Source organism: Waltera acetigignens, from assembly GCF_025567015.1.
GTDB lineage: Bacteria > Bacillota > Clostridia > Lachnospirales > Lachnospiraceae > Acetatifactor > Acetatifactor acetigignens.
On the sequence record NZ_JAOQJO010000017.1, the window covers coordinates 1 to 57,671 of the forward strand.

At 48.0% G+C, this 57,671-nt stretch carries 57 protein-coding genes and 2 tRNA genes (1 of these 59 running past the window's edge); 17 read left to right on the forward strand and 42 right to left on the reverse strand.

What is annotated here, in order from left to right:
* The coding region (locus OCV96_RS14890) for a hypothetical protein (RefSeq protein WP_262594808.1) at positions 1 to 227 on the forward strand (227 nt) is incomplete at its 5' end.
* Here the strand turns inward: OCV96_RS14890 and OCV96_RS14895 are convergent.
* Entirely contained in the window at positions 183 to 989 is an 807-nt protein-coding gene (locus tag OCV96_RS14895) for a helix-turn-helix domain-containing protein (protein ID WP_009323504.1), read from the reverse strand. The genes OCV96_RS14890 and OCV96_RS14895 overlap by 45 nt on opposite strands.
* Positions 990 to 1,472: 483 nt before the next feature.
* Here OCV96_RS14895 and OCV96_RS14900 point away from each other — a divergent pair, with 483 nt between their 5' ends.
* The 10 genes from OCV96_RS14900 to OCV96_RS14945 all read left to right on the forward strand — a co-directional run bounded on the left by OCV96_RS14900 (position 1,473) and on the right by OCV96_RS14945 (position 9,322).
* Positions 1,473 to 1,661: a hypothetical protein gene (locus OCV96_RS14900; protein WP_005927683.1), complete on the forward strand. Its 189-nt coding sequence runs from the start codon at positions 1,473 to 1,475 to the stop codon at positions 1,659 to 1,661.
* Positions 1,658 to 1,999, forward strand: a complete 342-nt coding sequence (locus tag OCV96_RS14905) for a DeoR family transcriptional regulator (protein ID WP_005927681.1) — start codon at positions 1,658 to 1,660, stop codon at positions 1,997 to 1,999. The genes OCV96_RS14900 and OCV96_RS14905 overlap by 4 nt, the downstream gene beginning before the upstream one ends.
* A complete protein-coding gene (locus tag OCV96_RS14910; RefSeq protein WP_005927679.1) occupies positions 1,992 to 2,288 on the forward strand; it encodes a DUF3847 domain-containing protein in 297 nt (98 codons plus the stop codon). Before OCV96_RS14905 ends, OCV96_RS14910 begins: the two co-directional genes overlap by 8 nt.
* A 311-nt stretch (positions 2,289 to 2,599) precedes the next feature.
* Positions 2,600 to 2,854 carry a CPCC family cysteine-rich protein gene (locus OCV96_RS14915; protein WP_006575072.1) on the forward strand — a complete coding sequence of 85 codons (255 nt, stop codon included), beginning with the start codon at positions 2,600 to 2,602 and terminating at the stop codon, positions 2,852 to 2,854.
* Positions 2,855 to 2,911: 57 nt separating this feature from the next.
* On the forward strand, positions 2,912 to 3,421 hold the full coding sequence (locus tag OCV96_RS14920; RefSeq protein ID WP_006873177.1) for a hypothetical protein: 510 nt from the start codon (positions 2,912 to 2,914) through the stop codon (positions 3,419 to 3,421).
* A 194-nt stretch (positions 3,422 to 3,615) separates the two neighbouring features.
* Positions 3,616 to 5,196, forward strand: coding sequence for a MobQ family relaxase (gene mobQ, locus OCV96_RS14925; RefSeq protein ID WP_006873178.1), 1,581 nt, complete (start codon positions 3,616 to 3,618; stop codon positions 5,194 to 5,196).
* A gap of 65 nt (positions 5,197 to 5,261) precedes the next feature.
* A complete protein-coding gene (locus tag OCV96_RS14930; protein ID WP_040341772.1) occupies positions 5,262 to 5,909 on the forward strand; it encodes a CHC2 zinc finger domain-containing protein in 648 nt (215 codons plus the stop codon).
* Entirely contained in the window at positions 5,875 to 7,212 is a 1,338-nt protein-coding gene (locus tag OCV96_RS14935; protein WP_262594857.1) for a virulence-associated E family protein, read from the forward strand. Before OCV96_RS14930 ends, OCV96_RS14935 begins: the two co-directional genes overlap by 35 nt.
* Before the next feature lie 241 nt (positions 7,213 to 7,453).
* A complete protein-coding gene (locus OCV96_RS14940; RefSeq protein ID WP_117963110.1) occupies positions 7,454 to 7,651 on the forward strand; it encodes a hypothetical protein in 198 nt (65 codons plus the stop codon).
* Positions 7,652 to 9,322 carry a recombinase family protein gene (locus OCV96_RS14945; RefSeq protein WP_262594809.1) on the forward strand — a complete coding sequence of 557 codons (1,671 nt, stop codon included), beginning with the start codon at positions 7,652 to 7,654 and terminating at the stop codon, positions 9,320 to 9,322.
* Here OCV96_RS14945 and OCV96_RS14950 read toward each other — a convergent pair.
* The 5 genes from OCV96_RS14950 to OCV96_RS14970 form a co-directional block, all read right to left on the reverse strand.
* A complete protein-coding gene (locus OCV96_RS14950; RefSeq protein ID WP_262594810.1) occupies positions 9,206 to 10,204 on the reverse strand; it encodes a DUF3810 domain-containing protein in 999 nt (332 codons plus the stop codon). The genes OCV96_RS14945 and OCV96_RS14950 overlap by 117 nt on opposite strands.
* 8 nt (positions 10,205 to 10,212) lie before the next feature.
* Positions 10,213 to 11,595 carry an MATE family efflux transporter gene (locus OCV96_RS14955; protein ID WP_262594811.1) on the reverse strand — a complete coding sequence of 461 codons (1,383 nt, stop codon included), beginning with the start codon at positions 11,593 to 11,595 and terminating at the stop codon, positions 10,213 to 10,215.
* A 218-nt stretch (positions 11,596 to 11,813) separates the two neighbouring features.
* On the reverse strand, positions 11,814 to 12,950 hold the full coding sequence (locus OCV96_RS14960) for a DUF3048 domain-containing protein (RefSeq protein WP_118669161.1): 1,137 nt from the start codon (positions 12,948 to 12,950) through the stop codon (positions 11,814 to 11,816).
* A 98-nt stretch (positions 12,951 to 13,048) separates the two neighbouring features.
* Positions 13,049 to 13,408, reverse strand: a complete 360-nt coding sequence (locus OCV96_RS14965; RefSeq protein WP_262594812.1) for a DUF3783 domain-containing protein — start codon at positions 13,406 to 13,408, stop codon at positions 13,049 to 13,051.
* Positions 13,409 to 13,414: 6 nt separating this feature from the next.
* Positions 13,415 to 15,112 carry an EAL domain-containing protein gene (locus OCV96_RS14970; protein WP_262594813.1) on the reverse strand — a complete coding sequence of 566 codons (1,698 nt, stop codon included), beginning with the start codon at positions 15,110 to 15,112 and terminating at the stop codon, positions 13,415 to 13,417.
* Between the two features lie 256 nt (positions 15,113 to 15,368).
* Here OCV96_RS14970 and OCV96_RS14975 point away from each other — a divergent pair, with 256 nt between their 5' ends.
* A complete protein-coding gene (locus tag OCV96_RS14975; RefSeq protein WP_262594814.1) occupies positions 15,369 to 15,803 on the forward strand; it encodes a MarR family winged helix-turn-helix transcriptional regulator in 435 nt (144 codons plus the stop codon).
* Complete coding sequence (locus tag OCV96_RS14980) at positions 15,804 to 16,580, forward strand: sulfite exporter TauE/SafE family protein (RefSeq protein ID WP_262594815.1); 777 nt, start codon at positions 15,804 to 15,806, stop codon at positions 16,578 to 16,580.
* Here the strand turns inward: OCV96_RS14980 and OCV96_RS14985 are convergent.
* From OCV96_RS14985 to OCV96_RS15115, 28 genes are all read right to left on the reverse strand, one after another.
* On the reverse strand, positions 16,572 to 17,168 hold the full coding sequence (locus OCV96_RS14985; RefSeq protein WP_262594816.1) for an LOG family protein: 597 nt from the start codon (positions 17,166 to 17,168) through the stop codon (positions 16,572 to 16,574). The two genes, OCV96_RS14980 and OCV96_RS14985, sit on opposite strands and share 9 nt — an antisense overlap.
* A gap of 89 nt (positions 17,169 to 17,257) precedes the next feature.
* Positions 17,258 to 18,157 (reverse strand): LysR family transcriptional regulator, encoded by a 900-nt coding sequence (locus tag OCV96_RS14990; protein ID WP_262594817.1) that lies wholly within the window; start codon positions 18,155 to 18,157, stop codon positions 17,258 to 17,260.
* A 385-nt stretch (positions 18,158 to 18,542) separates the two neighbouring features.
* Entirely contained in the window at positions 18,543 to 18,704 is a 162-nt protein-coding gene (locus OCV96_RS14995; protein WP_022312546.1) for a hypothetical protein, read from the reverse strand.
* Between the two features lie 5 nt (positions 18,705 to 18,709).
* Positions 18,710 to 19,570, reverse strand: coding sequence for a hypothetical protein (locus OCV96_RS15000; RefSeq protein WP_262594818.1), 861 nt, complete (start codon positions 19,568 to 19,570; stop codon positions 18,710 to 18,712).
* A 92-nt stretch (positions 19,571 to 19,662) separates the two neighbouring features.
* The gene (locus OCV96_RS15005; RefSeq protein WP_022312548.1) at positions 19,663 to 19,965 is read right to left on the reverse strand and encodes a hypothetical protein; all 303 of its coding nucleotides are present in this window, start codon (positions 19,963 to 19,965) and stop codon (positions 19,663 to 19,665) included.
* A 141-nt stretch (positions 19,966 to 20,106) separates the two neighbouring features.
* Positions 20,107 to 20,250, reverse strand: a complete 144-nt coding sequence (locus tag OCV96_RS15010; RefSeq protein ID WP_262594819.1) for a hypothetical protein — start codon at positions 20,248 to 20,250, stop codon at positions 20,107 to 20,109.
* A gap of 3 nt (positions 20,251 to 20,253) precedes the next feature.
* Positions 20,254 to 20,727, reverse strand: coding sequence for a metallophosphoesterase (locus OCV96_RS15015; protein WP_262594820.1), 474 nt, complete (start codon positions 20,725 to 20,727; stop codon positions 20,254 to 20,256).
* A 129-nt stretch (positions 20,728 to 20,856) separates the two neighbouring features.
* Entirely contained in the window at positions 20,857 to 21,453 is a 597-nt protein-coding gene (locus OCV96_RS15020) for a hypothetical protein (RefSeq protein WP_262594821.1), read from the reverse strand.
* Positions 21,438 to 21,767, reverse strand: a complete 330-nt coding sequence (locus OCV96_RS15025; protein ID WP_262594823.1) for a nucleotidyltransferase family protein — start codon at positions 21,765 to 21,767, stop codon at positions 21,438 to 21,440. Before OCV96_RS15025 ends, OCV96_RS15020 begins: the two co-directional genes overlap by 16 nt.
* Positions 21,768 to 21,897: 130 nt before the next feature.
* Positions 21,898 to 21,981, reverse strand: a tRNA-Leu gene (locus OCV96_RS15030).
* A gap of 32 nt (positions 21,982 to 22,013) precedes the next feature.
* Positions 22,014 to 22,095 (reverse strand) — tRNA-Tyr (locus OCV96_RS15035).
* 209 nt (positions 22,096 to 22,304) lie between these two features.
* Positions 22,305 to 24,194 carry a glycosyltransferase family 39 protein gene (locus OCV96_RS15040; protein WP_182430251.1) on the reverse strand — a complete coding sequence of 630 codons (1,890 nt, stop codon included), beginning with the start codon at positions 24,192 to 24,194 and terminating at the stop codon, positions 22,305 to 22,307.
* A 187-nt stretch (positions 24,195 to 24,381) separates the two neighbouring features.
* A complete protein-coding gene (locus OCV96_RS15045) occupies positions 24,382 to 26,484 on the reverse strand; it encodes a glycoside hydrolase family 13 protein (protein WP_262594825.1) in 2,103 nt (700 codons plus the stop codon).
* Positions 26,485 to 26,914: 430 nt separating this feature from the next.
* Entirely contained in the window at positions 26,915 to 28,720 is a 1,806-nt protein-coding gene (ftsH, locus tag OCV96_RS15050) for an ATP-dependent zinc metalloprotease FtsH (protein WP_118669169.1), read from the reverse strand.
* Positions 28,721 to 28,750: 30 nt separating this feature from the next.
* Positions 28,751 to 29,275 (reverse strand): hypoxanthine phosphoribosyltransferase, encoded by a 525-nt coding sequence (gene hpt, locus OCV96_RS15055; RefSeq protein ID WP_022313253.1) that lies wholly within the window; start codon positions 29,273 to 29,275, stop codon positions 28,751 to 28,753.
* Between the two features lie 20 nt (positions 29,276 to 29,295).
* Positions 29,296 to 30,789, reverse strand: a complete 1,494-nt coding sequence (gene tilS, locus OCV96_RS15060) for a tRNA lysidine(34) synthetase TilS (RefSeq protein WP_262594827.1) — start codon at positions 30,787 to 30,789, stop codon at positions 29,296 to 29,298.
* 42 nt (positions 30,790 to 30,831) lie between these two features.
* Positions 30,832 to 32,025 (reverse strand): SpoIIE family protein phosphatase, encoded by a 1,194-nt coding sequence (locus tag OCV96_RS15065; RefSeq protein WP_118730798.1) that lies wholly within the window; start codon positions 32,023 to 32,025, stop codon positions 30,832 to 30,834.
* Between the two features lie 131 nt (positions 32,026 to 32,156).
* Positions 32,157 to 32,414, reverse strand: coding sequence for a septum formation initiator family protein (locus OCV96_RS15070; protein WP_412123594.1), 258 nt, complete (start codon positions 32,412 to 32,414; stop codon positions 32,157 to 32,159).
* Positions 32,326 to 32,868 carry a spore cortex biosynthesis protein YabQ gene (yabQ, locus tag OCV96_RS19745; RefSeq protein ID WP_118503033.1) on the reverse strand — a complete coding sequence of 181 codons (543 nt, stop codon included), beginning with the start codon at positions 32,866 to 32,868 and terminating at the stop codon, positions 32,326 to 32,328. Before yabQ ends, OCV96_RS15070 begins: the two co-directional genes overlap by 89 nt.
* On the reverse strand, positions 32,868 to 33,155 hold the full coding sequence (yabP, locus tag OCV96_RS15075) for a sporulation protein YabP (RefSeq protein ID WP_117465441.1): 288 nt from the start codon (positions 33,153 to 33,155) through the stop codon (positions 32,868 to 32,870). Before yabP ends, yabQ begins: the two co-directional genes overlap by 1 nt.
* A 96-nt stretch (positions 33,156 to 33,251) precedes the next feature.
* Complete coding sequence (locus OCV96_RS15080) at positions 33,252 to 33,491, reverse strand: RNA-binding S4 domain-containing protein (protein WP_022313248.1); 240 nt, start codon at positions 33,489 to 33,491, stop codon at positions 33,252 to 33,254.
* 86 nt (positions 33,492 to 33,577) lie between these two features.
* Positions 33,578 to 33,928, reverse strand: a complete 351-nt coding sequence (locus OCV96_RS15085; protein WP_255713168.1) for an HU family DNA-binding protein — start codon at positions 33,926 to 33,928, stop codon at positions 33,578 to 33,580.
* A gap of 75 nt (positions 33,929 to 34,003) precedes the next feature.
* Positions 34,004 to 35,449 carry a PEGA domain-containing protein gene (locus tag OCV96_RS15090; protein WP_262594830.1) on the reverse strand — a complete coding sequence of 482 codons (1,446 nt, stop codon included), beginning with the start codon at positions 35,447 to 35,449 and terminating at the stop codon, positions 34,004 to 34,006.
* A gap of 10 nt (positions 35,450 to 35,459) precedes the next feature.
* On the reverse strand, positions 35,460 to 36,461 hold the full coding sequence (locus OCV96_RS15095; RefSeq protein ID WP_262594831.1) for a CotS family spore coat protein: 1,002 nt from the start codon (positions 36,459 to 36,461) through the stop codon (positions 35,460 to 35,462).
* Between the two features lie 79 nt (positions 36,462 to 36,540).
* Positions 36,541 to 37,887: a CCA tRNA nucleotidyltransferase gene (locus OCV96_RS15100; protein ID WP_262594859.1), complete on the reverse strand. Its 1,347-nt coding sequence runs from the start codon at positions 37,885 to 37,887 to the stop codon at positions 36,541 to 36,543.
* A 96-nt stretch (positions 37,888 to 37,983) separates the two neighbouring features.
* Positions 37,984 to 38,805, reverse strand: coding sequence for a Cof-type HAD-IIB family hydrolase (locus tag OCV96_RS15105; RefSeq protein WP_262594832.1), 822 nt, complete (start codon positions 38,803 to 38,805; stop codon positions 37,984 to 37,986).
* Between the two features lie 182 nt (positions 38,806 to 38,987).
* Positions 38,988 to 40,628: a peptidylprolyl isomerase gene (locus tag OCV96_RS15110; protein WP_117465377.1), complete on the reverse strand. Its 1,641-nt coding sequence runs from the start codon at positions 40,626 to 40,628 to the stop codon at positions 38,988 to 38,990.
* A 76-nt stretch (positions 40,629 to 40,704) separates the two neighbouring features.
* Entirely contained in the window at positions 40,705 to 42,378 is a 1,674-nt protein-coding gene (locus OCV96_RS15115; protein ID WP_262594833.1) for a M3 family oligoendopeptidase, read from the reverse strand.
* Between the two features lie 277 nt (positions 42,379 to 42,655).
* Here OCV96_RS15115 and OCV96_RS15120 point away from each other — a divergent pair, with 277 nt between their 5' ends.
* Positions 42,656 to 43,699, forward strand: a complete 1,044-nt coding sequence (locus OCV96_RS15120) for an RpnC/YadD family protein (protein WP_262594834.1) — start codon at positions 42,656 to 42,658, stop codon at positions 43,697 to 43,699.
* A 239-nt stretch (positions 43,700 to 43,938) separates the two neighbouring features.
* On the opposite strand, the gene OCV96_RS15125 is transcribed toward OCV96_RS15120, so the two are convergent.
* Together OCV96_RS15125 and OCV96_RS15130 are read right to left on the reverse strand one after the other, a co-directional pair.
* Positions 43,939 to 45,177, reverse strand: a complete 1,239-nt coding sequence (locus OCV96_RS15125) for a flagellin N-terminal helical domain-containing protein (RefSeq protein ID WP_262594835.1) — start codon at positions 45,175 to 45,177, stop codon at positions 43,939 to 43,941.
* A gap of 178 nt (positions 45,178 to 45,355) precedes the next feature.
* The gene (locus tag OCV96_RS15130; RefSeq protein ID WP_022313558.1) at positions 45,356 to 45,625 is read right to left on the reverse strand and encodes a carbon storage regulator; all 270 of its coding nucleotides are present in this window, start codon (positions 45,623 to 45,625) and stop codon (positions 45,356 to 45,358) included.
* Positions 45,626 to 45,740: 115 nt separating this feature from the next.
* Between OCV96_RS15130 and OCV96_RS15135 the strand changes: the two genes are divergently transcribed.
* The 3 genes from OCV96_RS15135 (at position 45,741) to OCV96_RS15145 (ending at position 49,589) form a co-directional block, all read left to right on the forward strand.
* On the forward strand, positions 45,741 to 46,322 hold the full coding sequence (locus OCV96_RS15135; RefSeq protein ID WP_022313557.1) for a tyrosine-type recombinase/integrase: 582 nt from the start codon (positions 45,741 to 45,743) through the stop codon (positions 46,320 to 46,322).
* Between the two features lie 253 nt (positions 46,323 to 46,575).
* Positions 46,576 to 47,496, forward strand: coding sequence for an alpha/beta hydrolase (locus OCV96_RS15140; RefSeq protein ID WP_022313556.1), 921 nt, complete (start codon positions 46,576 to 46,578; stop codon positions 47,494 to 47,496).
* Positions 47,493 to 49,589, forward strand: coding sequence for a methyl-accepting chemotaxis protein (locus OCV96_RS15145; RefSeq protein WP_118730791.1), 2,097 nt, complete (start codon positions 47,493 to 47,495; stop codon positions 49,587 to 49,589). The genes OCV96_RS15140 and OCV96_RS15145 overlap by 4 nt, the downstream gene beginning before the upstream one ends.
* Positions 49,590 to 49,648: 59 nt before the next feature.
* Here the strand turns inward: OCV96_RS15145 and OCV96_RS15150 are convergent, their stop codons facing one another.
* The 6 genes from OCV96_RS15150 to OCV96_RS15175 form a co-directional block, all read right to left on the reverse strand.
* Positions 49,649 to 50,536: an AraC family transcriptional regulator gene (locus tag OCV96_RS15150; protein WP_022313554.1), complete on the reverse strand. Its 888-nt coding sequence runs from the start codon at positions 50,534 to 50,536 to the stop codon at positions 49,649 to 49,651.
* Between the two features lie 38 nt (positions 50,537 to 50,574).
* Positions 50,575 to 51,924: a CapA family protein gene (locus tag OCV96_RS15155; RefSeq protein WP_262594836.1), complete on the reverse strand. Its 1,350-nt coding sequence runs from the start codon at positions 51,922 to 51,924 to the stop codon at positions 50,575 to 50,577.
* A gap of 27 nt (positions 51,925 to 51,951) precedes the next feature.
* A complete protein-coding gene (locus tag OCV96_RS15160; RefSeq protein WP_262594837.1) occupies positions 51,952 to 53,505 on the reverse strand; it encodes an LCP family protein in 1,554 nt (517 codons plus the stop codon).
* Between the two features lie 234 nt (positions 53,506 to 53,739).
* Positions 53,740 to 54,339 (reverse strand): cytidylate kinase-like family protein, encoded by a 600-nt coding sequence (locus OCV96_RS15165; RefSeq protein ID WP_117465386.1) that lies wholly within the window; start codon positions 54,337 to 54,339, stop codon positions 53,740 to 53,742.
* 67 nt (positions 54,340 to 54,406) lie between these two features.
* Positions 54,407 to 55,765, reverse strand: coding sequence for an ArsB/NhaD family transporter (locus OCV96_RS15170; protein WP_330672237.1), 1,359 nt, complete (start codon positions 55,763 to 55,765; stop codon positions 54,407 to 54,409).
* A 202-nt stretch (positions 55,766 to 55,967) separates the two neighbouring features.
* On the reverse strand, positions 55,968 to 57,671 hold the 3' portion of the coding sequence (locus OCV96_RS15175; RefSeq protein ID WP_262594839.1) for a glycoside hydrolase family 3 protein. The gene runs 1,110 nt beyond the window's last position; the window shows 1,704 of its 2,814 coding nt (coding positions 1,111-2,814); the start codon falls outside the window, past its right edge; its stop codon occupies positions 55,968 to 55,970.

The following is a 57,671-nucleotide window of genomic DNA, read 5'->3' on the forward strand; positions in this document are numbered from 1 at the left end:
TTTCAAGAAGTAATCAACTGCCTTTTTTAGAAAAAGTAGAAAAACTGCGCCACAGCCTTGGCAGGCCATCGCGCAGCGATTTTGTTCACTTCCAGTTTGTCGTTCTAAAAATTCAACTGAATAATCCCAGCAAAAACCGCTGCTACATGGAAGCCAACAAACCATGCAACAGCGGTTTTTCTTTACCGTTTTTTCCTTTGGCTGATAGGCGTTCCCATTTTCTTTGATTTTTTGAGAATCCGAATCAGCCAGCGAAATTCTTCGTCTGACAGATTTTTATAGTTGATACCGAGCTGTTTACAGTAAAGGACAACCAGCTTTTCATCCCGGCTGCCCTTGAAATTTTCGACCGCTTCCAGATTTTCTTTCAGTTCATTGGCAACAGTGGTCTGGGGTGCACTCTCACTGTCCTTTTTATGGGCTTCTCGAATATCCCGGATAATGAGGTTGAGGTCATCCCGTACCATCTGACTGAAATATTCATCATCACTGATATGGGCGGCTTGTAGCACTTTCAAATGGGGGTCGTCTTCGCCAGGGCGATACCGTTCAATGATTTCATGTCGGACAGTATCAACAAGGGCATTGAGGTTTTGAATCTGCATGGTGGCAATCCCGTCCACATAAATCTCAATGTCCGCAAGAAACTTGATAAAATCTTTATGTGTGGCAAGCTCACAGAGCAGACGGTTGTTAATCCGACCGCTTTTCAGGAGAGCAACCATCTCATCATTCAAATGCAACTCCGTCAATGGCGTGTTGATCTGCTCCCTGTTCTCTGTCCGGCACAGCAGATAATCAACGGAAACCCCATAGAAGTCTGCCAGTGTGATAAGGTTGCCATGATTGATTTCTTTATAATCCTCTTTCTCATAACTTCCAAGAGCTGATTTGGAAATACCCGTCAACTCTGACAACTCTTCCAGATTTAAGCCTTTGTCCTTGCGGAGTTCCCAAAGGCGTTCCTGTATGCTTGTCGCTCCTTTCATGGGCGCACGCTCCTTTCCGGTGGTTTGATTGCTGCCGCTTATCTGGATTATATCACACTTTCCGCAATCGTGGAAATTTCTGATTTTTACCCCTAATTCCTACTTTGTGGACATACGGCACAGGGCACAAAAATGTTCTATGATACAGGTAGTTCATCGATGGATTATTCCAATCGAATGACCAGCCTGTGTGGGATATGCTTCCCCGGCGATGTAGCGCCATGAATTTTGGCAGGGATATGGAGGAACCCTGACCAAAACGAGCGTACCAAAGGGAGCGATACGCCGCTGTGAGATTCAGGGGAGGAACGACACCGGGGAGAACTGGCGAACTGACACCGAAATGATACCGAAACACAACAATCTGATAGGGGGACAGTCTACCCTATCGCTGATACTTCGGGAGATTTTAAGCGGCTCTATGGCTGTAATTTTACCGAAAATCGCCCCGAAACCATACACTAAAACGGGAGGAAGCGCAATATGCCGAGAATGAGCAAAAAGAGGAAGTATGAGCTTTCCTTTTACCTCAATGACCGGGGGCGTGTCACTTACAACGAATTATGCCGGAAATGCCAGCATGGGTGCAAGCAGAGCTTCCGGGCGGTTGTGATTGACTGCCCCTGTTATTTATCCAAACGAGCAAAGAAAAAGGAGGAACACACAGAATGAATTTTGAATTTATGACGATAGACACACCATTGCCGCCCTGTATGCCTTTTCCCAGAGCGTTGACAGGATTTCCAGTCAGCAGCACCGCAAAGGTCATGTACTGCCGGATGCTGGACGCTATGCTCTCCAAAGGGCAGGAGGACGAGAACGGAATCCTCTTTGTCTGCTTCCCTGTCACAGCCATTGCCGCAGTCCTGTCCCGCAGCTCCATGACGGTCAAGCGTTCTCTGAATGAACTGGAAACTGCCGGACTTATCATGCGGGTGCGTCAGGGCATTGGAGAACCAAACCGGATTTATGTGCTGATACCGGGAAAGGAGGACGCTGCCCTTGCCTGATACCTCAAAGCTGGAAAAACTCAATCGGGAGTTGGAAAAAAGCGAAAAGAAACTGCGGAAAGCCATCAATGATGAAAAGGCATTGCAGCACCAGTTGAAACAGCTTACCCGAAAGGAACGGACGCACCGGCTCTGTACCCGTGGCGGTATGCTGGAAAGTTTTCTGCAAGAGCCGGAACGCCTGACAGATGATGATGTCATGCTGTTGTTGAAACTCATTTTTCACAGACAGGACACGCAGGAACTATTGAAAAAACTGCTGGAACGGGAGATGCCGGAACCCCCTTAGTTTACTAAGGGCGCAATTATACACCACCCAAAGGTTGGTGCATTGCGTTCTCCGAAGGCTCCTCGCCGGAGGGCTGTGATTTTCCGCAGTCATGGTCTGCTCCAAATCAAACAGGGGACGCTACACTTCCCCTGCGCTGGCTGCAGCCAGCTACCCTTTTGTGGACTTGCCTGTTGGGGACACCTTGCGGTGCAAGCTGTTCCCAGCCGACAAGTTTCATAAAATATGCTATCTTTTCGATAGTCGATGAAGTATAATAAAGTCAGAAATAAATCAGGAATTTGAGGTCAAGGCTTAAACGTGAGGTTTATATGAAAAAATACCAATGTCCTTGCTGCGGATATTTTACCTATAATGTTCCGGCAAATGAAGATTGTGGGTATATTTGCCCCGTTTGTTTTTGGGAGAATGACCCGTTCATTGCTTCTGATAACGAACCAAGCGACTCTAATCATGGAATAACGCTAAAAGAAGCGAAATCCAATTTCTCAAAATTTGGTGCTTGTGAAAAAGAAATGTTATGTTATGTCCGACCACCAAGAGATGATGAAAAAGAAATTTCATAGCGACAACTTCCAACTTGTAGAACTGAAAAATTAGAAGTTGTAAAGGAGTGTGATAAAATGGAAACACTTTTTGACCAATACAAAGAACTGAATATAAATGGCTCTTTGATTTGTCTTGAACAAGTTGAAGATATTTATTCTTACTTCTGCTATCCGACCAATGCAAAGGCAATAGGTTTTGAAGGAAGTATTATGTATTGCTTTATTGAGCCGTATGGGGAAATGGTTTTTGCCTGCAATCCTGATACTTGTGCAGATGTTTTTGTTTATCCACTGGCAAGAACCTTTGAGGATTTTATGAGACTTATTCTTGCTTGTGGTTCTACTAATCCTATTGAGCAGATTATTTGGATGGACAAAGACAAATTTGAAAAACACCTCAAAGAGGAAGAAGCAATCCGCACAGAGGAACAGAAAGCGACATTAAGTTATCTTGAAACAGAATTAGAAATTTCCCCTATTGATAACCCTTATGACTATGTAAAAGAACTGCAATCTCGCTTTGACAATAGTGGCATTGAGTATAGTGATGAATACTATGATGTTTTGGGGATTGATAGAAAATAACAACAAATAAATTCCAGTTCGTCAGCTTCACATCGGGTCAACTTGTCCCGAACTTTTACAACTAAATACCCGCCGCCCACACAGCGGCACACCGAGCAGGAAATCTGAAAGAAAGGTTTCCTGCTTTTTTTCTGCCCAAAATGAGGTGGTAAAACGCCACCCCGTCCACCAATTAGCGAAAGGAGGGACACGAAATGCCCTGTCCACACAACGAAATCACGATTGTTCAGCGCAGCCAGCGGCAGTCTGCGGTTGCCGCCGCTGCTTACCAGAGTGGCGAAAAACTGTTCTGTGAATATGACCAGCAAGTGAAGCACTACCCGGAAAAGCGTGGTATCGTCCACAATGAAATCCTGCTCCCACCTAATGCCCCACAGGAATATGCAGACCGCAATACTTTGTGGAACGCCGCCGAAGCGGTGGAAAAACAATGGAACTCCCAGCTTGCAAGGCGGTGGGTGCTTACCATCCCCAGAGAGATACCGCCCGACCAGTATGCTGTCCTTGTCCGGGAGTTTTGCCAGAAGCAGTTTGTTTCCAAAGGCATGATTGCTGACTTTGCCATCCATGACCCCCATCCGCCGGGACACAATCCCCACGCCCATGTCATGCTCACTATGAGGGCAATGGACGAACATGGAAAATGGCTTCCCAAGAGCCGCAAGGTTTATGACCTTGACGAAAACGGGGAACGGATAAAACTTCCGTCCGGCAGATGGAAAAGCCACAAGGAGGATACGGTGGATTGGAACGACCAGAAGTATTGCGAAATCTGGCGGCATGAATGGGAGGTCATCCAGAACCGCTATCTGGAAGCCAATGACCGTCCGGAGCGTGTGGACTTGCGTTCCTATGCCAGACAGGGGCTTGATATTGTCCCCACTGTCCATGAGGGGGCTGCTGTCCGGCAGATGGAAAAGCGTGGAATCCAGACGAATATCGGAAACCTGAACCGGGAAATCAGAGCCGCCAACAGTCTGATGAAGTCCATCCGGCAGCTTATCCAAAACCTCAAAGGCTGGATTACCGAGCTGGGAGAAAAACGGAAAGAGCTGCTTGCACAAAAGGCGGCGGAGGAAGCGACACTTCTTCCCAATCTGCTGATGAAGTACATGGAGATACGAAAGGAAGAACGGAAGGACTGGACAAGGGCTGGACAGAACCGGGGGACTTCACAGGACTTAAAGGCAGTCAGCGAAGCCCTGTCCTATCTTCGGCAAAAGGGGCTTTCCACTGTGGAGGACTTAGAAGCATTTCTGGAATCTTCCGGGAAATCAGCCGCAGATTACCGCAATCAGATGAAGCCAAAGGAAGCCCGCAGCAAAGTGATTGACGGGATTCTTGCCAGCCAGACAGCCTGCAAGGAATGTAAGCCTGTCTATGAGAAGTACCAGAAGATATTTTTTAAGAAAACAAAGGAGAAATTCAAACAGGAACACCCGGAGGTTGCCCGGTATGCGAAAGCCGCCGCCTACCTTGCCAAGCACCCAGACGATAAGGACAGTACCCAAAAGGAGCTGCAAGAGGAGCAGGAAAAACTTCTGGAAGAAATTGCAGAGCTGAAAGTACCACTGACCGAGGTACAGGAGGATTTGAAGAAGCTGCGGGACATCCGCTACTGGGTACGGAAAGCCACCCCCGGCACAGAAGAAAGCAAAGAGCCGCCCAAGAAGCAGCCCATCAAAGAAGTCTTGCAGGATAAGGCAGACGAGAAAAAAGCACAAAGAACTGTCCCGGCACAGACGAAACACAAACAACAGGATATGGAACTTTAACAGGCACTTGCCATTTTCAGATTGAGAATGTCAGGTGCTTTTCTTATTTTCAAGGAGGGACAGATTTGAATGTATTTGAAGCTGTGAAGCAGTCCGTCACAACAAGACAGGCTGCGGAGCATTATGGAATCCATGTAGGTCGGAACGGGATGGCTTGCTGTCCGTTCCATAACGATAAAACCCCAAGCATGAAGCTGGATCGGCGTTACCACTGCTTCGGCTGCGGTGCGGATGGGGATGTGATTGATTTTGCCGCCGCCCTGTATGGGCTGGGAAAGAAAGAAGCCGCCGTACAACTGGCACAGGACTTCGGGCTTTCCTATGAGGACTGGAAACCGCCGGGAAAGGCAAAAAAGCCCAAGTCCCGGCAGAAATCCCCGGAGGAACAGTTTCAGGAAGCAAAAAACCATTGCTTCCGTATCCTTGCCGATTATCTCCACCTACTCCGAGTGTGGAGAAAGGAATATGCCCCGCACTCCCCAGAGGAAATCTTTCATCCCCGGTTTGTGGAAGCCTTACAGAAGCAAGACCAAGTGGAATATCTGCTGGATGTGCTGCTGTTCGGGGAAACAGAGGAAAAAGCGGCTTTGATTACGGACTACGGAAAGGATGTGATACAGCTTGAACAGCGAATGGCAGAGCTTGCAGCCGCAGACGCAGCAAGAACTAAAAAACACCATGAACGCCATGCAGCCGCCACAGAGCGCCCCTGAAATCAAGGCGGGGCTGGAAACTACCGAGAAAGGCGGTGTCCGTCAGAGCATACGGAACTGCCTGACCGTATTCCAGCGTGACCCGCTGCTTTCCGGGGCTATCGCATACAACATCCTGACCGACCGCAAGGACATCATAAAGCCCATCGGCTTCCACAGGGAAAGCACAGCCCTGAACGATACGGACATGAAGTATCTGCTTCTTTATCTGGAAGAAACCTACGGGCTTACCAATGAGAAAAAGATTGATAACGCCATCGGGATTGTGGCGAATGAAAACAAGTACCATCCCATCCGGGACTATTTAAGTACCCTTGTGTGGGACGGGACAGAGCGAATCCGTTTCTGCCTGCGGCACTTTCTGGGGGCTGACGCAGACGATTACACCTATGAAGCGTTGAAGCTGTTCCTGCTGGGTGCAATCTCACGAGCCTTTCAGCCGGGATGCAAATTTGAAATCATGCTCTGTCTGGTAGGCGGTCAGGGGGCTGGCAAGTCCACCTTCTTCCGTCTGCTGGCAGTCCGGGACGAGTGGTTCTCCGATGATTTGCGGAAGTTGGACGATGACAATGTGTACCGCAAGCTGCAAGGTCACTGGATTATCGAAATGTCGGAAATGATGGCAACCGCCAACGCCAAGAGCATTGAGGAAATCAAGTCATTTTTAAGCCGGCAGAAAGAGGTTTACAAGATACCCTATGAAACCCACCCGGCAGACCGCCCCCGTCAGTGCGTGTTTGGCGGCACTTCCAATGCCCTTGATTTTCTTCCCCTTGACCGTTCCGGCAACCGCCGCTTTATCCCCGTCATGGTGTACCCGGAGCAAGCCGAGGTTCACATTTTGGAGGACGAAGCTGCTTCCAGAGCCTATATCGAGCAGATGTGGGCGGAAGCGATGGAGATTTACCGAAGCGGCAGGTTCAAGCTGGCTTTCAGCCCCGCCATGCAGCGGTATCTCAAAGAACACCAGCGGGATTTTATGCCGGAGGACACCAAAGCCGGAATGATACAGGCGTATCTTGATAAGTACACCGGGAGCATGGTCTGCTCCAAGCAGCTCTACAAGGAAGCCTTGAACCATGCCTTTGACGAGCCGAAGCAATGGGAAATCCGGGAAATCAACGAGATTATGAACCAATGCATTGACCGCTGGCGGTACTTCCCGAACCCAAGGATGTTTTCCGAATATGGCAGACAAAAGGGATGGGAGCGTGAAAACCCGGCAACGGACTCCGGCAACCCGTCTGAAAAAACGATGGACGGTTTTGTGGAGGTCACAGAACAGATGGAGCTTCCATTCTGAAAATGACAGCCCGTTGCATCCCCTGTTGCTATCCCGTTGCCGAGCCGGTTGCCGGGGAAAACCCCGAAACTATCAGCTTTTCTCCCTTATAACAACCAAAACAACAGAAAAATAAAAGAAAAGTATAAATAGTAAGTAGTGCCAGATTGAGATTGTTTGCAAGGTCTTTTGAAGCCCGTTGCCGGACTTCGTTGCCGACACCCTCTGTCTGGCTATTTTCATGTATGGAGGATAACTGCCTATGGCAAAAAACAAAACGGAGATTCATGTGACCACTGTATTTGACGGGGAGCTGGACGCCACCGATGTGTTCGTCAGCCTGATTTCCCAGAAATACGGCAAAACAAATATAAAAGAATATCTTGCTAAAAAGAAAGATATGGAGTATAATGAAGATGAGGTTCAAAAGAGCCAGATACCGTCTGGATTGTGTGGGTAAATGGCTATGATGAACGAAATCGAATACAGAAGCATCGGGAAAGCACTTGCCGGGGGCTATCGTGCGGCGGTCTATTGCAGGCTGTCAAAGGACGATGACCTGCAAGGCGAAAGTGCCAGTATCGCAAACCAGCGGGATATGCTGGAAAAATACTGCGAAAAGCAGGGATGGGAGGTTGTGGCAGTCTATCAGGACGATGGCTTCACAGGTCTTAATATGGAGCGTCCTGATTTACAGAGAATGTTGAGAGCCATTGAGCGCAGGCAAATCAACCTTGTCATCACGAAAGACCTCAGCCGACTGGGGCGTAACTATCTGCAAACCGGGCATTTGATTGAGGACTTTTTTCCAAGAAATGGTGTCCGCTATATCGCCATGAATGACGGTATCGACACCCTGCGGGATAACAACGATATTGCCCCGTTCAAGAATATCCTGAACGAGATGTACAGCAAGGATATTTCCAAGAAAGTCCATTCCTCTTATCTTCTGAAAGCGCAGAAAGGACAGTTTACCGGGTGTCTTGCCCCGTTTGGGTATCGGAAAGACCCGGAGGACAAAAACCATCTGCTCATTGATGAGGAAACCGCCCCGATTGTGCGGCTGATTTTCGGATATGCCCTAAACGGTCATGGTCCCAACTATATCCGCAGACGGCTGGAGGAAGAAAAAATCCCCTGCCCCACATGGTGGAACCGGGAACGGGGGCTTCGCAATACCAGCACAAAATGGGAAAAGAAAGACCCGGAAAACGGACGGTATATGTGGGACTTCTCCGTTATCAAAGACCTTTTGATGAATCCCGTCTACACTGGGGCGATTGCTTCCCAGAAAAAGGACTACCGCTTCAAAATCGGCACGATAGGGGAAAAGAAGCCGGAGGACTGGATTGTGGTGGAGGGACAGCATGAACCGCTGATTGACCGCATGAGCTTTGACATTGTGCAGAACAAGCTGAAATCCCGTCAGCGTCCGGGGCAGACCAATGAAATCAGCCTGTTTGCCGGACTGTTAAAATGCGGCGAGTGTGGGAAGTCGCTGACGGTACGCTACACAAACGCAAAACATCCCCAGCGGATTTATTCCTGCAAGACCTACAACGCCTTTGGAAAAAACCACTGCACCCAGCACCGGATTGATTATGACACCCTTTACAGCCATGTGCTGCGGAAAATCCGGGAATGTGCCAGAGCTGCCCTGATGGACGGGGAAGCGGTTGCCGACCGCCTGACCAATACCTGTGAAGCAGAGCAGCGGGAACAGCGGGAAGCAATGGAACGCTCCCTTACAAGGGACGAAGAACGGATTGAGGTTCTGGACAAAATGGTAATGCGGCTTTATGAGGATATGATTGCAGGGCGTATCAGTGAGCAGAATTTCAACACCATGTTGGAAAAGACACAGACCGAGCAGACGGAGCTTAAAACCAGAGTGTCCGAGGGCAGAAAGCGGCTGTCCGATGAAATCCAGCTTGCCAATGACGCAAAACAATGGGTGGAAGCCATTCAGGAATATGCCAACATCACAGAGCTGGACGCAGCCACCCTCAACCGCTTAATCAAAGAAATCGTCGTGCATGAACGCATTGACGAAGATAAAACAAGACACATTTCTATCGAAATTCATTTTAATCTCAAACCCATCCCGGAGGTGGAACAGGTCACTGCCTGACCTGTCCCGCCGGGACGGTTCTCTTAACAACACCATATAGATTTTTTGTACGCCGCCGCCCGCCATCGAGCAGAGTTTTACACCTAATTGGGGATAAAACAGCTCATGACACATGGTTGCCGGTTTTTCCATGATGTACATGACATCATTGTAATTTGCCTCCATGGAAAACGGGAAATAATAGCCACACATATACATCTGACACATGAAATCCGAGAAAAACATAGCCTTCGGCCGGGGATAATAACCATCCAGCTGGTCATACCTTTTCCCCAGGCTCTGCATCACATCGATGGCTTTATCCTCCATATCCACCGCATTACCCCGGCTGTCCACACCACCCGAGTACACCACGGCACCACTGTCATCCCGTTCCATGACCTCACTGAGCTCATTACAGTGCCGGACGATATCATTGTAGATCCGAAGCAGTTCCTCCGTTCGTTCCTGTGTTGTCTGCTCCTGCGCTTCCTCTTCACCGAAATATTTCTCCGAAAATGTAGACCCATGATAGATCATGGTACAATTCAGCGTCATAATGGCAAATACGGCAAGCAACGTCCATGCAAAAAAACCAAAATATCCCTTCACTCCCCGGCAGTACTTTTCCGAATGTCTGCACGCCGGAATCAGCAAACTGCATCCCAGCACAACCGCAGCAAGCACCACCAGAATCCCTGCCACGATCAACCATTCGCCCACGGAAAAAGGAAACAACCCTGTAATCCTTCCGTAGGTATTGACCCAGATTGGGAAAATATAATCAATATAAGCATCGCTGAGGCTTCTGCTGCTCCAGGCAACGACCTGAAGCAGTAAAAGAACTGCAACGATGCTTAAATAAATTCGAAAACTTTTCTTATGGGATTTCTTATTCTCCATAGTACTCCTTAAGTGGCTTCCTCTTTTCCCACCTTGATCCTGGTCTTCTTCCAGATGCCACAGCGGTACAAAACATACAGGATCAACGCAGAAATGCCATTACTGATCACCACGGAATACCAGACACTGCGCACGCCCATATGCAGGACGCTCTCGCAGAACCACAGTGTCAGGAAACGGAATACCCACAATCTGGTCACATCGATGGCCATGGTCACCTCCGTATGGCCGGTTCCCTGGAACAAACCGGAGGTCGTATTGTATACGCCATTGGTAAAGCACCAGAATGCCATAACACTTAAAAAGTCCGCTGCCATGCCCACGACTTCCGCATCCTTAGAGAAGATCCTGACAATAGCCGTGGAGATCATATCTCTTGATAAAATCATACCACCTATGAACAAAAATACAACCGATATCCACATGGAAAAACGATACCCCTTCTCTGCACGGTCCGGCTGCTTCGCTCCCATGTTCTGCCCCACGATGGTGGCCGTTGCCGAGCCGATGGCATTGGAGGGCAGCGTGATCAGTCCATTCACTTTGTTGCCGATGCCATAAGCCGCCATGGCTTCCGTCCCGTAGACAAACACGTTTTTACTCATCAGCAGAAATCCCAGCTGCATGGTACTTCCGCCGATAGCGGTAGGCAGACCGATCTTAAGGATCATTCCCAGTTTTTCCTTCTGTAATCGCATGTACGCACGGTTCAGGCAGATATCATTTTCCTGTCTGCACAGAAGTCCGAAAGCCACCATGGCCGGAATCGCTTTCGCCAATAGCGTTGCCAGTGCTGCACCGGCAGTTCCCAGATCCAGGATGATCATGAAAAACGGATCCAGGAACAGATTCAGCGTAATACCTCCCAGATTAAGGAACATGGGGCGCACCGTATCTCCCTGTGCCTGATGTATTGCGGAAAAAATGTTGACCATATATAAAAAGGGCATATCCCAGATGACCACCCGCAGATAAACTCTTGCATAATATGCAGTTCCTCCGTCAGCTCCCAGCCAGTTGATGATAGCGGGTGTTCCCAGAAAACACAGTGTGGCACAGACCACGGCAAATCCCATGGCACAGGCAAATATCTGATTTGCCATGGATCTGGCATCCTCTTTTTCCCCGGCACCGATATACTGCGCAATGAGAACTGCACCGGCCACGGTGATACCGCTGCCGAAATTCGTAATGATATTCTGCATCGGTGTCACCAGGTTGATCGCCGCCAGTTGCTCCGTGCCGATCTTCCCCAGCCAATAAGTATCCGTCAGGTTATACATTGTCTGCAAAAAGCTGTTGATCACTACGGGAATTGCCAGAGACAGGATCGCTCTGATCAGATTTCCGTGCAATATCAGATCCGGATTATATTTTTTAGCCGTTTTCATTGCCATCACTCCTAAGTTGTTCTTAGATATGTCTTTCTTAATCTAAATTGTATTATACGTTAATTTTTCAGTGGTTTCCACGGCATTTTTAGGGTTTCACGCATCAAAATACTTATTTATTATCTTTTATATTCATCACCCCTATATACAAAAAATCCCTCCCACGGCATCTGCCTGCGGAAGGGATCTTATTCTTAATTCTGCGGTCATGATCAGACTTATTTGATTACAAGGCTGCTCCAACCATCGCTGGGGATCAGAGAGATATAGGTCTTACCGGTATTGATCTGGATCTCCTCACCGGTCTTCGCATCATAGTAATGTGTGATAGCATTCTCGGAAGACTTGGTCCAGGTAACTTCGATAGCCTTACCCTGAGTAATGTAGTAACCAGAGCGTCCGGAGTCGATGGCATTGTAGATCAGGTAGCCTTCACCCAGTTCTGCAAAAGTGGTATCCTGCAGAATAACGTTCTCGAAAGTGAGCTGTGCATTGCTGTCAGCATCCTTGTGTGCAGAACCATACTCATAGTAATCATAGGTTCCGGTCTCTTCGTTGTACTTCAGAGTAGAACCGTTGTGCTTGAAAGGAAGCTCAATGGTAGTAGCGCTGATAGCATCACTTCTATCATCAAAAGTAACTTCTCCGTCTGCAAATTTGAAGTGAGGTCCCTGATAGTAATCATTGTAAGTAGTGGTATACTTGGAATTTGCAAAACGCTGCTTCAGACCGTCATAGGTCTTGCCCTTCTGGCTGTTGGTATAGGTATCATAAGTAATATACTCGGTAAACTCAGTTGCCTTACCATTGTTGAAACGGGCGAAACCACCACTGAAGTTAGCGGAATAATCTTTTGCTACCCAGTCATTGATGAAGTAAGGGCCACCATCATGGCAGAGAACTGCGTTCCACTCAGCTGCCAGCATGAAGTTGGTAGGACGTGCACTACGAATACTACCCAGCTGCTCGATCTTCTCCCAGTCCTTTACGACTACCATGAAACGTGTAATTCTGTCGTTCAGAGTACTGTTCATGATCTCATATACAACATCTGCATCTGCGGTGCCGAAATGAGGCAGTGCGGTTCTCTCGTTATCTACCATTACCGCGATGGGACGCTGATCCTTCAGATCCTCATCGATCCACTCGTTGGTAAGTTCGCTGCGATAGGAGTGCTCCGGTGCAACTTCATCCGCGGAAGACTCAGTTGCGGCAGGCTGCTCTACCTCCTTGGTATCGGTAGCAATAGGCTCTGCTTCTACGGTCTGGATCGGAGAAGAGATCGGCTCACTGTTTCCACAGCCGGTCAGAACGCCTACTGCAATTAAAATTGCTGCAAGTACTTTCTTTTTCATGAATGCTTCCTTTCATCTGTTTGTTCTATCCGGTCTCTCGACCGGCACTCTAAAATACATTGTATCCCTAAAGTCCTATGTTTGTCCACAAAAAATTCTTAAGATTTTCTTGAGATTGCAGCTTTTTCCCGCTGCATTTCCAGACATAAATGCCGCAGTGTCCATGTACGGTTGACCGGTGTCAGAATCGCCTTGTACTCCACAGTCACTTCCTCCCGGCGAAGTTCAAACAGGAGTTTATCCAGCCTTTTCTCACGAAGTCCGCAGAACAGCAACAGACTCGCCTCCGGATTCGCCGACACATCCTGTGAGACCTCTCTGCCCTGCGCCAGATCCTCCAGCAGGCTGTCCGGATCAGGATCTGACATGCTTGTCATATTCATTTTCAGACGATTGGCAACATTTCGTACCTTCCGCTCTGTTTCCGTATCTCCATGAAATAACAGGATCTTTTCCATGTGCTGTTATCTGTCCTTTTCTGTCTCGTTTTTCCGCACGACTTCCTCAAACTGTTCGATGGGTACCGGTTTGGAATAGTAATATCCCTGCTGCCAGGTAGATCCAAATTTCTCGATATAGTCGCTGACTTCCTTATCCTCAATACCCTCAATACAGGTTTCGGTGTTTGTCCTCCTGGCATAATCCACGATAGACTGCACCATGGCCTGATTCTGAGGTTTTTGCTTAATATCACGGATGAAACTCATATCTACCTTCAGTTCGTCAAAAGGAAGCTCCAGCGCCAGACTTAAGGAACTGTTGCCTGTTCCGAAATCATCCAGTGCGATCTTGATCCCCTGGGAATGGAAAAATTCTACCTCTCCGCGCAGGAAATGAATATCCAGATCTCTGCATCGTTCTGTCAATTCGAGGCAAAGCTCCTCCGGCTTCGCACCGGTCTCTTTTAAAATATTCATGACAGCACTGCGGAACTCTCTGCGCTCCAGCTGTGCCGCCGCCACATTGACATTGACGAAAAAGCCTTCTGTCTCCTTGCGCAGCTTCTGTACATCCGTAAGTGCTGTCCGCAGAATCCAGTTCCCCAGATCAAAAATACAAGGATCCTGTTCCAGCCACTCCATGAACACACCGGGGGACACCATCCCGTAAGGCTCCAGTTCCCATCGGAGCAGCGCTTCCATTCCCCGGATCTTGCCGGTCTTCGTATCGGCAATCGGCTGATAGAACATCCGGAAGCCTTCAAAGTTATGCGTAGCACACTGATGGATCACACCGATCAGCTCAAACTGGTTCTCGTCACTGCCACAGACCTCATCATTAAAAATCACCAGCTCTCCATGATGCTCAAGCCGGGAATGGTTCAACGCGTAGGTCAGCCGGCTGCGGACCGCATTTGTCTCCTTCATATAAGGTTCCATAAATATTGCGCCGGCAGATACCTTCAGAGGGATCTTTTTGCCTTCTACCTCTGTATTCTCAAAAGTTTCTACGATCTCATCGTATATCTGCTGCAGTTCCGCTTTGGATACCTTTTTAAAACTGATCACAAACTTCGCACCGGAAAGCCGGTATACATATCCTTTTCCCTTTAACAGGCGCAACAGCTCCTGTGCCGCACAGTTCAGAATCTTATCCGAAAAAGCGGCACCGTACATAACATTGATATGACTGAACTGATCCAGTCCGATCTTCAGCAGAGTCCCCTGTCCGCTTTCCTCCAGGAATTCCCTGATCTCCCGGTCCAGCGCAGGTTCCGTATGCAATCCGGTGGTCGCGTCCACCTCGTCGGAAATACCGTAGTTGTTATATCGTATTACGATCACAAAAGGCTTTCCATCCTTATCATTCAGCATTTTCGCCCTGGCGCTGATCCGGTTGTAGGTGCTTCCGTCACGCACCCGGTACTCCCAGGGCTCGTCCATATTTTTCCCGGCAACTCTCTCCTGGAATCCCCTCCGGAAATCCTCCAGATCATCCGGATGAATCGATCTTTTTGATTTTTCTTGTCCGCAGATGGTATAGTTCTCCTGCATACCAAAATATTCCATCGTCTTCTCGGACCACCATGTCACGCCGTTCCGCAGATTGGTTATGGATATGTAGGACTTTTTCGCCAGAGAAGTAATGGCTTTTACAATATCCGGAAACAGGATATCCATTTCCTCCCAGAATTTCTGTTCATCATATGTATTGATACTCATGTCTCCTCCCGACACTTTCTTCTGTATGCCCACAGTCTCTGAATGCACCCTTGCATCAAATAAATTATAACATATCGAAATGATGTTTACGATAGTATAATGAATATAAATTTTTTATGAAATAAAATATCTTATGATTGACTTCGAAAACTATCTGTAATACTATGCAATATAGCAATTATTTCAAATTTGAAATATTCACTTTTGTAATTTCAGTAATTACACTTTGTATAATACTAAGTAAGGAGGCCTTCGGATGAATACTGATATCGAATTCGTACAAAAATTCAATCTGGCTTACAACGCCATGTGCAAACCTCTGTGCCAGCAGTTAAAGCTGCCACAGACAGCTTTTGATATTCTCATGTTCTTCGGCAATAATCCGGAATACCACACTGCCAGTGATGTCGTGGAGATCCGCCGGATCAAGGCGAATCTGGTGTCCGTCAATGTGGACAAGCTGGTGTGCGAGGGGTACCTGGAACGCAGAGAGGCTCCGGATGACCGTCGGAAGACTCTGCTGTTCTGCACGGAGAAAGCACAGGATGTCATCGAAAAAGGCCGCATGATACAGAGCATTTTCAAAGATACTCTGCTAGATGGCACCGATGAGACAAGCAAAGAGATCTTTTTCCACATGCTTCATGTCATGGAGAGAAATATGGACAATATCCTGAAAGGAGATAAATAAATGCAGATTTTAATCACGATTCTTGTCACTTTTTTCGCCGGCATGGGAGCCGGCCTGGGCACCGGATTTGCCGGAATGAGCGCTGCTGCCGTCATCAGTCCCATGCTGATCACTTTCCTCGGCATGGATCCGTATCTGGCCGTCGGCATTGCGCTGTCCTCGGACGTTCTGGCCAGTGCCGTATCCGCTTATACCTATGCGAAAAATAAAAATATTGATGTCAAAAACGGCCTGATCATGATGGGAAGTGTGCTGGTATTCACCGTCGTAGGCAGCTACGTATCCAGCCTGGTGCCTTCCGCTACCATGGGGAATTTCTCCGTGTTCATGACTTTCCTGTTAGGTATCAAATTCATCGTCCGGCCCGTAATGACCACCAAAGAAGCCATGCAGGGCGTCTCCGCGAAAAAAAGAGCCATTCAGTCTCTGGTATGCGGTATGCTGATCGGCTTTATCTGCGGTTTCGTCGGTGCCGGCGGCGGCATGATGATGCTGTTGATCCTGACTTCTGTTCTGGGCTATGAGCTGAAAACTGCTGTGGGAACCAGCGTCTTTATTATGGCTTTTACCGCTCTGACCGGTGCAGTTTCCCATTTTGCCATCGGGGGCATGCCCGACTGGACCGTATGGATCCTGTGCGTCATCTTTACCCTGATCTGGGCCCGGATTGCCGCACTGTTCGCCAACAAGGCCACACCCAAGACTCTGAACCGTGTCACCGGTGTGATTCTCGTGATCCTGGGTCTGGTAGTAATGGGCTTCGACCTGTTAACCTAAGTGATTTCCCATACCTTGTGTATTCTCCGGCGGAGCGATCGTTACATTGCTCCGCTGATTTTTTATAATCTCACGGATTTCAGACAGATCCTTTGCAAAATAGATTCCTTCCTGTCTCTCCGGGGAGGACAGCCCCATCTCTGTCATATGCCGCAGCAATGTCTGTAATCCGTCATAATAATCATTGAGGTTATAGAGGATACAGGGCGCAGTCAAATGCTTCAGAGACACCTTGGACATCACCTCTGCGATCTCTTCCAGCGTGCCGGTTCCTCCCGGAAAGGCAATAAATACATCCCCCAGTTCGATCATCTTCGTCTTCCGTTCTGTCATATCCTTCGTGACGATCAGCTCCGTGATCTCATCATACTGGTATTCCATATCAATGAAAAACTGTGGCTCCACGCCGATGACTTCTCCGCCTGCCTGCAGTACGCTCTCTGCCAGTTCTCCCATGAGTCCTGACTTGGAGCCTCCGTAGATCAGGCGGCTGCCGCTCTCTCCGATCCAGGTGCCGAGTTCCCGCACCGCCGTTTTCAATGACGGATCTTTTCCTTCATTTGCTCCCAGATATACTGTAATGTTCATGCCTGTTCTCCCTTGTTTCTTATGTGTATGGTTGTATATTGTGTTTATGCCTGCCGTTGCTCAGCGCCCGGACTCCTTCCACAGATCCTCTATTCCACGCTGTTACGTTCCTCAATGCTCTCTACATATTTGATAAACTCTTCCGCCACATGGGACAGGGTATGATTTTTATTCCAGATCAAAGCATAATCCGCATGGGCATTCGGATGCTCCACCGGCCGCACGCAGACGTCCTTGTCTCGGATCAGGGAGGAAATCGATGCCGGATAGATCGAGATGCCGACGCCGTGGAGGCTCAGTTCGTAGGCATTCATCATATGTGCGATCCTTCCCCGGATCACCGGAGCATGCCCTGTGCCATCGAACCATTTATCGATTTCACCTTTTCTGGATTCTCTGGAGGGAATCAACAGATCATAGGGCAACAACTCCGAGGGCTTCACCGGATCATTTTCCCAGGAATACAATGCATGTCCCTTGGGGATCACTGCCACCCAGGGTTCTTCATACACCGGCAGCACGTGGAATTCCTCTGTGTTATAAGGGGCCGTGATCATGGCAATCTCACACAATCCCTTCGTTACGCGGTTATTCACATCATCTGTGTTGCCGTTCCACAGATTGTACTGTACATGAGGATGTCTCTGCTGAAATCCAGCGATCCATTCCGCAAAAAGGCGAGGGCCACAGCCCTCTACCGAAGCAATGTACAACGTCCCCTGCAAGCCTTCCTTCCGCTCTCTGACATCCTCTTCGGAGCGATTTACCAGATCCAGGATCTGATTGGCATATTGCAGAAAAAGCTCTCCCTCTTCTGTCAGGGATACTTTATGGGGCGTCCGAAGGAACAATGTCGTACCCAGTTCCGCTTCCAGATCCTGAATCTGACGGCTCAGGGGCGGCTGCGCGATCGCCAGCTGCTCCGCGGCTTTCGTGAAGCTTTTCTCCTCCGCCACTGCCTTGAAATATCGGATATGCCGCAATTCCATCTTTCCAGCATCCTCCTTCCATGCTTTTTCCAAAAACCAGCTTAATCTTTCTATTTTGTAACATGTTGTATTTTCTTTTATTATACCTTTTAGGTATTATTATACTTCTATTATATGTATTTCACATTATAAGCGCAATATGGTAAATTATAATCATCAAAAGGAAGTCAGGCCTGACCCCTTAAGCGTAACAACAAAGTCAACAGTTCATTTGTCTTGGAAAGGTTAAGGGTGAATATTATGAAGAAGATCATGGAAAAGGTTAACGAGTTTTTTGACGAGTATTACAAGAGCTTCGCTGAAAAATTCTGATAGAAGTGTGTTTTTCACGCTCATATACACAGAAAAAGCAGCAGATCATCTGGCGGGATCTGCTGTTTTTTGTTCAGGTATGAAAATAATATCCGTCTCCATCACTCCCGTCATCCCATTCCTCATTGTCGTCAGATCCTATATATTCTCCGCAATTAGGGCAGTCCCCTTCATAGATTGGGTTCACAAATTCTCCACAATGTGGACAAAATACATCAATAAATGGATTATTCATTTTTCTTATCCCCTTTTCAAGATTTTATCCGCATCCAGCCCATAGGCTTCGATGCACTTTCTCAAATACGCCGGATTCGCCTGTTCGGTCTTATACCTCTCGTACTTATGCTTCTCGTAATACTCCCGCTCGAATTTCTCAGGCGGTGTTCCGTAGCGTTTATTATATTCCTTATACTTTGCTATGGTATTTGGCGGATTCAGGATCTCTATTTTCCTGTCATGGACATATATCCCAACGGCAACCTCTTTGCAAAATTCCTCCTCCGATACCGTTTCGTCACCCCAGGGTCCTTCGTTCCACCCCGTAACCGCAATGATCAGATTCAGATAAGGAAATGCATAGAGCAGTTTATACCATTCTTCGATAAATTCCCTGACCGTGGGGTATTTTTGCGTAGTCGCATTCGCCCCAATCGTTCCATCCGCACGAATCCAGCCATATCCCGTGGGATAATGATTCTTCTGAATGAGACAGTTCTCAAAATTCATACATCCGATATAATCTTCATGGCTGCGAACAGCACTCACGTAAAAATTTAAAAATCTGTCCGTCCTTCGGATAATATCAAATGCCTGCTCTGCCGTTACGGGTACTCCTCTCATCCGGTAATAGGGCCTGCGGACATTTCGAACGGGATCGACTGACTCATCCCCGGCAATAGCGATCTCAATTTCCGAATGCTTTTCATAAACTTCTTTCGGTATCAGCCAGACAATAGCATCGTCTGCTTTATTGCTGATTTCTATGGCTCCGGAAATAATTTTTTCATACTCCCATTCCTTCGTCTCCATATAGGTATTCCCGTATTCATCCGTATATATCGCCACTTCACAATTCTTTTTCAGATAATCAAATATTGTCATTTTCCCTTTTCGCCTCTGACATAATCGCGCATAAAAATGCATATTGCAGATTTTTCTGTGGCAATCTCCGCCTGCAGATCATCGGTATTCCTTTAGTGATCTATCATTGCCAGCAATTTGTCGATTTCCTCCTGGGTAAGTCTTTCATCCGTCTTTGTCATCACAACTTTGCGCCTTGTGGATACATAGTCTTCATAGTCTCCGTATACAATGTCAAAATCGGAGTATCTCTTTTTGTATGCTTTGATCTCCGACAGATTATCATAGGCATCCAGCAAGGTCGGGTACACTTTTAAAACCGTTGCTGTCTCGATCAGGTTGTCGATACCTTTTTTCGTATAGGCCACCGCGATATACTGTTGCGGATACTTGTCTATCATTTCACGTAACTGCATCTGTTTCTTCATCCTTTCCTAATGGTCTGTGATTCATGTTGCACTGCCATCATAGCACATATTTTTTTCAGATCTTTCATCAAATCTAGGGTTGCAAAAAATCGAGCCGGTTCCCCTGCTCGATTTTTCTTTCAAAGCTTTTTATTTTATAATTTCCTGCAGACTTCTCGGTTCATAGTCCATCCACGGCTTCATACAGCCCACATTATATGCCTGTACGTGACTGTCACCGGTATGTCGGCATTCGTTGTCTTTCATTCCTTCCAGACATTTCTGAAAATACATATCTTACGGGCTGTTGTGGGTATGCCCGTAGAGTAGAATCGTGCCGCGGCTCATATGCTTCCAGCTGAAAATAGGGTAATGGCACAGCACCAGTTCATAACTCTTACCGCCTACAGAATCCCGGATCTCCCTATAATCGCAGACTTCCTGGAACAACTGCCGGTATCTAAGATCGGACACATCATCATGATTGCCCCGGATCAGGACCTTTTTTCCCTTCAGGATTGCCACCAGAGCGATCAGATCCTCGTTCTTACCGCGCATGCTCATATCACCCAGAATGTATACGGTATCTCCGTTAGTTACTTTGCTGTTCCATTTTCTTACGATCTCTGCGTGCATTTCCTCCAGATTCCGGAACGGGCGTCCATCGAATCCTATGGATGCTTCATGAAATAGATGCAGATCACTGATATAATAATTCATACTGTTGTCTCCCATTCCACATTCGCCACAGATCCCTAATATCAATTTCATTTATTGTCCAACCATCATCTGGCGTCCATGATGCAATATTATTAATTGGCTCTGTTTTACTTTTACAGCTTACTAAGCTCAAACATAAAATTGCAATAACGAATATCAGTTTTTGTTTATATCTATTCTTCATAACTTAGCAGTACAGCCTCCTTTTATTGGGAATATCGTTAATATTCCTTTTTCCGTTGCATGCTTTTCCCAGTCATTTTCCGTCAATATCTCTAGCGGTAGTAATCTCTGTGGACCGTTCTCATCCTCTTCATATCCCCATGAGTATCCGCCCAGGAATTTCAGTTTATTGCCATTCATTCGAGAGGGCAGATCTACTAGATAGGTATAAGCTGTCCATTTCAAGTGTCTACACCCAGCCAAATTACAACAGGGAGCATCAAATATTTCTGCCGGATAACCATACGCAAAATATGGATTCCCTTTTCCCAGATTTTCATCACTGACATCTATGGAAAGCTCTCTGTTTTCCCCATAATTTTCAATTCTTTCCACGAATTGAATAAATCCACAGGATCTCCGATAACCGGTCGCATTCATGTGTTCAAAGTAACCATGCATTACCGGATAACCTATGCAACATATTTTGTCTATCGGAAATCCCTGAAGGGCATCATAGCCAATTTCCCTGGGATCTGTACCTTGCGTGTATTCTACGGTGAGATTTTCTTCTATTCCATGAAGTGTAAAAGGAATTGTTATTCTGCTTTCCAAAGAATTATCCCCTCCTTCTGTATATTCTGATAAAACGGCAAAACATTTCGCCATTTCTCCATGTTTTCTTCCTGAATATCAATGATAGAAAATACTCTGTCATATCGAAGATCTAATTCCGCTGACCAATGAATGAACTGTTCCTTTGTTGCATCATCCATTTCATTTTTTATGATAATTACAATATCAATATCACTCTCATCCGTATTATCATTTCTGGCGACAGATCCGTACAATATGATTGCCAAAATACTATCCGAAAAAAGATCTACTACCCCTTGGGGCAAATCCTCTTTCATTGTATTTGTCAGCATACTGTCACCCCTTCGTCTTGAGAATATATTACTGTTATTTGTATACAATTATATTCCTTCTTTTTATCATTCACAATAAAAAATAAGAGAAACACGGCATTTCTACCGTGTTCCTCTCACTAATTAAGTATGCTGGTGGCCGGACTTGAACCGGCACGGAGTTGCCCCCGAGGGATTTTAAGTCCCTTGCGTCTGCCTATTCCGCCACACCAGCGGACGCATCACACATTTATATAAATGTGCGAATGGATGGAGGTGGATTCGAACCACCGAAGCAAATTGCAGCAGATTTACAGTCTGTCCCCTTTGGCCACTCGGGAATCCATCCATGTCAGGCAAGAGTGCCTTAACAATGTGAAATTGTAGCATATGTTCACACAAATTGCAAGATGTTTTTATTATTTTAGTGTAAAAGTTCAGCCATAGGATGACAGAAGCGACGATTGGGTGCTCGCACACAAAGCGTCAATTCTGTCATCCTATGAGCAGAGCGCCAATCTATGAGCAAAAGTAGTCACGAAGTGACGAAAAAGCGTGCTAACGCAACTTTGCGAATGACGCAGGCTGAACTGCTTCAATATAATATAAATAGAAAGGATACTGCGACAGTTGCATCAGTCCGTAATCGGTTACCTGATATCCATCCTGCTGCAATCCGGCGATGGCATCTGCGCCAAGTTCGGTCGGTGTAAAATACCAGAACCTGTCGGAATCCGCCTGGTTGTAATCTCCGTTCACGATTTCATTATCCGGATAGTAATAATACAGCACGGTCCAACCCAGATGTTTTACACCATTCGTGACCATATTTACATCCTCATCGGGGGTACCGATCAGATCCAGTGTCTTTTCGGTCTCCACCTTCTGCTGTTCATAGCTGTCATAGCATTCCCGATAGTTCTGAATTCCCAGGCCGAATAATACTACCAGCAATACCGCCAGCACAATTCTGCTTACAGCCTCCAGGCCCTTCCAGGACTTCTTCTCCAGCTCTGCAGCCAGTTCCAGCACACGGCTGCTGCCCACCGCCAGCATGACGATTGCCACCGCGCTTAACGGATACAGATATCTCTGTGCCAGCATCGGTGCCATAACAACACTTAACAAATAAGCAAATGCCAAAGTTCCAAGGATTGTGCAGGCTCCCACTGCCATGGCATATGTCTTGTCAGACCAGTTTCTCACAGAAGGCTTCTGCATATGTACTCCGTCTTTTTCCACAGAGAATACAGAAGAATCCACTGCCAGGGTCACCACCAGAAACAGAATCACCAGCGGGAATACGATACCATTCATCCCTCTGCCGCCCATAACGATCTCCAGACTCTGGTCCAGTCCCAGGATCTCTGTCATCCACCAGCCTCTGCTGACATTTTTCAAGCCGGCATAGAAGAAATATAGCCAGGGTGCATAACCTATGAAAAATGCTACGATGGCCAGAACACCCTTTATCCATGTTTTCCCACGGTATTTGATCCATACGGCCACTCCGGTGAAAAACATCATAATGCCTACAGCCACCAGTGCATAATAGTGAGAATACGCTGCTGCCAGTGCCCACAGCACCATGCCTGCCCAGGTCTTCCTGCTGCCGTCAGCAATGACTCTGTAGGAACAATAGAAGCAACCCATTACACACAGGAAAGCCAGCGCATACATGCGGACTTCCAGATTGTACTCCAGACACGCCTGTCCCAGACCGGAGATCATCACAAAAAATGTTGCCGCAAGCATTCCGAAATGTTTCCGCACAACGGTCAGTGCCAGTACGATCCCGATCACGAAGGGCACCAGAGAGGCCAGGTGGAATACCGGTACCTTATATCCGAACAGGGTCCCGAATAATTTCAGCCAGTAATAATACAGTGGCGGATGATTGTCCCAGTAATACAATACCTGCAAAATGCCATCCACATCCTTGTGGGCCGTATTCGCAGAAAACGCCTCATCCCCCCACAGTACGCGGTCGGACATCATGCTGAAATTCAGACACACCACCAGCACTGTCAATGCCAGTACTGCCACCGGTCCTATGTATTTGCGAAATACGCTCCACGCCTTGCTATCGGTAATCTTACTCAGGACGCTCCGGATCTTCTCATGCTTTCCGGCTTTCGCTTCTTCCACGAACAATTCCGCAATGGCATAGACCAGCATCATGCTGATCTCCAGACATAGAACTTTCACTGCATATTCTCTGGATTCCAACAGCTTTCTCAAGATCGTATTGCCGTCATTGCCGGTCAGCGACAACAGGATCCAGGGAATGACCAACATACAGAGCAGGCAGGTGAGATAACGAAGGACATATTCTCCCTTCCCGATCGTGACAGACTGTCCGCTTTTTTTGTTATTTTTTAAAATAGATTGCCGCCAGATCCCAATGGATACCAGCGGCAACAGCAGGGTAATAATGATGGTGAACATCGAATATCCTCTCTGTCTTTTGTATTTGTAACTATTCAGAGCCATGTAAATAGTATCAAATGAGCGTCGAATCCTTGCATTCGTAAGAGCATTTGATACTATTTATAGGGCGAAGTAACCACCATGAGCAAAAAGGAAGCCTCGCAGAGGCGGTTTTGCGAATGGTGTTCTGAATAGTTACATATATTTATTCTTCTACATATTTCAGTATCGTTGCCGAGGTCTGTGGCATCTCGATCAGAACCTTGCCTGCCCTGATCTCATACTCCGCACCTTCCATGCAATACCCGTCATCCCTGGACTGCAGGATCACTTTCATCTTACCTGTCTTAGGGGTTCCGATCTCCCACACATGAATCTCTTTGGTGATGGGATGATAATTATTGTTGATCAGGATCGCACACTGTCCCTTGCGGTTAAAACGTCCGTAAGAAATAAAGTTGTAGTCATTTTCCAACATTTTCAAGGAGCCGATCCGCAGCTCCTCGTTCTCCCGGCGCAGACGGATAATGTCCTTATGAAATGCCAGCAGCACCTGATCCTCATGTCCCCAGGGATACGTTCTGCGGTTGTCAGGATCTGTGAAACCACAGACACCGGCCTCATCTCCGTAATAGATTGTAGGAGCACCCGTCCATGTCATCTGGATCACAACGCCTTCCCGGAAGACTGCCTTATTGATACCCTGTTCCGCAGCCTGCGGTCCCAGTGTATTGGTACGTCCCACCTTATGATTCGTTCTCGTCAGAAAACGGGAATGATCATGGTTGGACAGTTCATTCATAGCCACCTGCCAGCTGGGCATGGAGAAACTGGAGGTATGATGCCGCATGGCTCCCCAGAAGCTCTCTGCATTGCCGAGCAGATCCTCTCTGTAGTCATCGCTGTGCTTCTCCATACCGGTGAGGAACCAGGTCACGGGCTCCATGAACGCATCGTAGTTCATGACAGTATCCCATTCGTTGCCCTGCAGCCAGTCTCTGGTATTGCCGTAGTGCTCTGCCAGAATAATAGCCTCCGGATTGGCCTCTTTTACCGCTTTCCGGAATTCCTGCCAGAAATGATGATTGAACTCCTGGCTGTGGCCTAAGTCTGCCGCCACATCCAGTCTCCAGCCATCCACATTGTAGGGCGGAGATACCCATTTTTTCGCTACATGAAGGACATAGTCCATCAGTTCCTGGGATCCCTCGTAGTTCAGCTTCGGCAGTGTGTCATGTCCCCACCATCCGTCATAGGAATTGTTATAGGGCCATGCTGCCTGATTGTGGAAATCAAAGTAATTCCGATAAGGGCTGTCAGCACTGACATAGGCACCCTTGTCATATCCTTCCGCATTCTCATAGATGCGCTCTCTGTCCATCCATTTATTAAAGGAACCACAGTGATTGAACACGCCATCCAGAATGACTCTCATGTCTCTGCGGTGTGCCTCTGCCACCACCTGAGCAAACAGCTCGTTGCTGGCTTCCAGATTCGCCTTGTTAGTCACACGGTCGATGTAACGGGAAGCAAAACGGTTCTCCCGCTGTCCGTCGGGAAGCAGATCCCCTTCATCACTGACAATCTTTCCAATATGGGGATCAATATAATCATAATCCTGAATATCGTATTTGTGGTTGGAAGGGGAGACAAACAGAGGATTAAAATAAATCACCTCAACTCCCAGATCCTGCAGGTAGTCCATCTTGTCCAGCACACCCTGCAGGTCTCCGCCGTAGAACTCACGGACATCCATCTGTGCGGGATAACGTCCCCAGTCCTCTACGCGGTGTACCGGCTCCCCGATATAGCAATATTCATTGGTCAGCACATCATTGGAAGGATCGCCATTGCAGAAACGATCGGTATAGATCTGGTACATTACCGCACCTTTTGCCCAGTCGGGAGTATGGAAGCCGGGAATGATGATAAAATCATAATACTCGTTGACCTCCTGCACCAATCCTCTCATATCGAAGATACCTGTGATCCTGCCGGTCTGTACCTCAAAGTAGTAGGATACCTTCTGATCATCCAGACGCATCACATAAGCATAGTAATCAAAATCATTATTGCTCTCCACTCGTACCATGAGATGCTTCTGTCCACCGCTTACGAGGAATATCCTGTCCACGTTGTTCCTTGCGGTACGGAAACGGATCGTCACCTCGGAATATGGTTCCGGCTCTTCCGGGATCACATACTCCGCACTTGTATCCGTAAAAAGAGCTCTTCTGTTAAATACGGGTCTCATGGCAGCAATATACTGCTGATTATATTCTGTTCGACGTAATCGCTCCAGATCCATAGTATCTATCCTTTCTGAGACTAATGTCTTACTATCTATATTATGACACTGCTTCTGCCAAAGTGCTTTGTTGTCTTGTGCGCTCCGGCAGTATGACATGTCCCAAGCTCAAAAGCTCTATTTATTATACCCTTTTTCCTTACATCTGACAACTGCCCGCCTCTTTATTCAGCGATTTTTAGACAGTAAAAAGGACAGTCTTGGGAGGACTGCCCTTTTTAGAGAAGGTATTTCTTTCTTATGGGGTATAGCAAAAAACTATATAATGTATTGGGGGGGTTACGAGTATTATAATAGCATGCACTCCTATTTTTGACTATTCTCAAAATTCACAAATATCACAAAAGTGAATATTCATTTTTGTATATTTTTCACAAAATCGGTTTGTACAATACTACCAATTCCACGAAACTCCCGCGAAAACCTTTTCCTATACGAAAAGACCCTCGAATTCTTCTCTGGTGATCTTCTCCTTCTCCAACAGCAGCTGTGCACAGCTATGCAGCACATCCTCATGCTGTAAGATAATATCCTTGGCTTTGGTATAGCAGTCATCTATGATGTGCTTGACTTCCTTATCGATCTCACCGGAAATCTCCTCACTGTGCGCCTTGGCATGTGCCAGATCCTTACCGATGAAGACTTCATCATCGTCATCGTCATAGCAGATGACACCGATATTATCAGACATTCCGTAACGGGTTACCATACGGCGGGCTGTCTTGGTGGCTTTCTTAATATCACTGGATGCTCCGGTGGTAATATCTCCGAAGATGATCTCCTCTGCGATACGTCCGCCCAAAGATACCATGATATCCTGGAGCATACGGCTCTTGGTGGCGAACATCTCATCCTTTTCCGGCAGAGGCATGGTGTAACCGGCGGCTCCCACTCCGGTCGGGATAATGGATACGGTATAGACCGGTCCCACATCCGGAAGTACATGGAACAAGATCGCATGGCCTGCTTCGTGGTATGCAGTGATCTTCTTCTCCTTGTCGGAAATGATACGGCTCTTCTTCTCCGCACCGATTCCCACTTTGATAAAGGCTCTCTTGATATCCTTCTGTGCGATAAAGGAGCGGTTCTCCTTCGCCGCGATAATGGCTGCTTCGTTCAGCAGGTTCTCCAGATCCGCTCCGGTGAAGCCTGCAGTAGTCTGAGCGATCTGCTGCAGATTCACATCATCCCCCAGAGGTTTGTTCTTCGCATGTACTTTCAAAATCTCTTCTCTGCCACCGATATCCGGGGTTCCCACCGCTACCTTACGGTCGAAACGACCGGGACGCAGGATTGCAGGATCCAGAATATCCACACGGTTGGTGGCCGCCATAACGATAATGCCCTCATTGACGCCGAAACCGTCCATTTCTACCAGTAACTGGTTCAGGGTCTGCTCTCTCTCATCGTGTCCTCCGCCCATACCGGTACCACGCCGTCTTGCCACGGCATCGATCTCATCGATAAATACGATACAAGGTGCATTATGCTTTGCTTCTTCAAACAGGTCACGCACACGGGAAGCGCCCACACCGACGAACATTTCCACGAAATCAGATCCGGAGATGCTGAAAAAAGGTACTCCGGCTTCGCCTGCCACGGCTTTCGCCAACAGGGTCTTACCGGTTCCGGGAGGGCCCTCCAACAGGACACCCTTGGGGATTCTGGCTCCGACACCGGTGTATTTTCCCGGCTCCTTCAGGAAATCAACGATCTCCTCCAGTTCTTCCTTTTCCTCTTTCAGACCGGCTACCTGAGCGAATGTGACACTCTTGTCACCCAATGTCATCTTGGCGCGGCTTTTGCCGAAGTTCATCATCTTGCCGTTACCGCCGCCTGCCTGTTGGGCATTCATCATCATGAACAGGAAAATTCCCACCGCCAGCACGACCAGCATCGGCAGCATATAGGTCAGGAACCAGTTCTCCCTTTCAATGTCATTGACCACCGGATCAAACCCATACTCACGTACCAGGGTCTCCAGTTCTGTAATGTCCGTTGCGTACAGCTTATGAGATACACCGTTCTTCATCTGGATCTCCAGATATCCGGTAGGTGCTTCTCCGTTGGGCTGCACCACGACTTCCGATACATTGCCGGCATCCAGATCCGCAATGAACTCTGCCTTGGTGTATTCATCTGTACGGTTGTTCAACAGGTTGAGGCCGAAGATCACCAGAAGCAGAAGTATGATAAATATAAAATATGAATTGATTGTTTTGCCGTTTTGTTTCAACTTCACGGGCCTCCTACATCTTTGTATCGCTTAATCGAATTCTACCACACCGATGTAAGGCAGATTACGATATCTCTGATCATAATCCAGACCATAGCCCACTACAAACTCATCGGGAATATTAAATCCGGTATAATCCACATGGACATCGATCACTCTTCTCTCGGGTTTGTCCAACAGGGTGCACAGACGTAAAGAAGCCGGACCTCTGTCCTTCAGCATCTCCAGCAGATAGCTCAGGGTTCTTCCGCTGTCCACGATATCCTCTACTACAATAACTTCCTTATCTTTCAGAGATTCGTCCAGATCCTTCACGATCTTGACTACACCGCTGGACTTGGTATCGCTGCCATAGCTGGATACGGACATAAAGTCCAGAGATACGGGAACAGTGATACGCTTTGCCAGTTCACACATGAAAAAGCTGCCACCCTTCAGTACACATACAAGGTGTACCTGCTTACCCGCATAATCCTTGCTGATCTGCTCACCGATCTCCTGGATTCTCTTATCTACTTCCTCTTCTGTCAACAGTACTCTGATATGCTCTGCCATTTTCTTTTGTCCTTTCGCTTTTAAGCGAACTCCTTTCTTATTAATTGTACCTTTAAAATACGTTTTGTATTCTCCGTTACTTTATAATATTCGCTGATACGGTATCCCACGACCCACAGTACATGCTCTCCCTCTGCCAGGATCGGCAGTCTATCGCGTTCCGCCTGTGGGATCTTTTGATCGACCAGATAACTTTTCAGCGATTTATGGATCATCCCGCCTCTGCCGTCAGCAATGGTCAGATAATCACCCGGCTTTCTTGTCCGTATCACCGGACATTTTTTTATTTTATCATAATCAAACCATTTCGTATACTGATTTGTGGGAACTTCTTGGTTTTTTTCATGGGCAGCGGCCAGGTCACACACACAGTATTCCACCGTTCCCACTTCACATTCCACTGTCCCTGTCTGTCCGGGAGAAAGCTGCAGAGTTGGTTGATATTTCTCAGCCACTTCCGTCTTCTCCAAAAGCTCCCTGTCTGTCCTCTCTACTGTCAGCAGGACTTCCTCATATTGCCGTCTACCCCGGATGCCGAACGGAAGACAGATCTGCCGGTTGCCTTCCCTGGTAAACAAGGTCAGCAGCTCCTGAATATGCTGGTAAGTGATGTCTTTCTGCCCGGGAGACAATTGCTTCACTTCTTCATACAAGAGGCGCTTACGGATCACAGGATGCAACGACAGAAAAGACTCCACAGCAATACAGATCACCGCGTTCCGGCTGTCCCCCGTCTCTGCGGACTCTCCGTCACCGTCCGTTGCCCGGATACATCGGCCAGCTGCTTCTTTTGTCTGCAGTTCCAGATAGTCCTCCGTCTCCGCCAGCAGCTCCGCCGTCTGATTCATATGCGCTACACAGCCCTTTACAATATTCTGCTCCGCATAAGGCAAAATATGATGCCGAATACGATTTCTGGTGTAGTCATCCTCCTCATTGGTGGCATCCTTGCAATAGACAATTCCTCGCTGTTGTAAAAACTTCTCGATCTCCCACCGTTCCAGACATAGGAGCGGTCGTATAATCCGATCTCTCACAGGCAAAATGCTGGCCAGTCCCCGGATTCCACTGCCCCGGAACAAATGGAACAGCTGGGTCTCGCTGCGGTCATTGCTGTTGTGGGCCACTGCGATCTTCGTGGCTCCCCACTCCTTTGCCGCCTTTTCAAATGCCTCATATCTCGTTCTGCGCCCGGCTTCTTCCTCAGAGATTTTCTCCATGCGGGCTCTGTTCCTTACCTCTGCCCTGGTCAGGAAAAAAGGGATTCCTCTCTCCTCGCAGAGCTGCTCCACATACCGGGCATCTTCTCCGGCCTCCGTGCGAATGCCGTGATCCACATGCACTACGGCAATGTCTGTAGGTACTTCCTTCTGCCATTCCAGCAACAAAAATAAGAGGCAAACCGAGTCTGCCCCTCCAGAAACACCGGCTACCACACGGTCGCCGGCCTGCAGCATGTGATGCTCTCTGATATATGCAAATACTTTTTCTCGCGTATCCATCCATGTATTCATGTTTTTACTCTATCCTAATTATGAGGAAAAATCAAGGCGGCATCACGTGTTTTCCCACAGGCAGAGCACAAATACCGTCATATCGTCCCGAATCCGTCCCTCTGAGGCACAGATGGCATAGGACAATATTTTCTCTGCGATCTCCTGCGGGTTCTGTTCCTGCAACCCTTCCAGCACCTGTGCCATGCGCTCTTCCCCGTCTTCCATCATATCCAGAACCCCGTCCGTCATCATGACCAGCAGATCTCCCGGCCGGATCTGACACATCTGTCGTTCTATCTGCACTTTTTGAAAAATACCTAACGGCAGGCTTTCGCCGCCGACACAGAGAACCCTTCCGGAGGTCTTCCAGAATGTGGCAACACCGCCCACCTTGCAGATCTCACATTCGCCGGTATACAGATCCAGGCTGCAAAGGTCTATCGTAGGATGATCGTCCTCTTCATTTTGCGCATACAACGCGGAATTCAGGAGATTCACAGATGCCTCGGTCCCGAAGCCCGCCTCCAGCATTTTTTCCATGAGATCCATGACTCTGCCGCTGCCCCGGCTGGCATCCTCCCCGGAGCCTGTCCCATCAGACAACATCAGGATCAGCTTCCCTTTTTCCGATTCCATGGTGGCATACTGATCCCCCGAGACTTTCTCCCCTTCTTTTACCGCCCGGCTCACCCCCGTCAGTGCTATGTATTTCGGTTCCTCTGTGAACAGAAAACAATGCGGCTCCTGCTCCACGAGATAAGGGCTTCCTGAAGAGACCTGCAGCTTTTTTCCCAATAATACCGTCAGCATGTCCGCCACCTGTGCCGCCTTATAGTGCCTTTTTTCGGTGGACAGTGTCATACTGATCCCTGCTTCTGTCCCGGAGCTGCTGCCGTCCTTCTCCACATAGCAGAGGTCTCTGGCGATGATCCCTTCACTCTTGAGCGCCTGTACCAGGCTTTTCCTCTTTTTCTCTTCCAGCGGACAATACCCCAGTTCCTCTCCTGCCACCCGTTCCATGATCCGGGCCACTTCCTGCAGATGGTCTCCCATGATCTGTCTGCTCTGCCACAGCATACATTTTTCCAGAATATTCTGCCTGTCCTCTCCTGTAATCTGTATCTCCTGCCGAAAGCTCTTCCCCAGTTCCTCAAAACTCTCCGCATATCCCATCAGTTTCTGTCTGCACAGCAGTGAGATCTGTGCACACTGTTCTCTCTCCAGCCGTTCCTGCTCCTTTTTCCCTATAATCATGGCATCCTCCCCTTTCTGTTTTCACGATTATAGGGCAGTTTTCCTCTTCCTTTTGTCAAATCGAGGGAGGGAAAGACTTCATTTTTTGCGACAAAAAAAGCAGGTTCACTGTTGAGAAACAGTTTCCCTGCTTAATTGTCTTCCTGAAAAAGGATCTCACCTTCGTATACCAGTCCCAGCTTATCCTTCGCCACCTCTTCCACATAAGCTTTCGTCTGAGTGTACTTACCGAATTCCTCGATCTGTTCCGCTCTGGTCTGCTCTGCTTCGATCTGCGCGCCAAGGCTTGCGATCTGGGTATCATAGCCCGCAATCTTCTGTTGTAATTCCACGCTCCGCACCGCAACGACCACCATGATCATCAACACGACCAGGGTCACCAGGAACATACTGAACCGGTTCTGGTGTCTCTTGCGGTAGGCTGCTTTTCTTCTTGCCATACGCGCATCTCCTTTTAATGAATATTTTAAGCATTTTCCTAAGTATAGTCAACTGCTTTTTCAGCCAATTTCCCGTTATCCGCAAGGCTTTCCGGATTGGGTGCAGAAGAGTATTCAGGCCCAGTGCCACATACTTTACAAAAAAGGGACTGATTGTCCTGTGATACAGGTACATTCCCGCCAATGCCCCCAGCACGGCAAACCATCGCAGGTTCCCGTTACTTTCATGAAACATCAGCAGAAAGACCTTTCCCGCACAGTAGATCCAGAATGCCAGATCTTCCAGAGATACCATGCTGGTACTGTGAGCGAACACTCTTCGCAGGATCCGCAGAATATCATACAGAAAAGTGATCCCCACACCCAGCAGAAAGGAATGCAGCAGAAAAACATTTTCATCCATCAGCGGAACAGCCTGCCCAGGAAGGATTCCTGTTTTTCTCCGGATGCTGCGGTATCCGAATATACAAGGCTGTCGATCCGGCCGTCAATATCCACTTCCCCCTTGTCTAATGTCAGGCGGTTCACATGGAGCTCGTTGCCACGGATCATCAGCATCCCCTGTTCCGTCTCCAGCAGGATCTCCCGCAGATCAAAGGAAAGGACGTCATTTACCCCATTCACGGTACATGTCCGTCTGTTGGTCATGGTCACTTTATGCATACGTCCTGTCGCGTTTAAATCTTCCATTCTCTCCATAGCCTCCCATCCTCCGCTCCTTCCGGAACCGGACTTACAATGTATTGTATGGGAAAATGTGGAAATTTATACATAGAGAACCTGATATTATATATAACGGAAAAGTTCTTTGGCTTCTTCTTTTTTCACGGTCTCCTGTACATCCAGGACCTCGACTTTTACTTCCTTGTTGCCGAAAGAGATGGAAATGATATCTCCCTCTTTGACATTGGCGGATGCCTTTGCCGGCTTATCATTGATCAGCACTCTGCCGCTGTCGCAGGCTTCATTAGCCACAGTACGGCGCTTGATCAGTCGGGATACCTTCAAATATTTGTCTAATCTCATGCTTTTAACCTCACGATCATCCGTTTCTGAAAAACAAAAGAGACCCGAAAGGTTGTCCTATCGAGTCTCTGAAAATTCAGCTTCTATTATGCGTTCAGCATATCCTTTAATGCCTTACCAGCCTTGAACTTAGGAGCCTTGGAAGCAGCGATCTTCATAGGTGCGCCGCTCTGAGGATTTCTACCCTCTCTAGCTGCTCTGCTGGATACTTCGAAAGTACCGAAGCCAACTAACTGAACCTTACCATCCTTCTTTAACTCTTCAGCAACAACATCTGTGAATGCCTTTAATGCCTTCTCTGCGTCCTTCTTGGAAAGACCTGCCTGATCAGCCATAGCTGCAACTAATTCTGTTTTGTTCATATTGAACTCCTCCTGTAATGAGTTTTCGTTATTAATTTTACGCTCGAAAATAGTTCTTTTGAAACGCCTATACATATATATATCTGTTTTTATCCCTTTTGTCAAGGTTTTTCCGCATATTTACGGCATTTCTTCCCCTCCCGGAAAGGATCATTCTGTCGATGAAGAGCTGGGCGTCAGGTCTACAAATGAGTAGGATACATCCTTTTCTTCTTCATCCACCTGTACCGTATAACTTCTGGTTTCATAACCGGATTTTCGCAGGGTGATCACATGACTTCCTGAGGTCTTCTTAAAACTGCAGGGGGAAATTCCCACATAGTTGCCGTCCAGATATACCTCCACATTTTCCGGAGCATCAATATGCACGCGGTAATAGGTCGTAGTCGTATCTGCGGTGGAGGTAGATTCCGTTGCGGAAGAGCTGGAAGAACTGCTGCTTTCCGTACTGTCTTCACTGTCGGAGTCCGCCTTATCCAGCTGGACATCCACTCCCGCGGATTCCTGCCCCACCCTGAGATACTGTGTAAGCGACTTATAGCCGTCCGCCTTCGCTATGATCTGATGAATACCGTATTCCAGCGTGATCGGCTGAGAGGCATCCACCTGACTTCCATCGATATACAATTCTGCATCGGAAGGATTCAGGGAAAACAGCACCATACCGTACTGTGCCTCTGCCACTTCCAGATCACCGATATCCAGTGTTGTTTCCTCGTTGCGGTTGATTACGACATTTTTCGTGCCGCCACCTCCGTTATAGCTGATATCTACCTGATAGCTTCCCTCCGGCACAGTCACCAGCATGTCCTCTGTGATCCGTACGATCTGTGTCTGGCCGATTTCCAGCCAGCCGCCCACAAAGTTCTCATCATTGACCAGTCTGAGGTATCCATGGCCTTTTTCCACCGTTACGCTGAGCACTGTGCTGTCAATGCCGTGAAATGTCAGGATATCCGCCGGATTCAGATCCATTTTTTCAATGCTGTGTCCCTGGGAAAAATACTGGGTATCCTTAGACAGCTGGAACACCTCTTCCCCGATGGCCACCTCATTCCGTACGGTATTCATCTCGTAGTGCTCCACATCTTCATACTGCCATGCTGTCTGCGCCAGCTGCATGGAGGTCAGATGCTTCTGACTTTTCAAAAAAGTCACATCCACGATGTCCCCCTCCTGCAGCTGACTCAGGGAAATTGCCTTTCCATATTTATCTGCGAACCGCGTTGTTCCGTCCATGGACAGCGTGTAACGTTTGCCCAGATCCAGATTTAACAGTGTGACAGTGTTGTCAACATTATTGATATCCACCAGTACCGCCGTATCTGCGGAATCATAGCTGTCCGGATTGGTGACAACAAAGCCGGTATCTATCCGCTCTGCCTGTGCCGTTGGCGCAGGTGTTGCCGCCGTCCCGGAGGATGCTGTCTGCCCGCATCCAGCAAATGACATTGCTGTCACAAGCAAAAGAATTACCACTGTCTGTTTCGTTTTCGAATACTTTTTGTCTTCGAATCTTTTCAACGTTTTTGCTTCTCCTTTGTCTCCTGACGCTGCGATCCTGCCGCAACGTCTCTTCCGTTGTCTGCCGTTCATTGCCCGGCTTTTATCTTTGCAGCAGTTTCAGGAATTTCTTTCTGGCCGCTTCCTGTTCCAACAGGCGGTCCAGTTTCTCCTGATTCTTCTCCGGGATCCAGGCCTTGCCGGAATTATAATAAAAGTTTACGATCTTCCACAATTTCTCAGGATAGGACAGGCGGTAGACCAGATCCTGTCTCTCATAGGGCTTTAACGGTCTGACACTTTCATAAGCCGCCAGAAGCACTCTGCCCCATTCGGCATCCCATTCACTTTTTTCCAAAAGCTTTCGCAACAGCAGATACAGGTCTCTCACCGGCCCGTCTGCCTGACATTTTTCGAAGTTCACCAGGAAAAATCCACGGTCCTGCCGCAGAATATTATGATATTGGTAATCTCCGTGGCAGAAACACAGCGGTACTTCCTCTCCGCTGTCGGAGGCAGCCAGCTCGATCTCTTTCCATTCTTCACACAGTTGTCTTGCTTCCTCTAAAAAAGGATCAATCACTGCAGACAACCGGATCTCGAACCAGGTCTTCTGGCTGCGCTGTTTCAAGAACCTGCGGGCTCTCTTGAGCTCCCGGTTATGCTTCTCATAGTCCCGGCTGGGGAGATATCGCTCTATGACCGGTGCCGAAGTCTCCTCCGTCTCCGGAAATACCGGTGTAAATTCCAGATCACCGTGCAGTCTCGCCAGAAGCCGCATGGCTTCCATACATTCTTCCCTGTCACGGATATTACATTCTCGGCCTTCCCACCAGGTCTTCAGAATATATCTGACACCGTCCCGGTCTGTCACCGATAACGCGCCTTCCTTTGTGGCAAGCAATCGCTCCGCAGGAACGGTTCCCCGTTCCTCCAGGTGCTTCAGGACCTGCTCCTGCAGGCATAATTGTTCCTCTCTTCCGGTATATTCCTTGAAGATCAGGCAGCCCTGCTGTGTATCGCACAGAATCGCTCCCCTTCCTTTTCGGGTACGCAATACTTCTATCTCATACTGCTCCAGCAGTACCACCGCTCTGTCATTCACTTACAACCCCTCCTAAGATACGTCCTTAACCGTTTCCCGGTTCCTACGCTATCTTATGAGGAAAGCCTGTAAAGTATGCTCAATCTTTGTCTGCCGACAGTTCCTTTACCTTTTCCAGCAGCTGTTCTCTGGTATTCTGCTCGGGATGTTCCAATACCAGTTCCAGCAGCTGTTGCAGCATCTCTCCCAGCTCTCTGCCCGGTTTCATACCGGTGTTGATCAGATCCCTGCCGGTGACCGCCAGTGTTTTCAGGGAGATGCACTGCTTCTTTTCCAGCATTTCCTGATACAGTTTCTTCCAGAGTTCGAGATTCTCTAGTTTTTCTGTTCTCAGGTAATCGCTCTGTGCCAGAATATCTGCCCGTTTCACCGGGAACAGCAGAGGGAAAATATCTTCCCCGATCTTATTCACCGCCCGGCGGACAATCCGCAGATCCGGTATCACATCATTGCCATAATCATGGTATCTCACCAGACGGGTGACCACCGCAACGGTATCATTATCAAATCGCAGTCTCCGCAGAATCTTCCGCGCCATCTCTTCTCCCACCGCCGGATGTCCGTAGAAATGAGTGATTCCGTCTTCATCCACAGTAAGTGTGGCCGGCTTGCCGATGTCATGGAGCAGCATGGCATAACGCAGATTCTTGTCCGGCCCGATCTCCATAAGTGCATGTAATGTATGCTCACCCACATTGTATTTATGATGCTTGTGCTTCTGCGGTGTCTCCATCATGGCATCGAATTCCGGTAGGATCACCTTGGTGACACCCATGTCATAAGCTTCTCTGAGAGTGTCGGGATGAGGGGACACCAACAGTTTAGTCAGTTCCACCTGAATCCGCTCCGCACTGATCTTCTGCAGGGTCGGTGCCAGCTTCCGGATTGCCGCCTCAGTATCTTCGTGGATCTCGTAGCCCAGCTGGGCTGAAAAACGAATTGCCCGCATGATCCGCAGGGCATCTTCTCCAAAACGTTCTTCCGGGTTGCCTACGCATCGGATCAGCTTCGCCTCGATGTCTTTTAATCCGCCGAAAATGTCGATCAGGCCTTCCGTTTCATTATAAGCCATGGCATTGATGGTAAAATCCCGGCGTTTCAGGTCCTCCTCCAGGTTCGGAGTAAACATCACTTCTTTGGGATGTCGGCTGTCTTCGTATTTTCCATCCACACGGTAGGTCGTAACCTCAAAGCCTTCCTTGTCCAGCATGACGGTTACGGTGCCATGCTGGATTCCGGTGTCGATGGTGCGACGAAACAGCTGCTTTACCTGCTCCGGTCTCGCCGAGGTGGTGATATCCCAGTCCTCCGGGGTTCTCCCCAGAATGGAATCCCGCACGCAGCCGCCTACCACATAGGCTTCGAATCCGGCATTCTGTATGGTTTCTATGATATATTTCGCTTTTTCAGGTATTTGTATCTGAATCATATATATCCTCTTTTGCAAAAATCACACACGCTCATTGCTCTGTGAGTTTTCGCTTGCTACTGCTTTGTGTCTATTGTTTGTTTCTAAGAAAGGCTATGCCTGCTCCGGGTTCATGATGAACTTATCGATGACTTCCACCAGTCCGTCTTCATCGTTGGTGCCGGTGATATAGTCCGCCGCATCCTTGACCACTGGCTGGGCATTCCCCATTGCTACGCCGGTTCCCGCATATTCGATCATGGAGATGTCGTTGTAACCGTCCCCGCAGCAGATCGCATTCTCTCTGGTCAGTCCCATGCCTTCCAGCATATGATCCAAAGAGGTGGCTTTGTTCACATCTTTCGGCATGATCTCGATGAAATAGGGTTCGGAACGGTAGATGCTCGCAACATCACTGTACTTTTCCTGTAACTGCTTCTCCAGCTCCGGTGCGATCTCTTCCGGTGCTGTCATCAGGCATTTATTAATATCGAAATTCACATATTCGACGAAATTGTCAACGACCTTTATAGGAATTCCGTTGATTCTGGCTTCCAGCTGCACATAGTCATCCGGCTCGAACGCAGAGATGACGCCGGGACCCTGATAAGTGATCAGTCCGCAGCCATTCGCTTTGGCGAATTCGTACAATCCGGGCACAATGGGCAGGGGCAGTGTTCTCTGATAGACCACTTCTCCTGTCTTACACTCCACGATACGGGCTCCGTTAAATGACAGTAGGTATCCGCCGTATTTTTTCAGTTCCAGCTCCTCTTCGCATTTCCGCATGCCGGGGGTGGGACGACCCGAAGCCAGGATCACCTTGTGACCATGCTGTAAAATATTCCAGATTCCCTGTTTGGTAGCTTCCGTGATCTCTTTTTTTGAATTGGTCAATGTTCCGTCAATATCCAGTACCAGAACTTTTTCCTGCATGTTTATTCATACCTTTCTCAAAGTTATTCTCTGTTCAGCTCACGTAACTGGCAGAGTCACATTATCATGTTTCCCGCCCTTTTGCGACTATTTTTGCTCATAACCTAACAGTACCTGTCTCTTCTGCTTGTGCAGTGAAACAGGTACTTGTCTGTTGTCTATGTTCTGTTCCTGAGCAAGCTTTACTGTGCCTGTGTTGCGGTCTCTTCGGTAGCAGCAGTCTGCTCCTCGGTGATCTCCTGGGTCTCTGCGGTCGCGGTCTCAGCGGCTGCGGATTCCTCTGCCTGCACCTTCAGGTAATTCAGTTTACCCTTGGGATCCTCTACTGTTACATCTGCGGTAATATCCTGCATATGCTGACTCATTGTATCGGATACTAGCGTATTCTTGATGTTGATCTTCCACTCGGGCTGATCCTGTCCGATGTAGTAAAGTACATAGGTGGTGTCACTGACAGTGATGGCTACGGTATCTCCTGCCTGACGGCTGTTGTCGAAGATCCAGTTGCTCAGCTCCTCTGTCATACCGGTCTTGGTCACCTGCTCGAACAGACCGCCGTTCTCTACTGCAGAAGTATCCTGTGTATACTTCTTGCACAATTCTGCGAAGCTGTCCTCGGTAGCTGCACCGCTCTTCCACTCCTCCAGGATCTCTTCACCGGTCTTATCCTCGGTGGGAATGATCACACGTACATCTGCGGAAGGAGTCTCATCCAGATATCTCTTCTCAAATGCCACGGCATAGTAGCAATGGCTGTTGTCGTTAGTAATGACGGTGGTGTCTCCTGCCTTTCTGGCATCATCAAACAGCCAGTCGGAGATCAGGTAGTTCACGGAAGACTTCTTCTCATTCTCGTGTGCTTCGCCGTCTTTTGCCACGGTCTTCTCCGCATCATCTGCCAGTACCTTCGCATCTTCCATTGCCTTGGCGATCTCAGCATCGGAAGGCTGGTAAGCGGTATCGGTGCTGTCGGAAGCTGTTGCATCTGTAGCTGCCGTTCCGTCTGTTGCAGTGGTATCGGTGGTTGCAGCAGTCTCCTCTACGGGATCTGCCAGTTCGGTAGGTTCTGTAGGCAATTCTGCCTCAATGGTCGTCAGGCGATAGTCTACGGAATCGTAGGTTGCCTTATTTTCCTCATAATAGCTCTGGATCTCATCATCACTGGGAGCATTGTCCTCCTGCAGCTTCTGATAATAAGCGTTCATTACCATGTCGTTCTTCACATATTCTTCGATACGGCCCATGGTTGCATAGCTTCCGTAGATGGAACGTACATATTCCTTCTCGGAGATGCCTGCGGATGCAGCGGAGGTTTTGATGGTCTCCTTGAAAGTGTTGTACTCATCCGTGGTATCGTAGGTGAAGCCGGCTGCTTTGGCTTCTGCCATCAGCGCCTTATTCTGCTTCAGGCTCTCTACAGCATTCTGCTCAAAATAGTCCTGCCAGGTCAGAGTATCGGAATACATCTGGGTGGACAGATCCTTGCTGGTATCCAGTCCGAAGTATGTCAGATAGCTGCCGTACTGGGTGATATAATTGTTCTTGGTCAGGTTGTATTGGTAATCGAACTCTACCTTGTTTACAGCTTCTCCATTGACCACCACATAGGTCTCATGAGTTGCCAGATAGGTACGGATGGGGAAAGATGCTACCAGACATACCAGAGCCACAAGCACTACGATGCCGATGGCCGTGCTGATGCGCTCTTCCTTTTTCTCCTTTTCCTTCTCCTCTTTACGCTTCTGTACCTTACGGTCATATTTGGTCATGACCTTCTGTTCTGTTTGTTCTTTATTTTCTGTAACTTTTTCATTCTTAGACATTGCTTACATGTCTCCTTCCTGGTGTCTTAAGTCCCAATGACTCCTTATTTTACCGTATTTCTGCGGAAAAAGAAAGCTATTTCACATATTTTTCAAGTTTTTCCACGATATTTTTCACACATCCGGGCTCAAAAGGACTGTCCAGTCCGACTTCTTTGATCATATTAGTGTAAAAATCACTGGCGGACAGCCTGCACAGCTTCAGATAGCTCTTCCACGCCTCTGTAAAATCGGCATCCATCTTCACCTTGTACTGTAGTGCGCAGGTCTGTGCCAGACAATAATCGATATAATACAGAGGGTAGTCGTAAATGTGCAGCTGCTTCTGCCAGAAGCCTCCCTGTCCGAAGAAAGGATCTCCCTCGTAATCCAGGTGGGGCTTGTACTCCCGCTCCAGACGGCTCCATGCCTGCTTTCTCTCGGCAGGGGTCAGCTCCGGGTGCTCATAGACGATATGCTGGAACTCATCCACCATACAGCCGTAAGGAATAAACGCAGCCGCATCCTCCAGATGCATTTCCACGTAATCCTGCGCTCTGTCGCCGAAGAACAGGTTCATCCACTTTTCCGTGAAAAATTCCATGGACATGGAATGGATCTCTGCAGTCTCCATGCCGATATCCGCATGCTCTCTGATAGGATCCTGTGCAGCGAGATACCCCTGAAACGCATGACCACACTCATGCGTGATGACGTCCACATCACCGCTGGTACCGTTAAAGTTAGCGAAGATAAACGGTGCATGGTACAGAGGCAGATAAGTCATGTAACCGCCAGCTTTCTTGGTCTTGCGGCCCAATACGTCAAACAGTTGGTTCTCCATCATGAAATCAAAAAATTCCGCAGTCTCCGGGGACAGTTCCCGGTACATCTTCTGGCCTGCTGCCATGATCTCTTCCGGGGTGCCGGTGGGCGCCGGATTGCCGTTCTTAAAGTATACCTGTTCGTCGATATAGCTGAGCTTCTCCAGACCCAGACGTTGTCTTCTGCGGTCATGCAGCTTCTCTGCAAAGGGTACGAAATACTCCTTGATCTGCCTGCGGAAAGCCTCTACCTCGTCCTTGCCGTAGCAGTTGCGGTTCATCCGGTAATACCCCAGTTCCAGATAATTCTCGTAACCCATGGCTCTGGCCTGTGCGGTACGGTTCTTCACCAGTTTGTCGTAAATGGTATCCAGCTGCTCCTCATTTTTCCGGAAAAAGTCACTCATTTTCTCCCATGCCTGTCTGCGGACATTGCGGTCGCAATTCACCAGATAGGGCCGCAACAGGGACAGGTTCAGTTCCTTGCCGTCAAAGTCGATCTTGGCACTGGCAATGAGTTTATCATACTCCATGGTCAGGGAATTCTCCTCCTGCATCAGCGGGATCAGCGCCTCGCTCATGGACTTCTGTGCCAGCTCCATATTCTTGAATGCTACCGGACCGATCTTCTCCTCCAGATAAGCTCTGTAGGGGGATTCATATAATTTCTTCTGATAAGCCAGCACCAGATTGCTGAATACCGGTCCCTGCTCATCGTAGTATTTATGCTCTTCCTCATAAAACTTGTCGGAAGTATCAATGTCAAAGCGGATGTTCGCAATGGTCATCAGCGTCATGACACGATCGGTCATCGCGTAATATTTTTTATGCACCTCGAACTGTTCTTCACCGCTCTTCGCCGCATCCAGCTCCCGGATCAGCTCTCCCATCTCTTCCTGTACTTTGGCAAAATCTATTCTCTCGTAAGGCATGTCCTGAAATCTCATAATTATAGTAACCCTCTCTTTCTGTGTCCTTAGGAATCTATACTGCTTATCTTACCCCAAAATGCCGGGAAAGTAAAACTTTAGAAGCGTTCTGTAACATTTTTCAGACTTGCCAATAAGGAATCCCTATGGTATGGTGGTATTGGAAGTAATTTTTCTTCTTTCAAAAATTCTTATAGACCCGTCAGTGGTCAAAGTTTCCCTTATTATTTATTTTATATGGAAAATATTTGTTTTATTTTATTTTTACATTTATTTTGCAACAGAAAGGAGATTTATGGAGTTAAAACAAAATAATATAACCGGCAACTATTTCTCGGAGGAGTATTTGATGAATACTGTGTCGAGATTCTGGAAAAATTTTGTTGCGGAAGAAATTTCGTATGGGAATGCGATAGCTGCTGCGCCGGGGAATGTGGCTGTGGCAATACCGGCTTCCGGAAAGCGGAATTATAAGGATCTGGTGTTCCGGAAAATATTTCATGACAAGGAGAAGCTGCTCGCGCTGTACAATGCGCTGAATCACTCGCATTATGAAGATCCGGAGCTACTGCATATTACAACTTTGGAAAATGCGGTTTACCTAAGCTTGCAGAACGACCTGTCATTTGTGGTGGATTTTGATCTATGGTTTTTTGAGCACCAGTCCACCCTGAATCCCAATATGCCGTATCGCTTTTTGCTGTATCTGGCAAGTGAATATTCAAAGATGAACTCAGATGACCTGCTTTATTCCAACAAGTTACAGATGCTGGATACTCCGCATTTCGTAGTGTTTTATAACGGGACGGATCCTCTCCCGGAATACAGCACCCTGAAGCTGTCCAGCGCCTACCGGAATAAGGAAGAGACTCCTCAGCTTGAATTACAGGTACAGGTAATCAATATCAATCTCGGGTTCAACTCCGAGCTGATGGATGCCTGCCAGATTTTAAAGGAGTACGCCCAGTTTGTCGCAGAAGTCCGTGAGCAGGCAAAGGTGTATCCAAACCGTCAGGCCATCGTTCAGGCCGTGGACGTATGTATCAGGAGGGATATTTTGAAGGAATTTTTGCTTGAGAATAAGAAGGAGGTTATTGATATGGTGTTTTTTGAGTATGATGCTGAGGCGGAAAAGAGAGTTATTTACAAGGATGGCGTAGAGGAAGGCAGAGCAAAAGAAATTGTTCGGTCATGTAAGGACTTTAACTTGTCAAAAGAGGATGCAATCCACAAGTTAGAGACTCTACTATCAATCCCTACACAATCTGCCATTGACTATTACGAAAAATTTTCAAAGGAATTTGAAAATGAATTCTCAAAAGCACAAAAAATTATGTAAAAGGGGCACATTGATATGAACTTTTTCGAATATGATGCTGAGCTTTCTATTTCTACACAGGCAGCCATGGATTACTATGATAATTTTTCGAAGGAATTGGAAAGGAAATCTTTGGATGATCAAAAGGCCTTATAAGAACCCAAAAAGGGCAGCCCATCATGGACTGCCCTTTGGTTCTTACATAACTCTTACAGATATGGTTCGTTCCTCTTTGGAAACAACCTGATCTCAGCTTAAGCTTACTGTAACAGAGACAGTACGCCCTGGTTAGCCTGATTGGACTGAGCCAGCATAGCCTGACCTGCCTGAGACAGGATGTTGTTGTTGGAGTACTTAACCATCTCAGTAGCCATATCGGTATCACGGATAGCGGACTCTGCGCTGGTGGTATTCTCAACTACATTGTCCAAGTTGTTGATGGTGTGCTCCAGACGGTTCTGAACAGCACCAAGTGCGGAACGCTGGGTGGAAACCTTCTGGATTGCGGCGGAAATGGTATCAATAGCAGCGGTAGCCTTGGTATCATCATCACCAGATACCTGAATACCGTTTACACCAAGCCCACGAGCACTCATCATAGCAATATCGACATCAATCTTATTGTCTTCTGTAGAATCAGCACCTACATGAAGGCTGAAATTTAAGGAAGCATTCAAATCTGCAAATGCCTCTACGGTAACTTTACCATCCTTATCAACACTAATTGACTTAATATCACCAGCACCCGCTTCATTAAGATCTTTCTTGATCTGTGCGATTAATTCATCCTGTGTAGCAAATGCTCCATCAGTTACGTCTGCATTAGCTTTTGCGTCAGCTAAAGCTTCTTTCTCAGATAAGGTTTTACCGCCTGCCGTATCTGCGTCTTTAATACCTGTAACCAATCCATATTTTTTGCCCATAACTTCAACAGTAGAAACATTATACTCACCTTTGTCAGTTACAGTTTTTTTAGTTGCAGTACCCAAAGCATATTCTTTCTTACCTGTATTTTCATCAATATCTGTAATATTTCCACTTGCTGTCTTATAGGTAAGCTTTGCGGCAGTTCCATCCTGATTTACACCCTTTAACAGGTAACTCTCATTGAACTTGGTTGTGGTGGATACACGGTCGATTTCAGTTACTAACTGATCGATCTCGTTCTGGATGTAGCTTCTGTCATTCTCAGCCTGAGTTCCGTTAGCAGCCTTTACAGCCAGTTCGTTCATTCTCTGTAACATGTCCTGAACTTCGTTCAGAGCACCTTCAGCAGTCTGTACTGCACTGATACCATCCTGAGCATTGCTGGAAGCCTGTGTCAGACCTCTGATCTGCTTTCTCATCTTCTCACTGATGGACAGGCCTGCTGCATCATCCGCTGCACGGTTGATCTTGTAACCGGAAGACAGTTTCTCGGTGGACTTTGCCTGAGAAGCGGTGGTTAAGCCTAACATTCTGTTAGAGTTCATAGCTGTAAGATTGTGTTGTACTACCATAATATTTACCTCCTTGTATTACTGCCCAATTCCTTTTGCGGCAGTGTGCGTATCTGTATTGTTATTGAGAAATCCTTTTCTCCCAGATACTTGTTTTTAGTTTTATAGTAACCGGAGTAGGAGCTTCCCTGTCGGGCCCTGACAGAGCCGCTCTTCCTCCAGTTATTACCATATGAAATTATTTGTCCGCATTTCCCTTTGTGATGATCACGTTGGATTTTTTGCGGTACTTCTCCGGGTGCTCTTCTTCCGCATAATATTTAGGAAGCTTCGCTCTCTCCTCCGGATCTGTGATCTGGTTCTCCAGCACCGTGCTTCGCACGATGTTCACCTCTCTCGGTGCATCGATCATGATGCGGAGATGATTCTTGGTTCCTCCCAGGAACACGATCTTGATATTATCATTGATCATCAGGTATTCTTCCGGACTAACGGTCAGACGCAGCATATAATAACCTCCTTGCTCTGTTCAGCCTTCCTTGCCTGCTGTTTCTCACTGATGCAACATTTTATTATGGAATGTTGCATTTCCCAAATTCATTTATCATTTCAAGGAGGCCACTATGAGCACAACACAACCTATCCGCAGCAAACAGCTTTTACATGATTTCAAAAACTACTATCTTACCGAACAGCCGGAATTCCGGAATTACACCATTATCCTGATCGGTCTGAACACCGCACTGCGCATCAACGACATCCTTCATATCACCTGGGGTGACGTCTATTGTGGAGAACGCAGACGTTTTTACACTCATCTTCTGATCACAGAAAAGAAAACAGGAAAAGAGACCCGAATCCTGATCAACAAAGAACTTCAGGAAACATTACTGTCCTACCGGACAACACAGCCTTCCATAGCCGACACAGACTACCTCTTCCCCAGCCCCAGAAAAACCGGTTCCCCGCTCTCCCGTTATCAGGCCTATCGCATTGTCCGTAAGGCTGCTGAAGCCGTAGGAATCGAAGACGTGATCCGGTGCCATTCCCTTCGGAAGACCTTCGGCTACCATGCATGGAAAATGGGAACTCCGCCCGCATTGCTGATGGAGATTTACAATCATTCTTCTTTTCAGATCACAAAACATTATCTGGGGATTGAACAGGATGACAAAGATGCTGTATTTCGTGACATACAGCTATGACATGCGGCCTTTATAATTGCTATAATGATATAGAAATAACGTATTAGCGATTTTTATAAAAAAGACTAAAGTTTTCACATGGTCAGCCGAAATATGTAGTGCAAGACAAAATGCAACATTCCATAATAGAATGTTGCATTTTTCTATTTTAATCCTTTCATTTCTGTGGTATTCTTTTAAAGACTGCATATCGCTATTTTTCGACAAATACTTTCCTTTTTTGAAACATATACAGTCAGAATCAGGAGTACACATGAAAAGCTTTATATGTGAAATGTTCTATAAGCAGCGGGCGGCATTCGAACAAAGCTGCGCTTCCAGGGGTAAAGAATATCCTCTTCCGGAAGATGTTTTCCTACAATCGGATATTTTCTATGACGAGAAGCATGTTCCGGCACATCGTCTGGATGTCTACCGTCCCAGGGGACGGGACGGAGAGATTCTCCCGGTCATCGTCAACGTACATGGCGGAGGCCTCCTCATAGGGAACAAGGAATTCAACCGTCCCTTTTGTGCCTCCCTTTGTGAGGCGGGGTATCTGGTATTCAGCATTGAGTACCGGCTGATACCGGACTGTCTCTTCTATGACCAACTAACTGACCTGCATCTGGCACTGGATTTTATCCGGGATCATCTGACGGAATACGGCGGTGACATTTCCCACATATATGCCTGCGGTGACAGCGGCGGTGCCTGTCTGCTGACTTACGGAATCGCCATGCAGCGAAGCACTGCACTGGCACAGGCTGCCGGAGTAACCCCTTCTGACCTGCCAGTCCGGGCACTTGGCCTGGTCAGCGGTATGTTCTATACGAACCGCCTGGATCAGATCGGACTTTTCCTCCCCAGATATCTCTACGGCCGGCATTATAAAAAAAGTGCTTTTGCCCCCTATGTATCTCCGGAGCACCCGGACATCGTGACCAGCCTGCCACCCAGTCTCCTGATCACCAGTGACAACGATAATCTTCAGAGCTATACTCTGAATTTTGAAAAGGCTCTGCGCAGACATCAGATGCCCCATAAACTGATCAACTACCCGAAGGATCCCCGCCTGACCCATGCGTTCAGCGCTTTTTACCCGGATCTTCCGGAAAGCAGGGAAGTGATCCACCATTTGATTCATTTTTTTGAACATACCGGAGATGACTGTAAAGGAGGATACGTATCATGACATACGACGAAAATGTTTTCAAAGAAAAAGCTAATCGGAAAGCCCGTAAGATCTGGATCGTTTTTGCTGTTTTACTGAGTGCCAACTATGGCTCCGATGCGTCCGGGGGATTATATCCCACCACTTCTTACCTTATTTTCCTGGCATTGTGCTGGCTGCCTCTGATCTTCGGCGAAGTGCTGTTACGTGTAAAGGGCTGGGCAACGGAGCTCTACCGCTACGATCTGGTCATCGGTTACGGCATCTTCTATACCTTTGTAATCTGTACCACAGCGTCACCCATCGCATTCACTTACATCCTTCCGGTGACAAGCTTACTGGTCCTGTATAAGAACCGGAAATTCATGATCAACTGCGGTATCGTCAACTCTCTGATCATTGTGGGCGCTGCCGTCTACCGCTACATGCTGGGCTTTAACAGTGCTTCCGATATGAAGAATTACCAGCTGCAGCTGTCCTGTATCATCCTGTGTTACATCTGCTATGTCATGTCCATCCGCCATCTGAACGAGTCCGACGGTGCCATGACCGACAGTATCAAAGCCGACCTTCACAGAGTGGTGACCACCGTAGAACAGGTCAAGACATCCAGCAATACCATTCTGGACGGCATTACCGTTGTCAGAGAACTGGCTTCTGAGAACAAGCACGGTTCCGATATGGTCATGCTGGGTATGAATGAATTGACGGATAATAACCATATGCTGCAGGATCGGACGACCTCTTCCACACAGATGACTTCCGACATCCGTGCCCAGGTGGAAAATGTTGTGGCACTCATCAGCGAAATGGTATCTCTGGTCGGGAAAACCGAATCCCATTCCAGTGTCAGTGCAAAAGATCTGCAAAGTTTGGTAAGCACTGCCACCACGATGTCAGAGCTTTCTACGGAGCTGGAAAATGTCCTGCAGAATTTCCAGCAGGAATTTGGCATGGTGAAGCAGGAGACCGGTACCATCGAAAAAATTACAAATCAGACGAACCTGCTGGCCTTAAACGCTTCCATTGAAGCTGCCAGAGCCGGTGAAGCAGGCAAGGGCTTCGCAGTGGTAGCTGATCAGATCCGTACCTTAAGTACTGAAACCCACGCTTCCTCCGGACAGATCAGAGAAGCTCTGTCCCGTCTGGATGCTACTTCCGCTAAGATGACCGCTTCCATTGAAGAGACCTTGAAGCTGATTCAGGTTACCCTGGAAAAGGTAACACATACCGGTGAAAATGTAAATCAGATCGCATCTGATTCCGCACAGCTCGGCAGACATATTCAGGTAGTTGATAACGCAATTAAAGAAGTCGAAAGCTCCAATACCCAGCTGGTATCCAATATGGAACAGGTATCCAACATCGTGGAGACTATCACCGGCTGTATTGCACACTCCAGCCAGACCAGTGAGCGTATGCTCAGTAAATACGAAGAAACCGCTTCCAATATCAACACCATCGAGGATGTCATGGAGAACATGATGTGTGATCTGGGTATCGGCGGCTTCATGGGTATCGAAGATATTCAGCCAGGTATGAAGATCGATCTGAAAGTAGCCGGCCAGGGAGATACGGAATACCTTGGAGAACTGATCGAACAGATTCCGGAGGGTCTGCTGGTATCCTGTCAGAAGGAGCTAGCACTCACAGATACCGCTTCCTGTACCTTACAGATCACCGCAGGCAACATCCTGTATTGTTGGGACAAGGCAGTCATCTCTCCCGCTCCTGAAAAGGGTGCTCATGCCTTCAAAATCATCATTAATACCAGACCCAGGATCAATAACCGCCGTAAATACCCCCGTATGGATCTGAACAATGCCTGCACCATCAAGTTCAAAAATTCTGATACGGAATATGCGGCCACCATGGATAATATCAGTGCCAACGGCTTTGCTTTCCTGGCGACAGACAATATTTTCACCCAGAGTAAGAATGCCTCGGTCACTGTCACTATCCATGATTTCGCCCTCCCGGATCACAATGTGCTGGAAGGACGTATCATCCGCTGCTCCGATGATAACGGTCTGTTCATCGTAGGCTGCCAGATGCCGGAGGATAATTTCTATATTCTGGAGTATGTAGAGAAAAATCTGGAAAGTAAGAAATAGTCAAATACAAAAGGGTGTCGCACAGCGGCACCCTTTCTTGTTTGGTTTTATAGTTTCATCTATGGCTTCAGGAGCCGGGCGATCAGGCCCTCGACCTCCTGGAGCTGTTCTTTTGTGCTCTCCTTGTGGCTTTCCTTGCGGTACTTCGAAGGGGACATTCCCTTCATAGCGTGAAAGGCCTTGGTAAATACCAGGGCATCGCTGTATCCGCAGGACAATGCAATACTCTCGATAGGATAATTCGTGGAGTCCAGAAGCTCTCTCGCCTTGGTAATACGGAAGGTAGTAAGGAACTGCTGGGGAGACATCCCCAGATAGTTCTGGAACAGCGTATATAAATAGCTGCGGTTGATACACACATAGTCCGCCACATCCGTGACCTTGATGGGGTTACAGTAGTTGCTCTGGATAAAGGAGACCGCTTTTTTCACATACTGGTTCCCCTTATCCTCTTCCTCTCTTGCCACCACACCGGCGCTGTCGGCGATCACCGACAGAAATACTCCCAGCAGTCCGTTCCGCCGCAGATCATCCGCAATGCCAAAGGTATTATGCTCCATCATATCCCGGACAATGGAATATAGTTCCTCTGATTTATCACATGAAAAAATAGGATGTCTGTCTGACAGTCCCATGCTATGTAAATATTCTTCTGCCCGGCTTCCGGCAAATCCCACCCACAGATAACTCCAGGGATCCTTCGCATCCGCCTGATAAAAAGCCAGTTCATTGGGCTGGATCAGGAAACCGTAACCCGCCTCCAGCCGGTATTCCTTGTCGTGAAACCGGAAATGTCCCTTACCACTCAGGACATAGTGGATCAGGTAATGTGGCTTGGAGGCCGGTCCGAAGCTGTGCAGCGGTGCCGTCTGGGAGCATCCGCAGCAGTTCACATACAGACTTCCTGTTTTATCATTGACAAAATCCAGTTTAAATGCTTTTTCCATGATCGGACCGTTTCCTTTCCGCGTTGCCGCTCTCTCATCTAATTCACGAGAATCCCGCCGTTTTCATCAAATTCGACACCGAAATCCCGGCTGTATTCATTCATACGCTGCAAAATTCTCTTCTTATCCTCACCTGCTGCCGGAGTAGGCTTAAAATCATTCCGGGTGGACACAGAACTCACCATGCAGGGAATGATCCTGGCATTCCGGTCCTCCACCTTCTGTCCGTTTTCGAATGTAAAGGTCTGCTGGAAGATCATGGTATCCTTATCTGCCGGGTTCCGGTTCGCTCCGAAGCAGAAATTCGCCAGGCTATAGATGATATATCTGCCCTTATATTCTTCGATTCCCTGAAGGACGTGGGGATGATGACCAATGACCAGATCCACACCCCAGTCAATGCATTTTCTGCCAAGTACCTGTTGGTAATTCTCCGGATAAGTATCTTTCTCGATCCCCCAGTGACAACAGGCCAGGATCAGGTCCACATTCTGTTCCCGCAGGGTCTCGATATTGTTCTGGATCAGCTTTTCCGCCTGTGCGCCCCACTCTACCTCATTGACAGAGATTATTCCTATTTTCAGGTTCCGCTCTCCGCCGTGGGCTGCCGCACTGTCCGGGATCTCATAGATACCCACATTTTTATCATAAGCATAAATGATCCCTTCCTGCTCTAATGCCACCACAGTATCCCGGCTTCCCTGTTCGCCATAATCCAGGCGGTGATTGTTGGCGAAGCTGACGGCCTCAATGCTCCCCAGCGTCAGCAGATGAGCATAGGCTGGATCCCCTTTGATGCAGTAGGTCTGTCCCTCCCGCATCTGTTCCGATGTGGTCAGAGGCCCTTCCAGATTCACGATGGTCATATCGTCCGCCGCAAAGATGTCTCTCACATTTTCAAAGAAATAACCTTCGTCCTCCGCCTGATCATAGGCCTGACGGAAGGAGGCACTGTAGTCTTGTTCCTGATGATTTCCCAACGTTACATCCCCTGCTGCGGAGATGGTGATCGTATAACGTTCACCCGTCAAATCACCGGAGTCATGGCAAGATCCCGATGTTGTTGCGTTCTCTCCACCGGAAGCCGTCCCTGTCTGTGCCCCCGTAGCAGAATCTTCTGCCGTCTGCCCAGCCTGCGTAGTTGCATTGTAACCGCCGATAGGCTGCGCCAGATCTTCCCTTCCCGGAATGTAGACCTGCTGGGTCAGATCATCGCCACATCCACCAAGTATTATGACTGCCGCTGCACAGAACAGTGCTGCAAACCTTTGTTTTCGATACCCCATAAGCTGCTCCCTCATTATCGTAGCATGATCCGCATCTTTGGTGCTTACCGTTGCTTCGCAACTATCATGATCCCATTCGCCGTTCGTCAATCCTGCTGGCACATTGACTCTCATACGTCAATTATAATATCATTCCGCAGAAGCCTCCGATGTGGAAGTGATGTCTCCGTCTCCGTACAGATTCTCCTGCAGGAATTTCTTGTTGGCTTCGAAATCCACTTCCAGCACTGCCATCTTACGGATGGTCGCATCCTTATAGGTGCCCTCCAGTGGAATGCTGTTCTGGATAATATCGTAAGTCACGGCCTTAGGTGCCATAAGGCTCAGCCGATAGCATTCTGTCTGGGTCAGATTCGTGGTCAGATTCGGCATCAGACCATCGATCAGCTCCTGGGGATTGGTCAGCATTCCCTGCGGAAGCTTGTGGATCACCTCTGCCAATACCTTTCTCTGCCTCTCGGTTCTGCCGAAATCCGTACCGATATAACGGTTTCTGCAATACGCCAGTGCCTGCGGTCCGTTCAGGTGTACCATACCGCCGGAAGTATCTTCAAAATAGTCGGTACCTTCCGGTCTTCCCAGCAGAATGTTGTATTCCACCAGATAGCCGTTGACATATTCCACTTCCTTGCTGGTCAGCTCAAGATCCACACCGCCCACTGCATCCACCAGATTGGCAAATGCTTCAAAGTTCACCAGTACATAGCGGCTAATATGAATATCGAAATTCTGCTCAATAGTCTCCATCAGCAGTTCTGCGCCACCATAGGAATATGCCGCATTCAGACGATTGCCCTTATGTCCCGGAATGTCCACATACATATCACGGAGCAGGGATGTCATGTATATCTTCTTCGTCTTGTTGCTGATGGACAGCAGGATCATGGCATCCGATCTTCCGTCCTCGCCGTTTTCACGGGAGTCGTTACCGATCAGCAGGATATTGGTCACACCGTCTTCCTTCATGGGGGAAGCAGCTACAGACTCGATCTTCTCATAGTTCATCTCTCCGTAGACCTTTCCTACCAGCACATACAATCCTGCTGCCAGGAATACAAGGATCAGCGCCACTGCGATCAGGAAACGCTTGAGTCCTAACTTTTTCTTCTTCCTGCCGCCCTTAGCGACCTTTTTATTTCCTTTTCTGCTTTTTTTATCCGCTTTCGGGTCTATCTCCTCACGCTTTCCGGATCTTCTTCCGGAGCGTTTTCTATCGTTATAATCGTCCTCATAGTCCTCTACATAGTCATCCCGTCTGCTGCGGCGGGTTCTGCCTGAGGTCTCCTGTCTGCGGTGATCAGCGTTACTGCTACGGCCGCCACCGTTACGACTCTCTGAAGTCTTACGTGCCGTCTCTCTGCGGGCTGCCTGTCTCCTGCGGTATGTGGGATCATCCCAGTCCTCTGCATAGTCCTCACGGGATCCTGCTCTTCTGTCGGATCCGATCACATCCAGTTCCTCCTCTTCCTCGTCATCTTCCCTCATATCATACATCTGCGGAGCCGGGCGGGCTGCCTCACGCTCCGCAGAGTGTGTCCCCGCATTCGCCGCCGGGCGCCCCGTACTGCGGCGGGCTCCCGCCCCGGATGCCTGCATTTCCTGCATCTCCTGTTGTAAAAAGGCTTCCAGACCCTTTTGTATATCTTCCATCTCCTGAATGGAGTCTCTTTCCTTATCGCTCATCCTGTACCTCACTTCCACATACCTGATTTTGCACTCTTTTATTCCTATTCATCTTCTAGGATAATACCATAATCTGCTGTATTCGTCACGACAGAAATCCTTAAAATTTGTTTAAATGTTATCCGGTATTTCTTAAGAAACGCCAACAAGAAAGACCATCTGCGGCAGCTACACGATTTTCTTTCGTATGCTTTCCTCAGATGGTCTCTGCATTTTTGTTGACTTATGTCTGCTTTATTTATGAGCAAGCCTTGCGTCTATGTAATTTTTCAGAGATTCCACCGTCTCTTCTACACCCAGCTTGCTGCTGTTGATAGACAGATCGTAATTACGGGAATCGCCCCATTTTACCTTACAATGACTATTGTGGTAAGACTTTCTGCGACGGTCCTTCTCGATCATACGCTCTTCCGCATGACGGGCATCCAGCTCATAGATCTCCATGACACGTTTGATCTTGGCCTCCCGGTCTCCCAATACGAAGATGGAGATCAGGTGCGGATTGTCCTTCAGCACAATCTCGGAACAGCGTCCTACGATCACAAAGGATTCCCCTGCTTCCGCCTTTTTCTTAATATAATCGAACTGCATTCTGGCCACATTGTCTGCCGGAGAGCTGTTCATTCCCATTACACTGCGGTACAGGAATTTGTTACGTCTCGTTTCATCGAACTCTGCCAGCTCCTGGCTGCTTACGTTCATGCTTGCAGCTACCTCGTCTAACAGGTTGTGATCGTACATCGGCAGCTTATAATACTCTGCCAGCTTCTGTGCGATCTCATGTCCGCCGCTGCCGTATTCACGACTGACGGAGATAATCAGTTGTTCACTCATGGATCTGCCCTCCTTATGGCTGGATGTATTTCCAAAATTTTTTAAACTCGTATTCTGCAAATACATCTTACAGATATCTTGCATAGATCATCAGCATAGAGATCCCTACTACTATTATAGTCGCAGGTGCCATAACTTTGCAATATTTTCCCCACTTAATCATATGACCGGCTTTCGCTGCGGTGGCGATACCTACTACGTTGGCAGAAGCTCCGATGGGAGTTGCGCTTCCTCCAATATCGGTTCCCATAGCCAATGCCCATGCCAGAATGGACAGATCCACGCTCTGGGCAGCAGACAGACTGCTGATAATCGGGATCATGGTAGCCGCAAAAGGAATATTATCCACGAAGGCGCTGGCAATCGCAGAGATCCACAGGATAATAGCGATCATCAGCATCAGATTGCCGTTGCTGATGTCTCCGATGAAGTTCGCCATGACTTTCAGGATACCTGTCTGCTCCAGACCACCTACGACCATAAACAGTCCGATGAAGAACAGCAGCGTCTTATAATCAATCTGTCTGATCAGCTTCAGCGCATCTTTGCCTGCAGCGATCAATGTCACGATGGAGATGAATACACCGATGCAGGATACGGTCAGTCCAGTCTGTGCATGGGTCACCAGCAGAACTACCGCACACAGGAAAATAATAGTGCTGATAATAAATCCTTTTTTATCGGTAATGGCTTCGGAAGGATCCGGGTAGGTCTGGTTGCTGCCTGCTGCAGCTGCCTCACTGGCACGCAGTTCCTTGTGGAATACCAGATAGAAATACAGTACGACCACAACCAGGGAAACGCCTGCGATCACACCGGTATTGGTCAGGAAATCCGTGAAGGAATATCCCAGGGAAGTACCGATGATGATATTGGGGGGATCTCCGCACATGGTAGCGGATCCTCCCAGATTCGCACAGAACACTTCTGCCAGAATCATAGGCACCGGATTGAATTTCAACAGTTGTGACAATTCAATGGTAACGGCTGCCAGGAACAGGATTACGGTAATACTGTCAATGAACATTGCCAGAATACCGGATAATACCATAAAGGTGACAAACAGCGGTACAACCTTATACTTGACCATCTTGGCAAGGCGCATGCACAGCCAGCGGAAGAATCCCACCCGGGCCATTCCCTCTACCATGATCATCATTCCTGCTACGAACACGATGGTCTCCCAGTTGATACCACTGGAAGCCTCTGCGGACTGTCCCGCCGTGTACCAGAAATGACTTGTGAAAAAGCTGCCTAAGTTCAAAGTCTCCAGCACTGCGCTCATACTGTGCATTCCCAGTCCGAATACCAGTACCAGTGTCAGCAGGCCGCAGCCTAATGTGATAATGTGTCTCTCCCATACTTCCAGGACGATCAGTACAAACATCGCCAGAAATATGATTACTGCAAGTATTTGTGCTACCACTTTCCCTGCCTCCTTGCTAATTTTTCTTTAGAACATACAAGAGTAGATTCTATCCGAAATATCGGCATAAGTCAATTCTTCTTTTGGTTTCTATGCATAAATATTCCGTTAAGGTTTTTTTACAAATTGCGACGCATAAAAAGCTCCGGAAGATCCTGCCTGCATACCGATCTTTCGGAGCCTTTTTATTGCTTATATTGTTTTATTCATTTCGAAAACTTTCGATATCGTTCTTTCCCACATAACGTAAAAACATCCGGCTCATGTCAATGCCGCTTTCTCCGAAATACAACTTCATGTACTTCTCGCCGTCCTGTCGGATTGCCAGAATCACTGTCTGTTCCACGATTTTTCCTTCTGTGCCGTTGATGGTCACGGTCTGCTGTAATGTATTATTCAGGAACACGGAAATAGGCAGCTGCGCCAGCGGGCCCAACGTGGAACTCATCCGGAATACCAGTTCGTACCGTCCGATCTTCGTGAAACGCAGCTGGTATACCGCACCGGTACCTTTCTTCGTGGACAGCTTCTCCAGCGGAAGTTCAATCTCTTCGCCGGTCTTCGGCTCCGGCAGTTCCAACCGGGCCAGCACCTGTCCGCTGTCTCCGGCTCCTTCGGTGCTTACCGGACTGTGAAGCTCCGTACACTCCTCTTCCTCTCTGCCAAGCAGCCTCTCCATGGCAACGGAACGTAACAGGAAGCAGCAGATGTTTGCAGCATTCCGCATAAGCTGCGCTCTGGTCAGCCTGCCGTCTGCCAGTCCTTCCGCAGTGTTGTCCTTATTAGAATTGGATGCTGCGTCTGCGGTCACCATGTAAATATCATTCTGCGCCCGTACCATGGGAATCGTCTGTTTCCCGGAGCCCGGCTCACCTTCCTCATTGATCTTTGCCCACCAGTCGGTCATGACAATACCCTGATAGCCCCATTCCTTACGGAGAATGGTTGTCAGAAGATCATAGCTGCCTGCGGTCCACAGTCCGTTCACCGGGCCATAGGTGGACATGATGCTGTAGGCTCCGCCCTGTTTTACGGCGATCTCAAATCCTTTCAGATAGATCTCCCGCAACGCCCTCTCGGATACAATAGCATTGGCATCATGCCGTTTGAATTCCTGATTATTACATGCAAAATGCTTGATGGTTCCGGTAACTCCATATTTTCCCATGCCTTTCAGCTGTGCCGCCGCCATGGTACCGGTGAGGTACGGATCCTCGGAAAAATACTCAAAGTTACGTCCATTCAACGGATTTCTGTGAATATTGATGCCGGGGCCTAAGAGGGAATCAATCTTGTTCTTGCGAAGCTCCATGCCCTCCATCTCATACAGTTCTTCCACCAGCTCCGGATCAAAGGTACATGCCAGCAACGTACCGTTCGGCAGTGCATAGGCCATGGTACCGCAGTCCATACGGATGCCGGAAGGACCATCGGAACAGCAGGCCACCGGAATACCGAATTGCTGCAGTCCATCCGTCACACCGCCGAAAGCTGCTGCTGTTCCGGGGGTAACTTTCGGGGAACACATGCCTTCTCCTCTGGTCATGCAGATCAGATCTTCGTCTGACAGCTGTGTCAGGAACTGCTCCAGCGTGATTTTTTTGTCGTAAACATCCGCCAGTTTCCAGCCCTGATCTCCCACATATTCGCTCTGGGTGGGTCTTTCTCGCAAAATACGTTCCGCCAGATCAACCGTCCGTAGGGGAACATCCTCCCAATTAGCAATGGCATGCTTGTTTTCTCCGAAGAAGAACGGTCGTAAGCGTTTAAATGCCTGCACCGGAGCCAGTGCTTCCGTAACGGTTTGTACGACCTGCAGCTCCGCTAATGTCACTCTTCCGACTTCTCTTGCACTCCGCACATCGGTACCGACATAGAAGATATAGTCTCCTGCTTCCAATACATA

Excerpts from the sequence above, each read along its gene's own strand:
- OCV96_RS14895 (WP_009323504.1), bottom strand. The coding sequence starts at position 989 with ATGAAAGGAGCGACAAGCATACAGGAACGCCTTTGGGAACTCCGCAAG.
- OCV96_RS14900 (WP_005927683.1), top strand. The coding sequence starts at position 1,473 with ATGCCGAGAATGAGCAAAAAGAGGAAGTATGAGCTTTCCTTTTACCTC.
- OCV96_RS14905 (WP_005927681.1), top strand. The coding sequence starts at position 1,658 with ATGAATTTTGAATTTATGACGATAGACACACCATTGCCGCCCTGTATG.
- OCV96_RS14915 (WP_006575072.1), top strand. The coding sequence starts at position 2,600 with ATGAAAAAATACCAATGTCCTTGCTGCGGATATTTTACCTATAATGTT.
- OCV96_RS14920 (WP_006873177.1), top strand. The coding sequence starts at position 2,912 with ATGGAAACACTTTTTGACCAATACAAAGAACTGAATATAAATGGCTCT.
- mobQ (WP_006873178.1), top strand. The coding sequence starts at position 3,616 with ATGCCCTGTCCACACAACGAAATCACGATTGTTCAGCGCAGCCAGCGG.
- OCV96_RS14935 (WP_262594857.1), top strand. The coding sequence starts at position 5,875 with ATGAACGCCATGCAGCCGCCACAGAGCGCCCCTGAAATCAAGGCGGGG.
- OCV96_RS14940 (WP_117963110.1), top strand. The coding sequence starts at position 7,454 with ATGGCAAAAAACAAAACGGAGATTCATGTGACCACTGTATTTGACGGG.
- OCV96_RS14945 (WP_262594809.1), top strand. The coding sequence starts at position 7,652 with ATGGCTATGATGAACGAAATCGAATACAGAAGCATCGGGAAAGCACTT.
- OCV96_RS14950 (WP_262594810.1), bottom strand. The coding sequence starts at position 10,204 with ATGGAGAATAAGAAATCCCATAAGAAAAGTTTTCGAATTTATTTAAGC.
- OCV96_RS14955 (WP_262594811.1), bottom strand. The coding sequence starts at position 11,595 with ATGAAAACGGCTAAAAAATATAATCCGGATCTGATATTGCACGGAAAT.
- OCV96_RS14960 (WP_118669161.1), bottom strand. The coding sequence starts at position 12,950 with ATGAAAAAGAAAGTACTTGCAGCAATTTTAATTGCAGTAGGCGTTCTG.
- OCV96_RS14965 (WP_262594812.1), bottom strand. The coding sequence starts at position 13,408 with ATGGAAAAGATCCTGTTATTTCATGGAGATACGGAAACAGAGCGGAAG.
- OCV96_RS14970 (WP_262594813.1), bottom strand. The coding sequence starts at position 15,112 with ATGAGTATCAATACATATGATGAACAGAAATTCTGGGAGGAAATGGAT.
- OCV96_RS14975 (WP_262594814.1), top strand. The coding sequence starts at position 15,369 with ATGAATACTGATATCGAATTCGTACAAAAATTCAATCTGGCTTACAAC.
- OCV96_RS14980 (WP_262594815.1), top strand. The coding sequence starts at position 15,804 with ATGCAGATTTTAATCACGATTCTTGTCACTTTTTTCGCCGGCATGGGA.
- OCV96_RS14985 (WP_262594816.1), bottom strand. The coding sequence starts at position 17,168 with ATGAACATTACAGTATATCTGGGAGCAAATGAAGGAAAAGATCCGTCA.
- OCV96_RS14990 (WP_262594817.1), bottom strand. The coding sequence starts at position 18,157 with ATGGAATTGCGGCATATCCGATATTTCAAGGCAGTGGCGGAGGAGAAA.
- OCV96_RS14995 (WP_022312546.1), bottom strand. The coding sequence starts at position 18,704 with ATGAATAATCCATTTATTGATGTATTTTGTCCACATTGTGGAGAATTT.
- OCV96_RS15000 (WP_262594818.1), bottom strand. The coding sequence starts at position 19,570 with ATGACAATATTTGATTATCTGAAAAAGAATTGTGAAGTGGCGATATAT.
- OCV96_RS15005 (WP_022312548.1), bottom strand. The coding sequence starts at position 19,965 with ATGCAGTTACGTGAAATGATAGACAAGTATCCGCAACAGTATATCGCG.
- OCV96_RS15010 (WP_262594819.1), bottom strand. The coding sequence starts at position 20,250 with ATGTATTTTCAGAAATGTCTGGAAGGAATGAAAGACAACGAATGCCGA.
- OCV96_RS15015 (WP_262594820.1), bottom strand. The coding sequence starts at position 20,727 with ATGAAATTGATATTAGGGATCTGTGGCGAATGTGGAATGGGAGACAAC.
- OCV96_RS15025 (WP_262594823.1), bottom strand. The coding sequence starts at position 21,767 with ATGCTGACAAATACAATGAAAGAGGATTTGCCCCAAGGGGTAGTAGAT.
- OCV96_RS15040 (WP_182430251.1), bottom strand. The coding sequence starts at position 24,194 with ATGTTCACCATCATTATTACCCTGCTGTTGCCGCTGGTATCCATTGGG.
- OCV96_RS15045 (WP_262594825.1), bottom strand. The coding sequence starts at position 26,484 with ATGGATCTGGAGCGATTACGTCGAACAGAATATAATCAGCAGTATATT.
- hpt (WP_022313253.1), bottom strand. The coding sequence starts at position 29,275 with ATGGCAGAGCATATCAGAGTACTGTTGACAGAAGAGGAAGTAGATAAG.
- tilS (WP_262594827.1), bottom strand. The coding sequence starts at position 30,789 with ATGAATACATGGATGGATACGCGAGAAAAAGTATTTGCATATATCAGA.
- OCV96_RS15065 (WP_118730798.1), bottom strand. The coding sequence starts at position 32,025 with ATGATTATAGGGAAAAAGGAGCAGGAACGGCTGGAGAGAGAACAGTGT.
- OCV96_RS15070 (WP_412123594.1), bottom strand. The coding sequence starts at position 32,414 with ATGTTCCTGGTGACCCTGGTCGTGTTGATGATCATGGTGGTCGTTGCG.
- yabQ (WP_118503033.1), bottom strand. The coding sequence starts at position 32,868 with ATGGATGAAAATGTTTTTCTGCTGCATTCCTTTCTGCTGGGTGTGGGG.
- yabP (WP_117465441.1), bottom strand. The coding sequence starts at position 33,155 with ATGGAAGATTTAAACGCGACAGGACGTATGCATAAAGTGACCATGACC.
- OCV96_RS15080 (WP_022313248.1), bottom strand. The coding sequence starts at position 33,491 with ATGAGATTAGACAAATATTTGAAGGTATCCCGACTGATCAAGCGCCGT.
- OCV96_RS15085 (WP_255713168.1), bottom strand. The coding sequence starts at position 33,928 with ATGTATAGGCGTTTCAAAAGAACTATTTTCGAGCGTAAAATTAATAAC.
- OCV96_RS15090 (WP_262594830.1), bottom strand. The coding sequence starts at position 35,449 with ATGAACGGCAGACAACGGAAGAGACGTTGCGGCAGGATCGCAGCGTCA.
- OCV96_RS15105 (WP_262594832.1), bottom strand. The coding sequence starts at position 38,805 with ATGCAGGAAAAAGTTCTGGTACTGGATATTGACGGAACATTGACCAAT.
- OCV96_RS15110 (WP_117465377.1), bottom strand. The coding sequence starts at position 40,628 with ATGTCTAAGAATGAAAAAGTTACAGAAAATAAAGAACAAACAGAACAG.
- OCV96_RS15115 (WP_262594833.1), bottom strand. The coding sequence starts at position 42,378 with ATGAGATTTCAGGACATGCCTTACGAGAGAATAGATTTTGCCAAAGTA.
- OCV96_RS15120 (WP_262594834.1), top strand. The coding sequence starts at position 42,656 with ATGGAGTTAAAACAAAATAATATAACCGGCAACTATTTCTCGGAGGAG.
- OCV96_RS15125 (WP_262594835.1), bottom strand. The coding sequence starts at position 45,177 with ATGGTAGTACAACACAATCTTACAGCTATGAACTCTAACAGAATGTTA.
- OCV96_RS15130 (WP_022313558.1), bottom strand. The coding sequence starts at position 45,625 with ATGCTGCGTCTGACCGTTAGTCCGGAAGAATACCTGATGATCAATGAT.
- OCV96_RS15135 (WP_022313557.1), top strand. The coding sequence starts at position 45,741 with ATGAGCACAACACAACCTATCCGCAGCAAACAGCTTTTACATGATTTC.
- OCV96_RS15140 (WP_022313556.1), top strand. The coding sequence starts at position 46,576 with ATGAAAAGCTTTATATGTGAAATGTTCTATAAGCAGCGGGCGGCATTC.
- OCV96_RS15145 (WP_118730791.1), top strand. The coding sequence starts at position 47,493 with ATGACATACGACGAAAATGTTTTCAAAGAAAAAGCTAATCGGAAAGCC.
- OCV96_RS15150 (WP_022313554.1), bottom strand. The coding sequence starts at position 50,536 with ATGGAAAAAGCATTTAAACTGGATTTTGTCAATGATAAAACAGGAAGT.
- OCV96_RS15160 (WP_262594837.1), bottom strand. The coding sequence starts at position 53,505 with ATGAGCGATAAGGAAAGAGACTCCATTCAGGAGATGGAAGATATACAA.
- OCV96_RS15165 (WP_117465386.1), bottom strand. The coding sequence starts at position 54,339 with ATGAGTGAACAACTGATTATCTCCGTCAGTCGTGAATACGGCAGCGGC.